Below are 57,671 nucleotides of genomic sequence, written 5' to 3'. Positions count from 1 at the left end.
CTTAGAAATCGATGCTTACTTAGCTCAACCAGCACAAAAGGGAACCTTTGGAGCGGTTATAGTTTTTCCAGAAATTTTTGGAATCAACAGTAATATTCGAGATATAACCGAACTAATTGCTAAACAAGGTTATGTAGCGATCGCTCCGGCGATGTATCAACGTATTGCTCCCGGTTTTGAAGCTGATTTTAGCGCTGAAGATGTTGGGTTTAGTCCAGAAAGCTATAGGCTGGGATTGGAATACTATCAACAAGTGAAGTATCAAGAGATATTCAGCGATATTCAAGCTGCGATCGCTTACCTCAAAACTTTACCCAATGTCAAAGATAATGCGATCGGTGTGATTGGTTTCTGTTTTGGTGGTCATGTTGCTTATATGGCTGCAACTTTACCTGATATCAAAGCCACAGCTTCGTTTTATGGTGGCGGGATTACTACTTCTAGTTATGGTGAAGAGACTCCAACTATTAATCGCACTTTGGAAATTAAAGGTACTATTTATGCATTTTTTGGGACAAGAGATGCATTAATTTCACAGGTAGAAAACGAGCAAATTGAGGCAGAATTAAAAAAACATCAAATCAATCATCGTGTATTTCGATACGATGCCGGACATGGATTCTTTGCCGGATTTTTTAAAGATAAGTACCCATTCTTAGAGCAGCACCCAAGTTACAATCCTGAAGCTGCTCCTGATGCTTGGCAACATGTTCTAGAACTGTTTCAAAATAACTTGTAAAACTAAATAATGTAGATTGTGGTGTCTTTTTATCAAGTGCAATGCACCACAATTTCAGAGGCAATTCGTAAATAAAATCTAAAGATAAACTTTTTACGAATAATTTAGGATTTGTTATACATAGTTTAATTTGTTTACATAAGTCGTAATTTTCATAAATATTATGTAAGCAAAGGAATTTTTGAAATCTTCTAAAAAACAAGAAATTTATAAATGATTGAATCTCTTATTGTATTATTTATATTATGCTTGGCTATTCCCTTTGTTATTGCTCAGATTATGCCTAACAAAAAGTGGCTAATAGCTTATACTATTTTTTTTGGAACCTTAGCTATTGCATTGTATTATAATCACTTAACAACGCCAATAAATGAGCGAGGAAATGGTTTCTCCTACGCATTTGGAATAGCTGCTGCTTGTTTATTTGATACGTCAATAATTGTAGGGATTATTAATAGAGCTATTGTGTTACACTTGAAATCAATAAATTTTACAATTAACATTTGGTTGATAGTTAGCTTAATTTTGCTTGATGCGATACTTATTGTACTTATTTTTCTTGGATTGATGACAGTCTATTGATTGAGTAAATATTACAGCAGTTTTGTATGTATTTGAAGCACATCTGTCGTAAGTAAGGGCACAGCATTGCTCACTGGTGTCAACTTAACGCGAAACCGCACGTCCGCCAGGGATTGTAAATCCCTGTCTCATAGCTAAAGTCCTCTGAAGAGGACTTCATAGCGCAAAAATTTTCAGTCTACTTCAGTAGACTTGAGCAATTAGTCAGGATTTACAATCCCTGGCGGGTGAACAACACCCAATCAGTACGCTATTTTTGGCTTAAGTTGACACCAATGAGCATTGCTGTGCCCCTACCGCGTGGTCTATTTACCTTAAAATAGCTGTAAGTAGAGTGTGTTACGGTTATGCAAGTATTTGAGAAAGTCGAGATTAGCTGTAATACACCAGATATATTGCTGTGTTAAGCATTGCTATAACTATTGCGTAATCATCGCTCAACAAAGTCAATCTTAATTTTGTAGCGATCGCTTTTCTTTCTACTTGACAAAATTTTGAGTAATAACGCACATATTGCGATCGCACTCATTGAACAAGAGTGCGATCTTGTTAACTTTAAGCTTTTGAGTTTTTCACCAATAATTGACAACCACATGAAAACGGGTTTGGACTTTCTGTGCGATCGTCCGTAAGCACTTCAATGGAAAGTTTACTGTTGTAAATCAATTCGTCATAATCCATTAATGCATCCCACATGATCTTGCCAGTGGGGAAGCCTTGGTGTAAAGCTGCATCAGCTATTAACTCTTGCCATTTCTGAATCTCTGGATCTTGCGATTTGCAGTAATCGAGAATGGCAATAAATGCACCAGGCTTAGTTACTCGTAGGATCTCTTGAAAAGCACAGACAGGATGCTCAAGGATACAGAAGGTAAATCCCGACACTGCTGCATCAAAGCTATTATCAGGAAAATCAAGATTGTAGATATCCGATATCTTAAAAGTGACATCTGCGGATACACGCTTTTTACGTGCTTCATCCATCATCTTCTCAGAAAGATCAACACCTACGACACTTACACCTTCAGGATAGGCCGGAAGATTAAGACCTGTTCCTAGCGCAACATCCAGGACGGTTTGTCCCGGCTTCAGCTGCAAAGAAGCAATTAGGGGTTCGCGCTCGATGTGCCAATAACGCCTCACAATTGCCTCATAATCTACTGCCATCTGCTCGTAAGTTTCTATCAAATTATCAATCTTCATAGATTTTTTAACAAATAGGACTACTGATTTAACTATGTGTTCAACTGTGGGGTGTGTTAGCGCCCAAACCTCGTGTATTGTACTACTACTTAAACAACTTGACAATTCTAAACCAGTATCAAATTAAACAACTCCATGAGCTTTTAGCCGCAGAGGAATCTGAATGATAAACTCGGTTCCTTTTCCAGGAGTTGAGAAACACTCTAGTTTGCCACCATGTTTTTCTGTGATGATTTGGTAGCTGATGGACATACCCATTCCGGTTCCTTTGCCAACCGGTTTGGTGGTGAAAAAAGGATCGAATATTCGCTGCTGAAATTCTTGAGAAATACCGACTCCGTTATCCGCGATCGCTACTTCCAACCACGTTAAATTAACCACAGATGTGCGAATCTTGATTCGATTGGGGTTATCCTCGATCTCCTGATAGGTGCGCTTGGCATTATTTTCTTCTAATGCATCAATGGCATTCACTAAAATATTCATAAACACCTGGTTGAGTTTTCCGGCATAACATTCTACTAGGGGTATGATGCCGTAGTCTTTAATCACCTCAATTTCAGGTTGTTCTGGTTTAGCTTTGAGACGGTGTTGCAAAATCATCAAGGTACTGTCGATGCCTTCATGAATATCGACGCTTTTGAACTCTGCTTCGTCGATGCGAGAGAAGTTCCGCAGCGACAGTACAATCTGGCGAATGCGTTCAGTGCCTACTTTCATCGAAGACAACATTTTTGGCAAGTCTTCTTGCAAAAACTCCAGTTCCATGTCTTCAGCAGCGGTTTGAATTTCAGCACTAGGGTTAGGATTATATTGCTGATACAACTGCACAAATGCTAATAAATCTTGGGTATATTCCTGCACATGGACAAGGTTGCCATGAATAAAGTTGACTGGATTATTAATTTCGTGCGCGACTCCAGCAACTAATTGTCCCAGACTAGACATTTTTTCACTTTGAATAACTTGAAATTGAGTGCGTTGCAATTCCCCTAATGCATTTTTGAGTTCCGTGGTGCGTTCTTCTACCCGATATTCTAATTCTTCTTTGCTTTTCTCTAAGGCAGTAAAGGATTCGTGTAGTTGTCTTGCCATCTGGTTGAAAGAGTTTGACAGGGTATTAAGTTCTTGAATACCGCTACTTTCCACTGTCTGAGCTAAATTGCCGGATGCCATTGCTTTACTTGCCCAATTCAGGCGCAAAATCGGGCGTACAATCCAATGGGAGGTAAACACGCCCATCACCGAGGCAAGAACTAATGCCCCAAGACAAAGGGCGATCGTGGTGTTGGTATTGGCATTAATTTGCGCCATGAATGCATTTTCTGGCACACTCACTACCACCAGCCAATCTAAGCCATACTTGTCACGCCAAGGTAAAACATGAACAAAATGCCGTTTTCCTTGGAGTTCAATCTGAAAATCTGTGTCTTGGATGATGGAGGTAAACCCGTTGAAGCTTTGGAGGTGTTTGGCAACGTTCTGGATGATTGCATCAGAACTGTCAATCGCCCGCACTCGCCGAATCTCTTGATTGACGAGGACAAAAGGCTTCTCTGTACCGGAACTGGCGATTAATGTACCATCCCGCTCTAAAAGGAACACCCGCCCAGATTGACTAATATTCAAATTGCGTAAAAAATCGCTGAGTTTCAATAGATGAATATCAGAAGCAATCATTCCTAGTAAGCGATTTTGCGAATCATAGATGGGACGACTAGCAGAGGCGGCAATGTAGGGGCCTATTGGAAAATTTGCAGCATAAATCTTTGTCCAGATCGGTTTACCAGCAGCGATGGGTTGGGTGTACCAAACTTGGTTGAAGTTGTCCCAAGTATAATGATTATTAACTTGAGTCCGATTGCCCTGATTATCTGTGGCGTAGTTGGTAGTGTTATTGGGAAGCTTGGCAGTCCAATCATCAATGGTGATCGTTTTGCCATCATAACGAGCGGCTCCCATTCCCTCACCCGTCGCTAGTCCAATACCAATATAAGTCAAATCATAGACCTGCATCTGATCCCAGAAATACTTGCCAAGGGTTTTGCGATCGCGCACGTCTAATATCCCTCTGCGGATGGTATCTGCATTGATCTGATTAAGGGTTTGTGGAATGGAAAGATAAGACTTCAGATGTTCATTCACTACGTCACTTGTGCGATCTATTAACTGTTCTGCCAGGTCATTAACTGCCCTTTGTCCATTTTTAAAGGACAAATAACCCACTAAACTGACCGCTCCAAAAATTTGGATGAGGAAGGGAAGTACAAGAACAATCTGTAATGGGAACGCTTTACCAATGCTTAGATAGTGAGTCTTCATTGCTGGAAGCTGGAAGTTGTGCTAATTTGATTTGCTTCTATAGTTCCCAAGATGCTCACGTACTTACCTTTGTCTCAATTTTTTGTTAAGTCAAAGGTACAATAAGGTGTCTTGTCACAAAGCGCAACACATCATAAGTAGGTAAACATAATTAATTACACAATGTCATTGCGAATGTAGCGTTCACCGTAGCGTAGCGTCTGTCTTCGACACGCTCCGCGAACGTAGAGAGCGTCTTCATTCTGACTCCTGAATTCAGCTATTCTGAATTTTTCTTTATTTTCATCGTCAGACTGTAAACCCTATAACCCACAGCGTAACCCGATCTAAGCCCAGCGATAGCCGTTTCTATGTCTAAAGATACAAGTTTATTAAATTTTGAGAGATTAGTCAGAGATTAATGAGATATTAAGTTGAAAAACTAATTCAGATAGAAACTTATGGCAACCGAGCAAGAGCTTCAATCTCTTTTTAATACCTTAGATAGCGATCAAGACGGCAAAGTATCCATTAATGATCTTTTTTTAAGTCCTGGCTTAAGTGCAATCATTTCATCAGAAACAAATACCACTAGTCCCCAGGAATTGCTAGTAAATTATGATTCAGACGAAGACGGCAGTATTACCTTTGAAGAGTTAAAGGAAGCAGTTGAGAAAGCAAATAATTTAAACTAGCAACCCAATCCCTAACACCCAATACCCAAAAATCCCTCTCTAGCCCACGCTTTGAGGGATTTGCAAAGTGACAATATTAAGCAATACGCTTGGGTTAGTGTCAAAAACCTTAAGTTGTGTAGGTTGGGTTGAGGAACGAAACCCAATATTTCCAGGGCTTTGTTGGGTTGCGCTTTGCTTCACCAAACCTACAATTTTTCTTAGTTTTCAGAGTCACAAACGCCGACATTTTCTCGTCCCACCGATGCCAGCCTGTTGGATCAACATGAATGCGCTGGCTAACCATTTCTGCATGCTGACAATTTGCGGCAGGCATTGCTGCCAGAAGTTTGAGCAGAGCCGCTTCAAATGCTTGACTCCAGCCTAAATCGGCTAGCAAGTATTGCACTCAACTAAGAAGTGCTAATCAAATATCCTAAACATTAGACATCTTGCAAAAGTAACAAATGCCAAGATGTCGGGGAAAGGTCAAAGGTTAAAGGGTAAGGGGAAATTCCATCCCTTTCCCCTTTACCCCTTCCCCTTTCCCCCACTTCTGCAAGAAGTCTATTAGACAAAAACTGAACATTACCATCGGCAGACTCAATCTGGCATTCCCAGCCGATGACTGGAAACGAGGTAAATATATTAAAAGATATTTGTAAAGTCTAATTTATGATTCGTAGAAATATTTTTTTGGGATTCACCGGATTCGATTGAATTTTTCAGAATAATAGCTCATCTACATCATTTTTGGTCTTCACTGAACTGGATTGAGCTATAAAGGAAATGTTTATGACATCACAATTTTTTCGTGGCATTAATTATACTGAAAAAGTCATTTCAGATAGTGATCAGAAAGTTTTAGGAACTGCCAATCCAGACTGGTTTATTGTAGAAGGTAACAACAATGTCGTGAAGACGGGAAATGGCAACGATGTTGTCTTGCTCGGAAGAGAACTAGACTTAATTTTTAATTTTGATACTAGCATTTTTAGTGGTCAGGTTTTGCAAACTAGTCCAACGCCTTGCAATAATGTACTTGATGCGATCGTTCGTACTGGAGCAGGAGATGATTATGTCAGTTTAGGATCAGGCAATTACACAATTTCTTTGAGCAGTGGAAACAACTTTTTAGACGATTACGGTGGAAACTATCTATTCGATGGTGATGGTAATATTATCGGATTAGAGCCAATTTCAACATTAGTTGCCTCAGCAGGATCAGGCGACGATATTTTCTCTTTAAGTGGATTCGCCAACCGAACTATTAATGCGGGAAATGGTAACAACTTAATTTTGCTGGGAAGCGGCGATGCCAATATCAATACAGGCTCAGGAAATGACATTATCACCAGTGATATTTCAATATTGACTTATGTTGTTGACACAGGATTTTCATCCTACAACCAAACTATAAAAGCTGGAAATGGTGATAATCAAATTGCTGTTGTTCCTTATGGCGAAACCACAATTCAAGCCGGCAGCGGCGATGATTTTATTTTGGCTGCTGGAATCTCTAATTCAAGTTTTGCAAAGATTTTTGCAGGTAATGGTAACAACACAATTATTACAAGTGATACAAACAGCACAATTAGGTCTGGCTCAGGCGATGACTTAATTTTTGCTGGTTCAGGTAATGACACTATCTATGGGGGAAATGGGAATGATGTAATCAATCTGCGAGGAGAAACGGTTTGTCTTCCGAACCCTTTAAGTACCGATACAAACCTGTTTGGTTCATCTATTGAGGTAACAGGCGGGGGAAATGATACAGTCTACTTGGGTCAAGAGAAAGATACAGATACAGTAATTTTAGGAAGCAGTGGCTTTGCTGCCATCTATGGCTTTGGTTGCAACGATCGCTTAAATGTGAGTGGCTTAAATGCCAGCTTCAGCCGGGTGGGAAATGATACGTTAATTAGTTCATGTGGTGGTTCTTTGGGAATTCTCAAAGGATATACAGGTTCAGTAAATTTAGTGTAGGAGTTGGAGTCAGTGCGATCGCCTAACTGTATAGAATATGTTAGGACTTGCGAACTGAAAACCTGAAACCTAGATTCCCCCTAACCCTTTAAAAAGAAGGGGTTGGGGGTTTTGTTGCGTGTAGTTTTATGCAACGCATTATCTTAAACAAACGCAATTGCTTTTGTATTAAGACACAGAGATTTTACTTGCGAGTTAGGTTAAGCAGTTCTTTGGGAGAAGCAAGTAAGTCAATAGCCACGAAGTAAATTTGACCTTGAGGATCGAGTAAAAATCGCCAAGCAATGTTCATCCCAACATTACCTCCAAACCAGGGAGTTTCGACCGTACCAGTAATCTTATGCTGTGTATAACCATCTTCTATGGTTTCCGAAACGCCTTTGGTTGGCTTCATCACTAACCCTTGTCCCTCATCTCTTAGGTAAGCAGTGATCGCTTCTCGGCCAACAATTGGTTTTTGGAAGGGTGGTTGCAGCGCACCGTTGTTAGCAAATAAAGCAACAGCAGCTTCAAAGTTATCTGCATTCATCGCTTCAATGTATTTCAGCACTGTCGGTTCTGTAACTCCCTCAATAGTAAATTGGGGACTTAGGGATGTACGTGGAAACTTAAAGTTTATGACTTCTGCCTGTTTGCTATCAGCCAGAGACGGATCGAACCCCATATTTACTACAGTATTGCGTAGTACAGTAATCTGCTGACTCTGATCGATTCTCTGAACAGCTTCTAGCACTGTTTTAACTTGAGTTGACATTTGATAACCAGCGGGCATAGGAGCGACGATACCCTCTTTCATCCACTCTCCTAACTGCCACCAGAATCCTAATTTAGCGTTGACGCCAAAGTATGCATAAGAACGGCTGATGGGAGTATCAGCATTACTCGCTAAATCTCTCATTAACTGGGTTTGTTCTTCATGAGACATCTGCTTAATGTCGTTGAATATACCTTCCATTAATTGGAGATTTGCTTTTCCGGGAGCAGCTGGAGTAATTGTACGACCTAGTTCCGCGTAGGCATACCAGAGAAATGCCAGTTGATCGTCAATGTTGAGTTTAGCAAACATTGCTGTAGTGGCTGGAACAGCATCTGCTACTTGAGTGCTAGAGAAAATATTGCGTGCGGACTCGATACTATAAGTCATGCTTATTACCTTAAAGATTTACCTATTCAATAGTTGCTTTCGCCTACATTTTGCAGGTTAGAGGATAAATCTAGGGCATTTTTCCTGGATGACACAATTATCCCTAGATATCTAAATTCGAATCATTATGATTCACTACTCTGGCATGATAGCTAGTAAACGTTAACAAAAGACTAAGATTTATAAAATTTATCTGATGAATATCATTGAATGAAATGTATATCTACTATTTATTTTTCAATTTATGGTCTAATAAAAGTAACTTTTTGGAAAATATATCTTCCTTTAGAAAGATATTTAACTATATAACATCTATCTATGTAGATACATACATCTACATTTTGAAATTTTTTGGTGTAAAGATAAAATTTGGTAATTGCTTAAATTTCTTTTTTTAATTAGTCTATATTTCGCGGCAGATTTATCTCTAGCTGTAGGTTGAGTTAAATAAAATCCAGTCAGACATCGCTGATAAATCATAAATCTACCTGGAATATATTAAATAATTGATTATACCTAAGATTATTAAATGAGCCGGGTAAAACACATAGAACCATCTAGTTCGCGAACCTTGTTTACCATTGAATTGAAAAACAATAAGTCCTGCAAAAATTGCCCAAGCTTGAAAGATATTAAGCATAGATAGGATTGCTAAAGTAAAAAAGTGAAATATGCACCAGTATAGCAACCATATTTTGGGCTTCAGTTTGTCTGTAAGAGACATCAATAAAATTACTCCAATCCCATAAGCTCCATAGGAAAAGTCAAAGTTCTCGGCAACTAATGCACACAATCCAATAATGATTGATTGCTGCCATAATTGCGGATAACGCTTTACTAAGCGCAACATCACAAGTCCAAGAACAAGCGTGTAAAGAATATTAAATGATAACCTCTGGAAAATAAAACTATAGATTGGCTGAGATATAATCGCTGTAATCAATAGCCTGCTTCCATAGCGGTACACATTTTTGGTGTGTTTTTCACCTTTCGCCAGAAGCCATGCAAAAAGGGGAAAGCTCAATCGCCCAAAAAAGTGCAAGATTAGAAATTCTGGCATTAGCAAATAGCACACATGATCCATAACCATGAATACTACTGCTAAGATTTTAATGTTAAAAGCTGAAACTTTAATCACAACGTTACAGTTACCTTATTAGATTCTTTAATATAAAATATCTAAAATTTTATTTATTTAATATAAGAGTTATTCAAAATCCTAGCAATTTGATAACATTAACAAAAAGGGCAATGTCTACGAAGGGCTGTTTAGTGACACCCTCTTTAGCAGAGATAACAAAAACACTATGGCAAAGCGTAAGAAAAACAATCTCCAGTGGATTAAAGAAACGCTTGAACTAAAACCTGACCATCGCTGGGAATCTCCATCAGGCTACAAAATATTTGTCGCAGATAGAGGCGCTGTTCGCTTCAATGTTCCCCAGAATTGGGTTTTTGAGCCACAAGAGAAATCCTTCAAGTTCATGGATAAAAAACCACCCAACGATGATTGCTGTCTGGAAGTATCTTTTAATCGCCTGCCACCCAACGACTGGAGCCAGTTTCCGCTAAAATCCACGTTGAAGAAAGTCCTGGAAGACGACAGCCGCAACATCATTGCCAAAGGAGAAATTATTACCGTCAAGCGTCAAACCGCCAGAATTGTCTGGACAGAGATGAAGTTCATTGACACTCAAGAAGAACCACGGGAAGCTTTTTCGCGGACTTGCATTGGTTTGGGGTCGAATGTTCAATGCTTAATCACATTCGATTATTGGGCAGATCAAGCAGAACAATTAATACCCGTTTGGGATGAAGCAATGCGTAGCCTGACGCTAGGGTTGTATATTCGTGACCCAATGACAGGTTTAGCTTTTCCAGACTGACCTACAACAAGGAATTGTGAGCATCTATCAAATTGAGATGTGTAGCTCAAAGTCTACGATGAGCTACTTATTTTTTGCGGAGTTGGGGCAAATTAATAATACTCCTGCTTTCAATATAAGGAATGAGCCTAAATCCACTAACACAGCTAATTTCAGAACGAGGTTTTAACCGATTTCAATCACCATTAAGATCGCGTTTCGCTGCTTATCGGCTAGAATATACACTGACTTACTGTGAACCTACTGATAATTCAGCAATGCGTCTTGACTTTGAGAGTTCATTACATCTCGGTAGAATAACGGTTTGGGAGTCAGGAGCTTGTGAGATGGATATTCTTGAAATATCAACTGGTAACAATGTTTTTTATGAAAGTCACCAGTTAAACAACGAAAAGCAATTTCATCAAACCTATCTAAGACTAGTGATTTTTATGCGCGATATGTTGCGACTTAAGTCAGACAATATTTAAGGCTACACCTACAATTTCCAATATGCTAAATTTGGAGCGGGATAGTAATAAAGTTACAAAGCTATAGTTTAGGTTCTATAAGCCTAACTGGTGCGCCATCCTTTAGTATGAGCGTATACCGCCGAGTACTTTCAACTATATTGCTTGATTAGCTCAGTTGGTAGAGCGATCGACTCATAATCGGTTAGTCACAGGTTCGAGTCCTGTATCAAACCCCAGGAAGTTAGCTCACTGGTAGAGCAATCGACTCATAATCGATGTGTTGTAGGTTCGATTCCTATACTTTCACCCAACCCTGTCCGGGTTAAAAGACAATACCCTTCCAAGGTAGCCAATATGGTACGGATCTTAACAGATTCGAGACCCCTCATTTTCTCAACTCTGTGTGCAAGTGTTTTGCTGTCGGTCATCACTCGTAAGGGTAATGTTCGATAGCCACAGTTAAGGAGTAAGCGCAACTGCATTTCTTCCTAACTTGAGTATGTTCCTTCGTTTTCTACATCTAGTTTTTCTTCGGGATTCTGGATTGGCAAACGAACAGCATATTTGAGCGCGGTTCTTTTTTCTAGATTGCCATAGAGCAGTTTGGGAAAAGTAACAGCAATCTTAATCCAGCTTTGGAGAAGCTTTTGCTCACACCTAAACTGTAAACACTTGCACTTGCAGAGTTTAAAAATATTTTGTAGCATAGAGTAATACAAGCGGCTAAAATTAATCCTTTAGGCTTTTTCCACAAGGTTGTAAACTTCAATAACTCCTGTACTCAAGCTGTAATATGGTATCTGTGAAATTACCGATAATAAGCAGTTTGTAGTGGGGACTTCAGTCCCCAAAGCCAGGACTAAAGTCCTTACTACCAACTAACATTTTTATTCTACTTGATTAACCAGACATGCTATAAGATGGCGAGTTTACTTGCAGGTGGTATTTAAGTTTAAGGAAGGTTATAAATGTCTTGACTAAATATTCTTAGCTAGTTGCGATCGCTACGCCAACCGCAAGCATCGTATAGCTGATCTAAAATATCGCGCAAATTATTTATGCAAATCACTATGTGGGAAACGTTTTATATCAAACCTAACGAAATCGGCATCTTATATCACCGCAGTGACTTTAAGAAAATTTTGCAGCCCGGTACACACACATATTTTGGTCGCCATTGGCAAGTCAAAATTTCTGACCTCAACCAGCCACAAGCTCAGATTGAAAACCTAGAACTGTTGTTGCGAAGTTACGAAGCCGAACTGCAAGAACATTTATTGATTATCAGAACTGCATTCAACCAAGCTGCTTTAGTCCGTTGTGGTCAGAATTGGGTAAGCGTTGCACCAAATCAATTACGAGCTTTTTGGCGTGGTTTTATTGAGGTAGAATCTCATCTGTTCAACTTAGAAGAAAGCTTAGAATTGCCTAGTTCCTTTGTACAGCAATTGCGCTCAGTTACCTTGAATGGACTAAAGAAGTTTCAAATCTCAGAGTATGAGATTGGTTTATTATATCTGCAAAATAATTTTGTGCGACCTCTAGAACCAGGAGAGTATGCTTTTTGGTCGGTAGATAGAGATGTTACAGTCCGAATTCTCAGTCGGATTATCCCTAACCCAGACTTTCCCCTGGAAGATGTACTGATTGAAAAACATCCCGACTTTATTGCTGCCTACTGTGAAACCGTGCAATTACTGGCTTCGCAAGTTGCAATTGTGCGCTATCGAGGGAAAGTAATTTCTATTTTGCCACCTACTAGCCGCAAGTTATTTTGGCAAGGTGTTGCAGTGGAAATTCTCGACATCAGCGCAGATGCTCAGTTACAGCCTAGCTTAGTGGCTGAGTTAGTTGAAGGTTCAACAGAAGTGAAATTGCTCAGTCGCAACTGTTTGCATATTTGCCAAGTGCCAGCACAACACGTTGGACTAGTATACATTAATCAGGAGTTTCAAGGACAGCGATCGCCAGGAGTACATGCTTGGTGGTTATTCGGTCGCTCTTTTCAAACCGAAGCCATCGACCTACGACTCCAAAATATGGAAGTATCCGGTCAAGATATCCTCTCTAAAGATAAAGTACCTCTGCGGTTGAATTTGACCGCAGGTTTCCGTATCCAAGACCCATTGAGGGCAAAAAACGGGTTGTCAGATATTTCTGGTTTCTTGTACAAAGAATTACAGTTTGCTTTGCGCGGTGCAGTTGGCGAACGCAACTTAGATACTTTATTAGAAGATAAAGGTGCAATTGATAGAAGTATCTCTGAATATATTCGCCAAAAAGCCGCAGACTATGGAATTGAAGTTGATTCTGTAGGTGTCAAAGATATTATTTTACCTGGTGAGATTAAGGCTATCTTGAGCAAAGTAGTGGAGGCAGAAAAAACCGCTCAAGCAAACGTAGTCAGACGTAGAGAAGAAACTGCTGCTACCCGCAGTATGTTAAACACTGCCAAAGTAATGGAGGATAACCCCGTTGCATTACGTTTGAAGGAACTGGAAGTATTAGAGAGGATTGCAGAGAAGATCGATCGAATTCAAGTCAACGGTAGCTTGGATAGTATTTTAACAGACTTGATTCGGATGAATCCGTAGCGATCGCGGTAAATACTCACGCAGGAAAAGGCCAGTATAATAAAAATAAGCCTATTTACGAGAAAAGCGAGTATGCGACAGTCAGCTTCAGACTCTCAACAAAACCTTACTCAAAAAATTGAAAAGTGGAAAGCTGGGCTGGCTGACTTAGGACGACGAAATCCTCTCATCAAGTTTCGGCAAGATAGTCCTCGAATATTAGAAATTATCACAGAAGAACCAGATTTTCTCTTCCAAAATCTGACAGAAGATAAGAAATCGCTTTATTTTCAAATACTTGATAGCGAACATCAAAATATTACCCAGTCCAGAAATACCAAGGCATTATCAGCACAAAAAAATCCTCTTGAATTAATTACTCGTCAAAGAGGCAGTGAGCAACTGAAACGACTGAATAAATTGCGTCTTGAATCACGACGCTCATTTGAAGAACGAGGGGTAAACAGCCTATTTCTGGCCCTTGGAACATTGACTTGGTATGACAAGGACAAGGATAAGCCAGAGGATGTTTTGGTATCACCACTAATTTTAGTACCTGTAGAGTTAATTAAAGAACCTAGACGAGATGTTTATAAGATATCTCTATTAGATGAAGATGTTGTATTAAATCCAACCCTGGCACAAAAGTTAAAGCAAACTTTTGGGATTGAGCTTCCAGAGGGAGAAGCTATACAAACACTAACTTATGATGAAATTATTGCTGAAATTGAGGAGCTACTAGCAGAACAGAAGACATGGCAAATTAAAGAGAATGTATTTCTCTCGCTGTTCTCTTATGCTAAAGCTGCAATGGTTCGGGATATTATCGAAAATGAAGCTTTAATTTTTGATCACCCAATTTTGCAAGCTATTAGTGGCGATTTAACTACTTATCAGTCTAACTATAAAGAACCTCTACCTGCATCTGCTCTAGATTCACAAGTTAAACCTGAGCGAATATTTCAAATTCTTGATGCTGACTCCAGCCAGCAAGTTGTGATTGAAGCGGCGAAATCTGGTTCTAGCTTTGTTGTCCAAGGGCCACCAGGAACGGGCAAAAGTCAAACTATTGTAAACATGATTGCAGAACTGGTTGGTGATGGCAAATCAGTTTTATTAGTTGCAGAAAAAGAAACAGCGCTGAGTGTAGTTTATAAGCGTATGGCTGAATGTGGTTTAGACCATATATGTCTTAATCTCCACCACAGTGGTACAACAGATAAGCGGGAGCTTGTAAATAATTTATCGAAAACTATTGAATATCTTAAACAAATTCACGGTGAAGAAAATAATCATCTATTTTTTGAGAGGCTTGTTTCTAGTCGTCAATCGCTAAAATTATATCTGACAAGTTTACACTCTAAAGAAAAACCTCTAGATAAATCACCATTTGAGATATTTGGTGAGCTTTTGAAAAAAGAGCGCGAAGCAATTCCCAATATTAACTTCATATTTTCGAACTTTAGCCAATGGAATCCTAGTAGATTACAAGAAGCAAAAGATTTATTAAATCAATTGGCGCAATTTTTACCTTTATTTAAAGGTGAGAAAAAAACTATTTGGGCAAAAAGCTATAGCGTTTCTTAATCTGGTGAAGTACAGTAACAAGAATGGGTAAACCAGTTATAAATATCATTTAACGAGACTTGATTAAAAGCACTTTCAATCGCTTTTGCTAAGTCTGGATAACTTCTAGCTCCAATAGAACGTAGTAAATTTTTAATTTTTGACCAACAGTTTTCAATTGGTGAAAAATCAGGAGAATATGGTGGCAAATAAATCAATTTAGCTCCAGCAGATTCGATTATTTTCTCAATGTCTCCACCTTTGTGAATTGAACAATTATCCATGATTACATAAGCGCCTTCCCACAGCTTTGGAACTAATTTTTGAGAGATATAAGCCTCAAATGTCAGCCCGTCATATGCTCCTAAAATACTATATTGACTAATCACACCTTTGAGAGCAAGCGCTCCAATTATGGAGACATTTTTACAGCGTTTTTGAGGTCGTGAGCCATTCGCTCTTTTACCTTTTTTAGAACGAGCGGAGTGTCTTATTAAAGATAGATTAGCTCCTGCTTCGTCAAGAAATACAAGGTTTTCCGTCGGTATCCCATGAAGTTGAAGCCAGAACTGTACTCTTAATAATTGAACTCTTTCAGTCTCTTTTTCTGCGGCGTGCAATGTTTTTTTTTAGGCTTATTTCTATCCTCTGTAACATCCTGTCTACCGTAGAGATACCGATTGTTATTCCTGTTTTTTCTTTGAGTTCTGAGCGAATTTCTTTCAAGGTAGCATCATTCTTAGCTTCAACTATTTCTTCAAGAATCTTAATTTGTTCTTCATTGAGCTTCGGAGGAGTTTGTTTTGTCCTAACTTTAGGAGCGATACTTGCTGTTTCTCTATATTGCTTTAGTAATTTCTCAATAAAACCTAAACTGACACAAAATTTGTTTGCTAATTGACGTTGTGATATTCCACCTGACAAGTATGTATCAAATATTTTTTTGCGAAAGTCGAGGGAATATGGTTTCATTTTTACCCTTGAGTAGATACACTGATTTATTTTAATTAGTGTACTTCATTAGACTGGGAAACGCTATATCTAAATTCTTATTCTTATGAAATGGAATTGCAAATTACAGAGGAAATAGAGGAATTTCAGAAAGCAATATTGTCAGTCCAAAAGATTAATCAAGAATTACAGGGGATTCTACAAGTTCAACCTTTGTTGAGTTTAGAGTCACTAGATAAGTGCTATCCAGCCTTACTGCATATACTAAAATCTCCATTAAATTTACCAGAAAATTGGGTAGGAGTAGATATTGCACTTGCTCAAGATGTTTTTAGTAGTCTGAAAAAAGATGTTTTAGAAATTGAAAAAATTAAGCGATTACAAGAAACCCAAAACCTATTAAGCAAGCTTTTAAAATTATTTAACATTTTTCGTAGGAGTAAACCTAATTCTATTGAGTCTTTGCAAAATAAGCTGCGTCAAATTGATTACCCCGCTCGTCAGGTTTTAGGATCTTTATTTAACTCGGAAGTTTCTAGTAAAGCACAGTTAAAGGAAATTGAAAAAGCTTTAAATTGGTTGATTGGCTTACAAAAGTTTTCGCTTTCTGCTGATTCCGTCCAGCGTATTCTAAATACTCCTTCTAAACGGCGCAGAATGGCTGAATTAGTTAAGGAATATGAGTCAGCCCATCAGAGTATTAGGCAAGGATTAGATTTTCTTTTATCGCACTTTAATGAAAGTGACATTACAGATTATTACTTACCTCGTAATCAAATTACTTTTGTCGAGCTAGAAAGCTTCTTAAACTTGGCTCAATCGGAACTGCCTTATTTTCAAGAATGGCTGACTTATGCAGAAACTTATCAAAAACTCGAAAATCTGGGTAATAAGAAGTTTTTAGATGCTTTACGTGAAAATCAAATCAAACCAGAGCAATGGTTCCCCGTTTTAGAAAAGCGAATTTATCAAATATGCCTTGATGCTATTCTTGCCAAAAAACCTGAGTTAAAGAATTTTAACCCAGAAGTACATGAACGACAAATAAAGGAGTTTTCTAAACTAGATTTTAAGCAACTAGATACTGCTAGAGAACGTTTAAAGCAGCTTCATGTACAACGCTGGCAAAACTGGGAAAAGACTTCACTTGCTCTAGGTGAGTTGCAAAACTTGAAAAAAGAAGCGAATAAGAAAAGCCGACATTTACCCATTCGTAAACTCCTCAATGATACACAAAAGGGAATACCAAATATTGCCAAAGCCTTAAAGCCTTGCTGGATGATGAGTCCACTTTCTGTTAGTCAATATATAAATCCAGATGTAATTCATTTTGATGTTCTTATCTTTGATGAAGCATCTCAACTTCGGACTGAGGATGTTGTTCCTTCAATTATCCGTTCTAATCAAGTGATTGTAATTGGGGACAAAAAACAACTTCCTCCCACATCATTCTTTGCAACCGGAGACAGCCAAGAAGATATCGGTGATGAGGATGATGCAAGCTATGAAAGCGTTTTAGATGAATGTTCCAAGTTTATGTTTGGACGCACACTAAAATGGCACTACCGCAGTGAAGATGAGCGTTTGATAGCTTTCTCCAACCATCATTTTTACGACGACAAATTAGTTACATTTCCAAATCCAGTTCAAAATTCAGAGTTGGGAGTATCGTTCCGACACGTTCCTGATGGCGTTTACGATCGCAGTGGACGCAGAGATAATCGACGCGAAGCTCAAGTGATTGCTCAGTTGGCATTGGAGCATTTTCAACGCTTTCCAGAACAATCCCTTGGTATTATTGCCTTTAGCGAAGCCCAAGCTGATGCAATTCGAGAGCAAATTGAGATTTTGGGAAAAGAATATCCTAATCTGGAAACGTTTTGCAGGGATAACTCGCCTCAGTTTTTTCTGAAAGCATTAGAAAACGTTCAGGGTGATGAGCGAGATGCCATTATACTCAGCGTTGGGTATGCTCGTGATTCTCAAGGTAAGCTTTATCTCAACTTTGGCCCCTTGAATCGGCAAGGTGGAGAACGACGACTCAATGTAGCTGTCACACGGGCAAAAAGCAAAATTACACTCGTTTCTTCCATTGTGGCTGGTGACATCGACAAAACACGCGCCGAAAGTAAAGGTGTAAAATTACTGCATGATTACTTAGAATATGCAGCCAGTGGTGGAGAAAGACTGCAAGGCAACTCTTATAGAGATGCACTTAAATTTGACTCGCCATTTGAAGAAGATGTTTACCATACCTTAGTCGAGCAGGGATACACTATCCGCACCCAAGTTGGATGCTCAGGATACCGGATTGACCTTGGTGTAGTCAATAGCGATCGCCCTGGTGAGTTTTTACTGGGTATTGAGTGTGATGGTGCATCTTACCATAGTTCACCTACTGCCAGAGATCGCGATCGCCTCAGACAACAGGTGCTTGAAAGGCTTGGTTGGAAAATTCACCGCATTTGGTCAACAGACTGGTTTCGTAACAAACCTGTTCAAGTTCGTCTGTTGATAGAAAAAATTAAACAACTACAACAAAATAAATAGCTAAAAGGTTCGTCCGCGATCGCTTTTCGATAGGTCTTGCTGTGTTCTGCGATTAAACTAAAAAATAAAAATTTTACATCTTTGGTATTGCCATACTTACAAAGGTGTATATTTACACTCAGTTTGCATTAAAATATATACCTTATAGATAATTATGCCGATTCAATGGCATGGAGTCACTGCAATGTCAATTGATGAAGTTGAAAACCAACAAAATAATGGTCTAGTTCAACCCTCTACAGACTTAATAGAAAAACTAGTAAAGGCAAAAGACAAGAAAAAAGCTAAAAAATCCAAACGGATTTTTGATGGTAGCACAGAAGCTTTTGCCAAGAAAATTCCCAAAAAAACTTTTGAAACTGAACTAGAGCAACTCCAGATTGAGCTAGTCAAAATGCAATACTGGATTAAGCACACTGGCTATCGGGTTGTTGTCATATTTGAAGGGCGCGATGCTGCCGGTAAAGGAGGAGTAATTAAACGCATTGCCGATCCACTCAATCCTCGTGGCTGTCGTGTAGTTGCTCTGGGAACTCCTTCCGATCGCGAGAAAACTCAGTGGTATTTTCAGCGCTACGTGCAACATCTTCCAGCAGCAGGTGAAATTATCCTCTTCGATCGCAGTTGGTACAACCGAGCCGGAGTTGAAAGGGTGATGGGTTTTTGCACTGAAGCAGAATATCAAGAATTCATGCAATCTTGCCCGGAATTTGAACGAATGCTGGTGCGATCGGGCATTGTTTTAATCAAGTACTGGTTCTCCGTCAGTGATGAAGTACAAGAGGAACGGTTTCTCTCTCGCAGTCACGATCCAGCCAGGCGCTGGAAACTCAGCCCAATGGATTTGGAATCACGCGATCGCTGGGTAGAATATTCCAAAGCCAAAGATACCATGTTTGCTTACACAAATATTCCAGAAGCCCCCTGGTTTACCATTGAAGCAGATGATAAAAGACGGGCGCGGCTCAACTGCATTCATCATTTGTTGAGCAAAGTTCCTTACGAAGATATGACACCTCCTCCATTAGACCTTCCGTCTAGACCCGTGGCTGAGGATTATGTTCGCGCCCCTCGTAATGAGCAGTTCTTTGTCCCTCAAGTCTATTAAGTTGATTAAAATATAAGATTAGCGATCGCAGGTGAGTTATATGGATAACAGAGTTATTAAGACATTAGAGTTTTGAGATGCACGTTATTGGCTGAATGAATTTGCTAAACTTCATCCAGATACAAATAACGCCTTGGTTTAGTGGTATGGATTGGTCAAGGGAAATGAGTTTGCCTCATTTGTGGAACTCCGTGAAATGTTTCCATCGGCAGAGCAAGTCGGTAAATTGACAGTGTTTAACATTGGTGGTAACAAAGTTAGACTCATTGCCGCAATTCATTACAACTGCCAAAAAGTCTACATTCGGGCTGTGTTAACGCATTCAGAATATGATGAAGGAAAGTGGAAAGAACAATGCAAAGTTTTAACCTTGATCAAACCATCACCGCTTGGTCATCTATTGCGGAAAACGTCTTTGTTCCTCACACAGAAGAGGAATATGAACGCTTGGTTGAGATCCTTGATTGTCTCATCGATCAAGTTGGTGAAGACGAGACGCATCCACTCGCTTCTCTAATGGAAGTGATTGGTGTTTTAATTGAAAACTACGAAACTGAGTATATTTCTGAGTTAGAGGTGATCGCTTAACTTCACCCAGTATAAATATACAGTGGCGTGTTGTCGAACTGGGGCGATCGCACTATCTCGTAAATTAGTTTAATGCGCAATCATCAGGATTTGGGCAAAGTACCCGGATTGTTAATTGAGGTAGTAACAGTTTAATGCGTAGGCGCAGCCCGTCGTAGACATCGCCTAGTTTATTGCCGAGTCAGGGCGTAGCCCGTCGCAGAAATCACTACAACGGCTTACTTCTTGTGCATTTCATAGACAATCCCTCACAAAGCTTTAGTACAATTCTAAGCAATGCAGACTTGGATTATTCAAAAGCTCCTGAATTACCTCCACCCCAGAACGAAGTAGAGATTCAACTTGTTTTGTTGGTGCATTTCCACAGCGTAGCCATACAACTTTAGGTGGAGAACCGTACAAATGGCTTCTTTCGGCAAAGTCTACATCTTGAGTTACGATGCAAAAATCATTGGTTTTAGCAAATTCCCATATTTCAGTATCAGTCTTTACTTCTAGTCCATGAAACTGAACATGACTGGAATCAGGGAAAACGTCTGCTAATTGAGTACCAGCTTGCGACTCAAATTTTGATCAAAAAGCAGCTTCAAATACCACCTGCCGTCTGCGTAACGTTTGGTAGAGAGGCAACTAAACGATGTTCACGGTCAGCAGCAAACTCTAGACTTGCCCTAATATCTTCTTCTGTTAATTCAGGGAAATCGTCTAATATCTCTCCATGAGACATACCAGCTGCCAACCAGCCTAGAACATCGTACACGGTGATTCGCATCCGTCTAATACAAGGCTTACCATCTCGCTTGTCCGGTTCAATTGTAATAATATCGTGATAGCTCATGGTGATTATAAACTGCATAGCATCTTTCTAAGTCTAGAACAGCTTTACATCGTGCTGCAACGAGGCGATGTCTACGACGGGCTACGCCTACGCAACAACAGTCTACTTCTTTTACTGCCATAGTCTACGACGGGCTATTCGGCGATCGCACTATCTCGTAAAGTACTTTTATTAACACGCAATCATCGGGATTTGGGCAAAGTAACCGGATTGTTAATTGAGGATTGGACGGTTTAATACGATAGATTCACCCATAATAATGATCGCCTATACTTGCTCATAAGAAACTTTGTAACTACAATGTATGTATGAGTGAGATAAAATTTGAGTGGAATCTCTCCAAGGCTAAAAGCAATGAGCGTAAGCATGGCGTATCATTTGAAGAGGCTAAAACTGTCTTTTATGACGAAAATGCGCGTTTAATTTACGATCCAGAGCATTCAGTTGAGGAAGATCGGTTTCTTCTGCTGGGTATGAGTGATGAGTTTCGATTATTAGTGGTCTCTCATCTGTATAAAGATAGCGATCGCCTAATTCGTATTATCTCTGTTCGTACAGCTACAAGACACGAACGTAAGCAATATGAGGAGTTTTTGCCATGAAAGATGAATATGATTTTTCTGAGTCTGTTCGTAATCCCTATGTGAAAAATCTGAAAAAGCAAATTACAATCCGCTTAGAAGAAGATGTGATTGAATACTTTAAGTCTCTTGCAGAAGAAACAGACATTCCCTATCAAACTTTAATTAATCTCTACTTACAGGATTGTGCCAAGTCTAAGCGTAAACCTTCTCTCGACTGGGCATAATGTTTAAATAGTTTAGTAAAGTTGATCAAAAGCATGGATGGGAGTCTTGGCGCAGTCCACCGTAGCCATCGCACTTTCTCGTAAATTAGTTTTATTAACACGCAATCATCGGGATTTCAGCAAAGTATCTGGATTGTTAATTGAGGATTGGACGGTTTAATGCGTAGGCGCAGCCCGTCGTAGACATCGCCTAGTTTATTGCCGAGTGAGTGCGTAGGCGAAGCCCGTCGCAGACATCGCAACAACAGTCTACTTCTTGTGCATCTCACACACAATTCCTAAATATACAGTGACTTTTTGTAAAGTTTGGGCGAATCATATATCTAACCCTAAAATTTAGAACTATACTAACTTGACTAGTTAATTCTCTAGGAAAATTCATCTGTGATCAGCCTAGCAAGTGTTTCCAATACCGTGTCCGAAGTGGAAAGTGATGGTTTAGGTGAAATTGACAATCTTGATAGGCAACTGTATCAGTGCTTCCAGAGTAAATTTTTAGTTCATCCTTCATTGACACGACTTATAGTTAGTTTTCAAGCTAACAAAACTAGACCTATCTATCGGTGGTATAAATATAAAGAAGCTTTCTCTGCATCTCTTATAGAATATCTATTACAACGATATAAAATTACTAAAGGTAAGGTTTTAGATCCATTTGCAGGCAGTGGAACTGCGCTATTTGCTGCTAGTGAAGCTGGAATTGATGCTGACGGTATTGAATTATTGTCCATTGGTCAACAAATAATTAATGCTAAAAAGCTTTTAGATTCTGAATTCACTCCTGAAGATTTTGATAGGATCAAAAATTGGTCAAAGTTACAGGTTTGGAAGCAGTGTGAGCAGAAACAAGACTTACCAGAATTGAGAATCACAAAAGGAGCTTATCCTGAACTAACTATAAATGCAATTGAGCAGTATCTTGCAGCTTGCAAACGAGAAAATCATAGAGTCCAAGCAGTTTTAAACTTTGCCTTACTGTGCATTTTAGAATCCCTAAGTTATACACGTAAAGATGGACAGTATCTGCGTTGGGATTATCGTTCCGGTCGTGGACAGAGCAAGAAACCTTTCAACAAAGGCGAAATTCTAGAGTTTGATAATGCGATCGCCAATAAAATAAGTGAAATTATTGATGATTTACTGCCTTCTACACAACAAATTGAGCTTTTCCCAATTAAAAATTCTCAAGGTCAAATTCATCTTTATGGAGGATCTTGTCTTGAGATTATGCCGCGCCTAGCCAATTCCGTATATGATGCAATTATTACATCCCCACCCTATTGCAATCGATACGACTATACTCGCACTTATGCACTGGAACTAGCTTTACTTGGTATTTCTGAAAAAGAATTAATTAACCTTCGTCAGGAAATGCTAAGTTGTACAGTTGAAAATCGCCCCAAAGATTTATTGACTATCAACTCAGACTGGAAAACAGCCTTAGCTATTGCTGATTCACAGAATTTGTTGCAGGCTATCTTGAAATATTTAGATAACCAAAAAGCAAAGGGTGCATTAAACAACAATGGTATACCAAGAATGGTCAGAGGATATTTTTATGAGATGGCGTGTGTAATACAAGAATGTTTTCGTGTTCTTAAACCAGGGGCACTTTTATTCATGGTTAACGACAATGTTCGTTATGCAGGCGCAAGCATTTCAGTAGATATGATTCTCTCTGATTTCGCCGAACAGCTAGGTTTTGTTATTGAAAATATTCTTGTTTTGCCAAGTGATAAAGGTAATAGTAGCCAGCAAATGGGAAATCATGGACGCGATCCATTGCGGAAGTGCGTTTATGTATGGAAAAAGCCATAAATTTAATTCCTATGTGTTCCTATCAAAATCATCTTCAATCCATTGATGATCTTATAACAACTTATGAAGCAATTCGTGCAGGTTTTGTGGCTCTTGCACTGGAGAAAAATCGACGTGCTACGCCATTCGTCGCAGAAGCAAGGGCACTTAAAGAAGCTGCTAGTCAAGCTGAGAGTCCTATTGAATTACTAAAGATTAAGGGCATTGAGATGGGATTGTTAACTGCGGCAGGCTTATCTGATAAATCTCTAGCGCACCTGATGCCAGAGGATAAGGTAGAGGCTGTAAATGGTCTGATCAAAAATTTTCTTGAACCAGCAGGTGCAAACTTTCCAGAAGAATTGGTTTTTAGATTTTTACTGACTCGTGGTGACACACTTGGTGGTTCAATGCGAAATGTTGGAGGCGTGTTGGCACAAAGAAAGCTGACTCGTGCAATTCTCTCCACTCTCACGATCGCGGGTACAAGATACCACTGGCAACACTCAAAAAGTAAAAAGTGGATAGCCATGACAAATAATGACTCAGAAATTGAGTTATCTTTACGAGGAATAAGCTGGGAAAGCGAGATTGGTAATCGCACACTAATTTATAACCTGACTGTCCCGCTAGTTAGAAGTAATGTGGATCTATGTTTGTTTAACTTAGCCCCAGCAGAGTTAGTCGCCAACAAATCTAGCACCATTGAACCATCTGTAGTTGCGCCATACGTTATCGCCCTTGGTGAACTTAAAGGCGGCATAGATCCCGCAGGCGCAGATGAGCATTGGAAAACTGCACAAGCAGCACTAAATCGTATACGTGAAGCATTTTCTAGAGTAGGGCATTCACCTCTGACTTTCTTCGTAGGATCAGCGATGTCTACGACGGGCTACGCCTACGCTAGAAGGATGGCAGGCGAAATCTGGAATCAATTGGAAAACGGCACTCTCAGTAACGCTGCTAATTTAAATCGAGAGAACCAAGTTGCATCTATTTCTCGTTGGTTGTGCAGTCTATAAAGATGTATCTGCTGGTAGTGATTGTTTTCCCTATCATGCGATCGCTACAATGGTATACTTCTTCTGCATTTCACACACATCTCTGCGATCGCACTATCTCATAAATTAGTTTTATTAACGCACAATCATGGGGATTTCAACAAAGTACCCGGATTGTTAATCGAAGATTGGACAGTTTAGTGCGATCGCAAGCTGGTTGTCGAAGAATGCAATCACACCAACGTTCTACTTCTTATGTATCTCACACACTCTCTCTGAATGTGATCGCACCAACAGTCTAATTTTTATGCATCTCACAGATAATCTTTGTCATGGGATCACTACAACAGTCTACTTCTTGTGAATCTCGCACATAATTTTTAAAGACGATCGCAATATCTCGTCAATTAATTTTATTGACACGCAACTATCAGGATTTTAGTAATATATGCAGCTATTAGGGTGCGTTACGCTTTGCGACAACGCACCACATCTACAATTTTATAGAAATTTTCTGTTCACTTAATGTTTGCATTACGGTCAAATTTGCTATATTTAAAGCCAAATTCTTAATTTTGATGTATTATTTATAACAATTAGTGTAAATAAAAATTATATTGCAGTATGGAATCTCAATTAATTGAAATAAAGCTTAGTAACTTAACTCCTATCTCTGATGATATCGATGTTCTAATCATTCGTGAGTTTTGGGAAGAAGTAAGTAATGTGTTGTTAACATCAAGCTTGACTATAACGCCTTACAAGATGGCTAAACAAAATTACTTGATTGAAATTGATACCTCAGATGTAATTTTGTTTCTAAAAACAGCAGAGATTTGTGAACAAGATCCAGCAGTTCTTTGTCAACGCATGGATGAGCAAATTAAGCTTGGATATCATATGCTTAGTAGCATCCTTAAACTTCGCTTGAAATATGAGCTATGTAATGAAACAGAACAAGATGTACTCCAAGTTGTTGTTGGAAAGTTCTTACAGCAGCTTTTTTTGGCAATGAATCTTTCTCTTCCAGGTAGCATTACACTTTACTCATCAGAATATGTAAAAGCTAATGAGCTTGTACCAAAGTTTTTTTCTTTATATAGGATACCCAGGGCTATTTCATTCTAAAAAATTGCTTAAGTGTGTCTAACCCAAATGAACATAATCGTTGAGCTTGTGCCATATTTTCAAACATTTGACTTCGATATAAATTCAGAGTGAAATTACGAGCGATAGCAAAAATCTGGGGTAAAGGTTTAGTACGAATTCTAGAAGCGTCTTCTCCTTGAGTTACATCTCGAACATAATGAACTTTATTTTCAACACCCCAATATCCCCGGATGCGCTCGCTAAACTCTTGGGCTGTCGTACTTAAGGAAGATATGTAATAACGTGTTTCATTTTGGACTTCAATATGATTGTGTCTGATAGTCTGACGTTCTGATTGGACTCGGATGATAGTTTTCAGACCAGGCCAGAATCTGATATCATTTGGCGACTGACAAATACTAACTCTACGTTTTTCGATTCGACCATGACCTTTATTAATTAGTGAAACAGTAGAGTCTGGTATAAAATTTGTTTTAACATCTTTAAACAGACCTGGTTGGTTGCCTTTAAGGGCAGCAATGTAATCATTGCCAGTTTCGATTATCAATTCACAAGTTTTTTTTGGGTATTAATCGCATCAAAAGCGAAAACTACCCCTTGAAGAGCTAATTTTTGAATCAAAATTGGTAGAGCTTTAATTTCATTGGTTTTAGCATCTACTTCCCACGGCTCTAAAATCAAACCACGCTCGACAATATAGGTGCTAACTAACATTATTGCCGGATGAGAATCGGAATTTGGATTATCTTCTTCGATTTGATACGAACCTTTGATGACTTTGCCATCTAACCCTATGGTTTCTCCGCAGACTGGTTGTATATTAAAGAACTTAGCAAGACACGCTCCATATTCCTCGTAATTAACCTGTAACAAGGCACGACGTAAGGTGCTATATGAGGGTAATCTATTTTTCGCAGGTTTTAATAGTTCTATCAATTCTTCGTGGTAGCTTGCAATCCAATCTCCGATTGCTAAAAATCCTTTATTCCCCGCTGCGATCGCAAGGGTAAATAATGCTAGACACAATGGCAACGTATGACGTTGCCCAGCCCGGCGGCGGGGGTCTTGAAGCTCAAGAAAAGCTTCAATTATTGCTGGTTGGCTCACGGTACTAGATGTATTTCATTTTTAGTGCTACATTTTACCATACAGCCTTTATGTTTAGAATGAAATAGCCCTGATAGGATACCAGGTGTAAAGCCTGATGTTCCAAAACCTCCCGATCTGAGTGCATATATCCTAGAATCTGCCTTTATTCATGCTTTACGTAGAGGCTGGCCAAAACTAACACAACTTCCTTTTCAAACTGTATGGAGTTGGGTAACAGAAGAATTGCCATATTCTTTAGACTTGGCAGAAAAACCACACCATAAAGCTCTATTTACACTTCTTAGAATTACCAGCACTCAAACTAATCAGACAGACACTATTCTGCTAATTGCACAAGCCCTTGAAGCACTTTTTGTTGATGGTAAAGAAGGAATTGGTAATACTTTAAAGCAACGTCTAGAGCTAGTCCTTGGAACACCTCAAACTCATAAAAACTGGTTTAGTAAGTTTTATAATCGTAGGAGCCAAATTGCTCATGGTAGTATGCCTATCTTGCGCCCTGGTGATTTATATGATATGGATGACCCATCTATTGAGAACTATATTGAAGAATTCTATGGATCAATAGATGAAGCAGTTGCAGTTATCCTAGCAGTTTTACAAGATTTGATATGCAACAATGCTAGAGAATACTGTTTTCTTCAAAATGTTGTTAGACCCAATCGACACAATCAGTAGGTAAAAAATAAAAATTTACTAAATAATTAGTAAAATAATTACACTTATAATAGAGTTATGTAGAGTTGTTTAACTATATATAATTAAAGCAGATATGGGAGGTGTGAGTAATTCAGTAGGGTGCGTTGTCGCAAAGTGCAACGCACCCTATTATAATTTGCATAACGTAATCGCCTACCTTGTTGTCAAATAAAGGCGATCGCACCATTTAATCTAAAAAATCGTCATTAAAAATAGTCTTTCATTTTACAGTTTTCCTTTGAGCAAAATGCTTTTAAAATCTAAAAACCAGACTCCATAAGAGTTATACTATCTAAAGCATCAAAACAGATTGTTCTTAGATAACCCTGCAACCTGCATTTAGGCTAGAAATAGACTCTTTTTTCTACCCCCGCGAAAAAACCTTACATTATATGATGTTGAGGAGCGATCGCTAGGTTCGGAGTAATCCCAAGAGTGCATTTGACGGAAAGGAAGACCCATCTTTTGGAAGACATACTTCTCTTTCACACCAGAAGCTACTAGGTCAGGCTTCAGCGCTTTGATAAATTCCTCGAATTCGTAAGCGGTAACGTCGTCATAAACGATGGTGCCGTTTTCGATGTAGTGAGTGGTACGTTTGTAATCGTCATTATGAGCGAACTCATAACCTGTACCAATCATCTTCATGCCCAAGTCTAGGAAAGCTGGGACAACGTGGCGAGGACGTAGACCACCAACCATGATGGCAACAGTCTTACCATCCAAACGGGGGCGGTACTTAGCAATTACCGCATCCATTGTGGGCTGATATTTGGCGATAACTTTCTCAGCGTTTGCTTGGATTGTTTCGTCAAACTTGGAAGCGATTTCCCGTAAAGATTCAGCAATCTTGGTGGGGCCGAAGAAGTTGTATTCCAACCAGGGTATACCATAAGCTTCTTCCATGTGACGGCTGATGTAGTTCATCGACCGGTAACAGTGGATGAGGTTCATCTTCACATTGGGGGTCATCAACATTTCGTTGATGGTGCCATCACCTGACCACTGAGCGACTACGCGCAAGCCGATTTCTTCTAACAGGATGCGGCTAGCCCAAGCATCTCCACCGATGTTGTAGTCACCAATGATGGCTACATCATAAGGAGTACCTTCAAACTGAAGTGTACCGTCTTTTTTCGCTTGGTCTGCTCTGGTGAAAACCCAGTCACGAACCATGTCGTTAGCAATGTGGTGTCCCAAAGATTGGGAAACACCTCGGAAACCTTCGCAACGCACAGGTACAACTGGCTTGCCGATTTCTTTCGATGTCTTCCGAGCAACTGCTTCGATGTCATCCCCAATTAGACCGATGGGGCATTCTGATTGAATGGAAACACCACGGTTGAGGGGGAAAAGTACATCTAGTTCTTGGATTAGCTTGACAAGTTTCTTGTCACCACCAAACACGATATCTCTTTCTTGGAAGTCAGAGGTGAAGTGCATAGTACCAAAGGTATCAATACCTGTGGTGCCGATGTAGTAGTTACGACGACCAGACCAAGACCAGTAACCGCAACCTACAGGCCCGTGGCTGATGTGGATCATGTCCTTAATAGGGCCCCAAACCACACCTTTAGAACCGGCGTAAGCACAACCACGAGCGGTCATTACCCCAGGAAGGGATTTGATGTTAGATTTAACGCCGCAATCGGACTTACCTTCTTCGTATACACTTAAGTGCTTTTCGCGCTTTTTAGCAGCTTTGTCTGGGTAAGCACTGAGAACTTCTTTAATTAGTTCTTTTCTTTCTTCGATGATGTTTTGATTTTCTGGAGGTGTCATATTTAGCCTCTGTGACTCGTAAGGATCGGGGCATAGGGGGACTAGGAGTCCCCTCTAAGATTAGGGGAGAGATGCAAGAGAGAGAGGAAAAGGTAAGATATGGAACTCTTCCTTTTTCCTTGTGCTAAATCGTTATTTTTTAGCGGCTACTTAGACTAAGCTTGAGTCTGACCAACCAATTTGGCAGCATTTTCTTCGCTTTCGAGAATACCAAATTCAATCAACAATTCTTCTAGTTCTTCCATTTCGATGGGTGTAGGAATAGACAGGTTTGTGTTGTTGATGATCTTGGTAGCCAATGTCCGATATTCGTTAGCTTGGTTGCTTTCTGGTGCGTACTCGTTAACAGTCATGCGGCGCAATTCTGCGTGTTGAACAATGTTGTCACGGGGTACGTAGTGAATCATTTGGGTGTTCAACCGTTTTGCCAAGGTTTCGATCAATTCGATTTCTCGGTCTGTGTTACGGCTGTTACAAATCAAACCACCCAAACGCACGCCACCGGTGTGAGCATACTTAAGAACACCACGAGCGATGTTGTTAGCAGCGTACATCGCCATCATTTCACCAGATGTAACGATGTAGATTTCTTGTGCCTTACCTTCGCGGATAGGCATTGCGAAACCACCACATACAACGTCACCTAATACGTCGTAAGATACGAAGTCTAGGTCTTGATAAGCACCATTTTCTTCTAAGAAGTTGATGGCGGTGATAATACCACGACCGGCGCAACCTACACCGGGTTCTGGCCCACCAGATTCTACGCAACGAACGTTACGGAAACCGGTTAACATTACTTCTTCGATTTCGATATCTTCTACTGCACCACGTTCTGCGGCGAGGTGAAGAACGGTTGTTTGAGCTTTGCTGTGCAGCATCAAACGGGTGGAGTCAGCTTTAGGGTCGCAACCGACGATGAGGATGCGTTGACCCATTTCTGCCATAGCTGCCAAGGTATTTTGAGAGGTGGTAGATTTACCGATACCGCCCTTACCGTAGAAAGCTATCTGTCTAATCTTTTCTTCTGTCATTGTTCGTGTTTCCCTGCAATTGGTTGGTTGGTGGGTCTGTGCGTTTGTCAGTTGCGTTCACGCCAGTTGAGCGACAGTAGTGAGCGCGTGTAGAGCATCGTTAGTAGCGTTGGCATAAATGCCTGCTGGGGGCGATCGCTCCACAGCCCAAGTTATTGACAGTAAGTACATCGATCTTCCTCGTTAAAAATTTTTTTTCTTTTGGTTATTTGTCCTTTGTCCTTTGTCATTTGTTTTGACAAAGAACAAAGAAAATTACGCAATTTACAAATACGTCATAATGTGTTTCAGCTTGCAAGATTCGATAGGACTTGATGTTGTTATTTGTCAACAATCAATGCATAAGTCCTATTACTTGTTCAAAATAGCGCCCTTCATGTTTGTGACGCGATCTAGTGCAGCTTTGGTATTTTCTGCTGACACTCCACGCACAGCCATTGCTTCACCGAGATGCTTGGCGATCGCATCGAAGTGTGGTTGCTGTAAATTCAATCCTGCGTGGGTTTTGTCCATTGGACGACCGCCGTATTGCTTTGGCCCTTCAAATATTTGAGCTAAGAAAGCAACTAGATGATTGCGTTGCTTTACCATGTCTGTACCAGCAAAAACGGGGCCGAGGAGGCTGTCTGTAGCAATGCGTTTGTGGAGTTCATCTACTACTTGTTCAATAGCCGGTTGTCCACCAATGTTGTCGTACAATGTGCTCATACTTGTCTCCTTTGAAGCGAGTTGGATGATGAAATTTGCAAGTAGGCGCTTAATCTCTTTGCCTATATGCTGTTAGCCGTCATAGCTAATTTAGCTATCGGTTGTCGGTAGGATTGAAGCATTGATGAGAAGACAATTATATGGTTCAAATCCTACTTTCTATTCCTGGCTGAATGCATATTAGGGCGTATTTGTAGAGTACGATAAGTCCTACAGCAATTCCTAAACTGCTTCGACTACAAGGCTCTTGCTGACACGATCTTGTAATCTGGCTTCGATCGCAATTTTGAGAGTTGCTGTACTACTAGAACAGGAACCACAAGCACCTTGCAGCACAACTTTAACGCGATCGCCTTCTACATCATAGAGTTCTACATCTCCCCCGTCTGCAATCAGTACGGGTCTGACTTCTTCATCAAGAACCTTTTGAATTAGAGCAATCTTTTGCACGTTTGTTAGCGCTCGTTGCTTAGATGTAACAATTTCTGTGGCAACTTGTACGCCGTAATTGTTGAGAGCAGGTGAGGCGTATTCCTGTTGAACTGATCTAATAATATCATCGATATTAGCCAGACAGGAACCGCATCCGCCACCAGCTTTTACATAATTTGTTACTTGCTCGGCATCCGTGAGATGATTTTCTAGAATGACGCGACGAATTTTAGATTCGCTGATGCCAAAGCAACTGCAAATTAACGCGCCTTCATCATCATCATCGTGGGTAGCTAGAGGTATGCCACGATAATTGTAGATAGCGGCTTCTAGCGCTTCTTGTCCCATGACAGAGCAGTGCATCTTTGCTTCTGGCAAACCACCCAGGTAATCTGCAATGTCTTTGTTGGATACTTTCAAGGCTTCATCTAAGGTTAAACCTTTAACCATTTCGGTTAATGCACTAGAAGATGCGATCGCACTAGTACAACCAAAGGTTTGAAAACGAGCATCTAGAATCTTATCAGATTCTACTTCCACTTTCAGGTGCAATCTCAGAGCATCACCGCAAGCAATGCTGCCGATTTCACCCGTTGCAACCTTAACTCCAGCTTCGCCCGTTTCTTCAATTTCTCCCTGATTTTTGGGATCGTAAAACAGTTCTAATACTTTATCGGTGTAGTCCCACATATTATTAAGTGCTGAGTGCTGAGTGCTGAGTTCTGAGTGGGGGAGTGGGGAGTGGGGAGTGGGGAGTAGTAAATTCTTTATTCCCTATTCCCTATTCCCTATTCCCTATTCCCTAATTAACGATGCGCTAGTGCTTGTTCTTGTCCTTGCAACCAACCTGCATCATCATTTTTGAAGGGTGAGAGGGCGCGTAGACGTTCTACAATGCTGGGCATTACTTCTATTACTTGATCGATTTCGGCTTCTGTGGTGTAGCGACAAAGACTGAAGCGAATTGAACCGTGCAAAGTTGTATAGGGTAAGCCCATTGCCCGTAGGACATGGGAGGGTTCTAGAGAACCGGAGGTACAAGCAGAACCGGATGATGCACAGATACCGTATTTGTTCAATAACAGTAGAATTGCTTCACCTTCGATGTACTTGAAGCCGATATTGGTTGTGTTTGGCAATCTCTGCGTAACGTCACCGTTAACGACACAATCGGGAATTTTAGCGAGTAAAGTTTGTTCGAGGCGATCGCGCAGCTTTCTTTCTCTTGCCGTCGCTTCTTCTAAGTGTAACAGTTCGAGTTCCGCAGCTTTGCCCAAGGCGATAATTGCTGGAACATTCTCTGTACCCGCCCTACGTCCACGTTCTTGGTGTCCCCCAATCATGAAGGGACGGAACCGAACCCCGCGCCGGATATATAAAGCACCAATTCCTTTCGGCCCGTGTAGCTTATGACCAGACAGAGTTAACATATCGACGGTGCTAGTCTTCATATTCAAGGGGATTTTTCCCACTGCTTGCACCGCATCTACATGGAAGATAGCGCCAGATTCTTTGACGCGCAACCCAATTTGCTCAATTGGGAAAACCGTTCCGGTTTCGTTATTCGCATACATAATTGTCACCAAGGCGGTGTTACCCGTCAAGGAAGCTTCTAGTTCATCTAGATCCAGCTGCCCTTGATTATTTACTGATAGATAGGTAACAGTGTAACCTTGGGTTTCTAATTGTTTGCAGACATTGAGTACTGCTGGATGTTCAACTTGGGTGGTGACGATGTGGCGCTTTTCTGGTTGCGCTAACAGTGCGGCTCGAATCGCGGCGTTATCTCCCTCAGTTCCACAACTTGTGTAGACAATTTCAGACTCATCGGCTCCCAGGATGGCTGCAAGTTGTTCTCTTGCTGTTCTCACTGCTTTACCGACTTGCCCACCAAAAGTATGCATACTGGAGGGATTGCCGTAATAATCCGTCAGGTAAGGTAGCATTACCTCTATAACTTCTGGGTCTACCTTAGTGGTGGCATTATTATCGAGATAGATGCAGTTATTTTGCATTGTTGTCTTCAATTACGAATTAGGAATTATTTAAGCTTCTGCTGCCATTTTTTGGGGTTGGCGCTTTTGCAACTGTTCCGAGTATTTCTGGGAATAGCAGTTAAACCAACGTTCCCAGTAATCTTGTTTATTTGTTAATTTAGCAACTACGCGGTTGTAATTGGCAAACCAGCCTTCCCAATAATCGCTAGGCTGCTTAATGCAACCGTCGCAGGTGGGACAACCAGCTTTACACTGAGGCACGGTATGAATGCTACCAATACAGTTTGTACAAAGTTCAGGGTCAATCCAGTGCTGTCCATCAACCACTTTAACTGCATTTGTGGGACATACCGTTAGACAGAGATTGCAGGAAATACACTGGCTAGTAAGAATTTTGTAAGCCATGATTTATTCTCCTTTTGGGGAATGGGCATTGGACATTGGGCATTGGGCATTGAGGATTGGGTTTAGGGGAGGGCGTTGAGGATAATTCTTATCCCATGCCCCATGCCCTATGCCCCATGCCCTATTCGTTATTCCCTAATTCCTTAACGTATTGCTCGTAAAACTCTAAAGCAACCTTTTCAATTACGTCGTAAGCTTCAATTGTCTTGATTCCAGCTTCTTGCAATTTTTCTTGAGGACAGTTACCAATCTTGGAGACTAAAACTGCTTTGCAATCTGCGATCGCTTTCATAATATGCTCAAAAGAAGCTTCTTCGCCGTATCCACCTTGGCAGTATTGGTCAATTTTGCGATGGCTAACAAAGCGAACTTCATCCCCACCCACTTCGTAAATTTGGAATTCTTTCGCATGACCGAAGTGTTGGTTTACCAATCCACCGCCTTTGGTTGCTACTGCAACGAGGATTTTCGGACTGTTAGCAAATTTCTTGCCGGCTAGCGCTTTATCTTTGGCTACTTTAAGTTCTTCTTTAAACTTCTCAATCCCTTCGTGAACGGTAGCGCGTTGCTCCATGTCGTATTCTGGAGTCATTTCCAAGAATTTCTCTTTGGAAAACTCCTGGCTGCGGTCTTCTCCCAATAATCCGACTGCATCGGCACGGCACTGGCGACAGTGACGCATCATTTTCATGTTACCAGAGCAGTTGTCTTGAACTTCTTTGAGTTCTTTGGGTGTGGGGCCGCGTTGACCGGTTAAACCGAAGTGTGTGCCATGTTCTGGTGCAGAAATCAATGGCATGATGTTGTGCAAGAATGCACCTTTCTCACGGATGACTCGATTCACTTCGACTAAGTGATGGTCATTAATTCCGGGAATCATCACGGAGTTGACTTTGCATAAGATGTCAGCGTCTTTCAGGGCTTGCAATCCTTCCATCTGTCTTTCGTGGAGGATTCTTGCGCCTTCAATGCCTCTATAACGCTTGCGTCTGTAGTGAACCCAAGGATAAATCTTAGCACCGATCTCTGGATCTACCATGTTAATGGTGATCGTTACGTGATCTATATTTAATTGTTTAATGCGATCGATGTAGTCTGGCAGCATTAAACCATTGGTTGATAAGCACAGCTTGATGTCTGGTGCTTGCTCTGCAATCAACTCAAATGTGCGGAAAGTCTTTTCTGGGTTCGCCAGAGGGTCGCCAGGGCCAGCAATTCCCACAACTGTCATTTGGGGAATCTTGCCACCAATGACCAAAGCTTTGTGTGCTGCTTGTTCTGGTGTTAGCAATTCGCTAACTACTCCAGGACGGCTTTCGTTAGCGCAATCATATTTGCGGTTGCAATAGTTGCATTGAATGTTGCAAGCTGGTGCAACTGCAACGTGCATCCGGGCGTAGTGGTGATGAGCGTCTTCGCTGTAGCAGGGATGTTTAGCAATGCGTTCTTGGAGCTTTTCGTCCCTTTCCACGGTGGTGCTGGTGGTGCTGTCACAGCCGCAACCACCTGATTTTGCTTGGGTTGGCGATTCCGTAGCGTTGGAGTTGAGGAGTCGTGTAGACGGTGATGTCATTGAGTTTCGCAAAAGGTCGGTGGACTTGGCTGCCACTGTGGGAGATGCTGTTGCTACTCTTTCATGCCCAGAATTGAAGTCGCGTCTTCCACACTGCCTGCAAACCCTTGGGTGAGGGCGACTTGTTTTCAAGTCAGGCAGGCGATAGATATCTGATGTTCGGCTGGTGTGTGTCAACGTTCGGTTCTTGGGTAGAATTTGTGCTTACAGCCGCGACTTCTCTTCACTTCAGGCATGGTGCTATGTCATCCCTCCACTCACCCTTCGCTTTGTTTTGTTTCAGAGCGTTAGGTGATTGGCGATATAAGATTTATAGCAGCCGTCTCCCAGCCAGATGTTGCGTCTCTCTAGGATAGAATTTATTGGATTTATTACTTTTGTACTCAAATACTAAAAACCCTAATTCTTCAAGCATTACAAGAATTAAAAAAGTTTTTTTCAGGTAGGGGTTCTAGTCTTTTTTGGTTGGGGTTCTAGTGTTTATAGATAGGGGTTCAGGATTTCTTTGTACTCAGCCAAAACCCAATCCTAGCAATAACTTTAACTAAATTGAAACTAGGTTTGGGTTATTTAAATGTGTACTCAGATTGCCCTCAAGTTCCGTCAAAAGCAAGAAATGACAAGGGTTTGAGGGTGAAAAACTGGAGTAGTCTACATCGTTCTACTCCAGAAACGTGCGAAATTCAATTCTGTATCTAACATATCATTTTTTTCAGGGTAAAAATGCAATTCATATTTATTTAATTTTTGCTTTGACAATGATGTTCAATTGTGGTTCTAAGTCTTGTCTGATAAGCGATATGAGGTAATGAAAATAGGTGTGTTCCTGCACATAATTTTCAAAAAACTTAACTTTTAACTCCTTTTTTTCATTCCCACAATGAGGAGATGGGTAAGAAACTGTCGGATTTTGTGTTTAAGAGAAACAACAAACTATAATCTAACATGATTGAGCGATCGCAATGAATTTTCTGAATTGCTCACTACAAACCTTAGCAAAAAACCCCATTCCCAACACGGGAAGGGGCAAAAATTAAAATATTTCTTCTTATATAGGAATCATATTTGATTTCTGAAAAAAACTACGAGATAATACGGACAGAATATTTGTCTAATAGCTAACAATGATAAACCAGCATCTACAAGCCGCGATCGCAGAACTACAAGAATTTATAGATGATCGCCCAGATGCGCGTGAGGTGAGGAAAGCGTTGGCAGTCAAATTGGTTTATCAAGGCTACAAGTATGAGGAAATTCAAACAATTTTAGATGTGTCACTGGGTTCGATAACAAGCTGGAAGCAAGCTTATGAGGAAGATGGAATTTCGGGACTGCGCCTGAACCACAAGGGAAAAAAAAGTTACTTAACTGCTCAACAACGAGAAGAAGTTTTAAGTTGGTTGCAAACAAAAGAATGTTGGGAACTTGGTGAACTCGAATATAAATTGGCTTTTGAATATGATGTAACTTATGAGTCAAAGCGGAGCTATTATGACTTATTTGATGCGGCAGGAATTAGTTGGAAGAAAACTACTTCTTTAAATCCAAAAGCTGACGAGGACGCTGTTGCTGCAAAAAAAAAAGAGATTGAAACACTATTGGCAAGGCATCGGCAGGAAATTGAAGAAGGAAAGTTGAGAGTATTGCTGCTTGATGAGTGTCATTTAATGTGGGGAGATTTAAGTGGGTATGTCTGGGGAAAAACTGACCAAGAAATAGCAGTGAGAGTTGTTAATATACGAGACAAACAGACATACTACGGGGCAGTTGACTATCTGGAGGGAAGCTTACTACTAAAAGCGTATAACGCAGGTAACTCAGAAAATACAATTGATTATCTACGTTATTTATTAGATCAGTCCCCCAATCAAAGATTACTTCTTTTTTGGGATGGTGCTTCTTACCATCGTTCACATCTGGTTCAAAACTTTTTAGGCGAGGTAAACCAAGATTTGTCTCAAGAGGAGTGGAAAATTCACTGCGTCCGCTTTGCTCCTAATTGCCCGTCACAAAATCCAATTGAGGATATTTGGTTACAAGCTAAAACCTGGGTGCGGCGTTTCTGTGCCTTGATTCCTTCGTTCTCACATCTCAAATGGATGTTTGAGTGGTTTATCCGGCACACTACCTTTGATTTTGCGACTCTTCAAATGTACGGAGCTTTTTCAGAAATCAAATATTAGTCCTATAGGAGAGAGGTTTTCCAGATACCGCTCTTTGTTGCTGATAAGCTGTTACGCAGCTAGATTGTATAATATTAGATTAAGTAATTAATTTAGTATCAGCCATCTATGCCAGCAAAAAATCATCTTTCCCAAGAGCAGAAGGAAAGGCTACTAAAAACGCTAAAAGAGCATGAAAATCCCTACGTAAGAGAAAAGATTCTGATTTTATTATTAATGAATGATGGAAAAACTTATCAAGAGATTAGTAAGTTTTTAGATATTGCATATCCAACAGTAGCATATTGGGCAGTTCACGGCGATCCAGATAACCTAGAAAGTTTTTTTAGATGGAAGAAGAGAAGGGAACTTCCGCAAAGTTACCAAAGAATATGAGGATTTATTATTAGAAATAATTGAAAAAGAGCCACTAGAGTATGGGTATGAATTTGGTCGTTGGACAGCAGCAAGACTAGCTACATACCTCGAAAAGATAACAGGAATTAAGTTAAGTGGTTCACAAGTTGGGAGAATATTAGAGCGAAAAAAAGTACGTTTACCTTTGGGCAAAATACAGCCTAGAGGACAAACAGAATCCTGAAATGCGTAAGGCATTTAAAGAAAAAATTGTCAGAATACTTAAGAATAACAAAGGAAGCCCCAGAGCGTTTACAGGTATGGTTTTGGGATGAGAGTGGATTTAGTTTAAGAGTGATAAGAAGAAAAAACTGGGGTAAGAAAGGTACAAGGAAACAAATCACAGGTCAAAGAAGAAGAGGAAGAGTAAATATTATGGGAGGGTTACGTTATCACGACAAGAAGAGAATGAATTTTGTGATTAAAAAAGGAAATGCCGATGTATTTTATGAGCAGCTTCAATCTTTGAATAATTTTCTATTGCAAGAATGGATAGAGCAAGGAAATAGAATTGAGACTTTCAATAAATGTTCTGCGAAAATAGTGATTATCTTAGATAATGCCAGCTTCCATAAAAGAAAAGATATTTTAGTTCGTATCAAGGCAGAAATGCCAAATATTATCCTGGAATTTCTACCACCTTATAGTCCAGATTATAATTTGATTGAATTGGTTTGGCATTCAGCAAAAGAATATATAGCTCATAGATTGTTCGAGTCAGTATCACAGCTAGAAGAGTTGTTAAATAAATTGTTAAATGAAGGAAGTCTTATTATTAAATGGGAACGCAAAATTAAAAATAAAGGTAATGCTGTTTATTAAATTTAGCTGCGTAACAGCTTACTATTTGGCTACAATCAAACCAAACGTGAAAAAATCTTAAGTTATGATAGCCATTTCCCAACAGCCGCCAAAAATGACCGTTGAGGAATATCTCGAATGGGAACCTCAGCAAGACCTTCGTTACGAATATGCAAATGGCGAAGTGTTTGCTATGACAGGTAGTACAATTCCCCATAACGACATTGCACTTAACTTGTACACTGCTTTACATCCTCATCTGCGTTTCAGGGGTTGTCGAGCGAATGTGTCAGGGGTGAAAGTGCAACTCACTGCCCAGAACCGCTACTATTATCCTGATGTGATTGTCAGTTGCAACCCTGAAGACCTGAATGCCCGCAACTTTATTCAACATCCGAAGTTGATTGCCGAAGTTCTTTCGCCAGGTACAAGCGCGAAGGATCGAGGTGAAAAATTCACTTATTATTTGACAATCCCCAGTTTGCAAGAATATATCTTGATTGACTCGGAACAAATCTCCGTTGAGCGTTACTGTCGCGGTGAGGGTAGGATGTGGTTTTACTATCCCTACACGGCTGGAGATATCGTCACCTTATCGAGTATTGAATTTGAGTGTCCGATTGAATTGCTGTATGAAGGTGTTGTATTTACTACTGAAGAATAAAGAGAATGTTCCGTGTTAACTTTTAAGCAACTGCATAGCCAGTGTAGGGTCTTAACTCCGGTGGACGAAAGCCAAGGACGATATGTTCTTTAGGAATTCCAGCCTGTTCTAAATCGGCGGCAATGCCTTCTTCTGTGCCATCCCGTTGAATCCAGATTTTGCCATCAATTAGGTCAATATGAACCAGACAGCCATGAATACGGCGATCGCCATCCCAACCTAGATCCATCCATAAATAGCGATCGCGGCTTTGATCGAACACCACTTCCGATTGAATCTTGGCATAAGAATAGGGTATTGAAGCATATTCACTGAGGATAGTTTCAATTACCTGGCGATAGTCGTCTAACTTGGTATAATCCATTGTTTAATGACCTCCTGTTTTGGATCAAAAGTAATCAGCTTTAAACGATGATTTCTCAGTAACAGTTTGCCGATGGGTTCTTCAAATAAATCATCAAAAACACTGTTAGGTACTGCAAGATATAGTACTCGCTCTGGCTCCAATTCAATTAAGATATCCTGATATAAAATATACTGACCCAATGCTTTTTCTAAATCATCAACATCCGATCTCCCGGTAAAACTTTTAATCTCAACTGCAATTTTGGATTCTGCTTTTTCCGCCGCCAACAACTGTCTAGCACCTAAATCAACATACAAATCTTTTTTACCAAACTTCAGAGTCAGTGGGTCATGAGTAATTATCCATTTGTCTTTAATCAAAGCATTTTTGACATTAGACATTATTGTGATAGATGTCTCTAGCTGGCATACAGGTGTAGTCTTAGACTGATATTGATATTTTAGGAAATTTCTGGCTGCACCTAGCATCTTCGTTAAATGCCAATCGTAGACATCGCTACACTGTATTCATAAGCTGTCTAAGTTCATTCATGAAAACAGGGTAGCAGGAGGAATGCAATGAAAGCAGTGGTTATCCGTCGGTATGGCGCGGCTGAAGTGTTGCACTACGAAGATGTGGAGCAGCCGAAAATTGAGCCAACGCAGTTACTTGTGAAAGTTCGTGCTAGTAGTGTTAATCCCATTGATTGGAAAATCCGTAAAGGGATGTTGAGTTTGATTGCCGGCAGCAATTTTCCAAAGATTCTGGGGTTTGATGTGGCGGGAGATGTGGTAGCCGTTGGCTCTGGTGTCACCCGCTTTAAACCAGGAGATGCTATTTATGGCAGTACTAGCTTTCCTGGAGGAGGTTATGCCGAATTTGCAGCTGTTCCAGAAAATGTCGTGGCTCTCAAACCAACGAACTTATCTTATGAAGAAGCTGCGGCTGTACCTTTAGCAGCGCTTACGGCTCTGCAAGCGCTGCGAGATCAGGGAAATATTCAAACAGGACAAAGTGTCTTGATTAATGGTGCTGCTGGTGGTGTGGGGATTTTTGCAGTGCAAATTGCCAAGGCTTTAGGGGCAATGGTGACGGGAGTTAGCAGTACCAAAAACTTGGATTTGGTGAAATCTTTGGGAGCAGACCGCGTGATTGATTATACGCAGCAAGATTTTGCCGAAGATACAGCGCAGTATGACATTATCTTTGATGCAGTGGGTAAGCGATCGCTCTCTCAAACCAAAAAAGTCCTCAAACCCAACGGAATTTATATCACCACGCTACCCAGCCCTGAAGTCTTCTTAGAGAGCGTCTTAACAGCATTCCTTCCTGGTCAAAAAGCAAAATTTCTCTTTGAGAAGCCTAACGCTAAGGACTTGCTTTTTCTCAAAGAATTGATTGAAGCGGATAAAATTCGTGTGGTGATTGATCGCACATATCCCTTGCAAGAACTTGCGGCAGCTCACAGTTATAGCGAAACTGGGCGTGCAGTGGGTAAAATTGCGATCGCCATTTAGGGCAACTGAGATTTTTCACCCTCTAAGGCTTAATATTATTTGTGTCACAATTGAGGAAAATAATATATATCCTACGACCCGGCAAGCCCTTATGTGTGTGATTGTTTGCCAGTACTTGTCTAATTTCTACCGGGAAATTCAGCTATTCCGTTTTAGTGACACAACTGGCAATGTGTTTATTTTGGCAGGTGATGAACTGCAAATCCTTATATTTCGTGATGGAACTTGGAGATTTGTCAATGAAACCTAATTTTGCCCAAATGTCCACAAAAGAGTTGAGGGCGTATGTGCTTGCTAATCGGGAAGATATAGAAGCGCTGGAAATCTTATTTAGTCGCCGCACTCCTGACTCAGAAGCAATTATATATCCATCGATGTTTACTGAAGATGGTAAACCTATAGAAGAGAATAATCGGATAATTGCAGAAGCGATCGCTCAGAGAGTTCAGCAAGAGAATAATAATCAGGATTAGCTGTGTGGTTAGTACATTTTACTGAAAATCTTGGCGATCGCAGTTTCCAATTAATCTAAAAAACCAACGCAAAACCTAACCCCCTAACCCCTTACCGACGCGGGAAAGGGGAAAATTCAAAGTCTCTCTCCTAAAAGGAGAGAGATTTAGAGAGAGGTTCTTAGATACCTCTGATATTTCTGCAATAACCCTGAAATCTGGAAACATTACTCCAGCTAGTGGATATACTCGTAATCAAAATCTCAACAGAAGCGAGTATTATGCTGGACTGGTTAGCTATTTGGGGTGTAACTCAGGCCGCCGGGTTGATTTTTAAACCCATTCTGGAAGACTTAGCCAAGGATGCTGCTAAAGATTGGGCTAAAGATTTATTAAAAGGCATCCCTGGCAAGGTTTTCCAGAAGCTTAAGAAGGAAGACATAGAAGTTGCTGCGGGGAAAGCGTTAAAGGAGTTTTTGCAACTCATGCAGCAGCAGTTAAAAGTTCGTTGCAAACTTGCTGAAACTGAGATTAAAGAGTACACCACAGACATCCAGAAATTTATCAGCGATAAGTCGGTTACAGAAATTCTTGGTAAGGCTTTTGATATTAATTGCGAATCTCTAGACGCTCAAACCCTAGAAGATAGTTGGAACAGGCTGCAATTAAAACCTCTGTCATCTAAGTTTAATTGGCAATCAATTACAGAACAGTATTTTACACAAGTCCAAGAACTTCTTTTAGATTCAAAAGAGTTACACCATATCCTGGAATTACAAAAGTTATCTGATATTGAATTAAATACAAAAGAAATTGCTGGGGTTATTGTAGATTTTAATTTAGTTAAATATCAAGAAGGAATCCGCGAACGCTATGGCAATCTCAAGTTAGATAGCTTAGATACTAGCGGCTATGCCTATAACGAACTTAAATTATGGCGGATTTTTACTGCTCAAAATGTCCGGGAAACTCATCAAGTTTTAGCACAAGTTCACGAACTGCCTAAAGAACATCTTAGACGGCTGCGAGAAAGTGACCAAGTAGAAGCAGAACTTGAATTAGAAGAATTAGAACGCCACAAACGGGTTTATTTTGAACAGCCGATCCGTTCAGTTTTAGATGTTGTCAATAAAAAGCAAGATTATAAATATATTGTGATTTTGGGCGATCCTGGTTCCGGGAAGTCTACATTGTTGCAATTTCTGGCTTTGAATTGGGCAGAGTCTCCACTGGATAATGTTACAGCACTTGCGTCTGTTATGAGGTACAATAAATTAAAATATAAATACCTCTAAATGAAGTCATACTCTGTCGATCTTCGAGAAAAAATAGTTGCAGCACATCTTCAAAAAAATATCTCAATCAGAAAAGTAGCTAACATATTTTCCGTCTCAAAAAGTTTAGTTCAAAAGCTTGTAAAACAACAAAAACTTGAAGGAAATTTACAATCCAAGCCGCGAGGAAAGCCACAATTTAGTCATCTAACAAATGCTGACATAGAGTTGAGAGAATTAGTTGAATCATATCCAGATGCAACATTGATAGAGTTGTGTGAATTATTTGCAGACAAGACTGGTAATTGGGTAGGTCAAAGTGCAATGTGTCGGGCGTTACAGAAATTAGGATTAAATCGTAAAAAAAAACGAAGCGGAGTACCCAAGCTCTTACTGAGAGAGTCCTGCATTTAAGATTAGATTATTGGGAAAAGGTCAAAAATATAGAGCCAGAAAATTTAGTATTTTTGGATGAAACTGGTGTCCTACTTGGGTTAGCGAGGACTCATGCCCGTTCACAAATGGGAACAAGAGCTTACTCTCTTAACCCCTTCTATAGAGGCTCAAAAGTTACAGTAATTGGAGCAATTAGTCTTAAAAAGTAGTTGCATTAATGACAATGAATGGTTCAATGGATGGCATTGCATTTGAATTATTTATTGAGAAGTTTTTAGTACCACATTTATGGTCAGGAGCAGTAGTGGTGATGGATAATTTATCCGCACATAAACTAGATTCAATTGTGCCAATGATTGAAGCTGTAGGTGCGAAAGTTATTTGTTTATCCTCATACTCCCCCGATTTTAATCCAATTGAATTATGGTGGTCACAACTTAAATCTTTTTTACGCAATTTTGCTCCAACTACAACAGAAATGGTTGATAAACTAATCTCAGTTGCACTCGACTTAATAAATCCTCAACATTTAAGAAACTGGTTTGCTAGTTGCTGCTACTGTACCTCATAACAGCCGTAGGTGCTGTATCCCTCTTCTGTCACTCTCCGAAAACATTTGCCTTTTCTAAAATCTAGAGCTTTTGTATAACAAGCGATTGCGCGATTATTTTCTAATAACAAATACAAGTCCTATTTTTTTCTAATAGTATAGCTTGTATTGATTGCCTCATGAGGCTTCTAGCGATCACTTTCCCGGAAAGTGACAGAAGAGGGGTATATCTTTACCAATTCCGTTGCTAATTGAATTACGCACTTATATGCGGCGACGGGAAGATAAAGAGTGCAATAACTTTCTAGAATTCTTTCATCAATGTAGTGGTGCTGTTCATCATCTCAATCAGCTAGAACTAGATAAACAATTAAAAGCTGGTAATGCCTTAGTAATGTTTGATGGTTTAGATGAGGTATTTGACCCTGGTAAGCGAGAGGATGTAATTACTGATATTCATCGCTTTACTAATGAGTATCCTGATGTGCAGGTAATTGTCACTTCTCGGATTATTGGCTATAAACCGCAACGATTGCGTGATGCTGAGTTTCGCCACTTTATCTTACAAGATTTAGACTCAGAACAAATTCAGGATTTTATCTACCGTTGGCATGAGTTAACTTTTACCGATGCAGTAGATAAGGTGAGAAAACGGGAACGGCTACAAAGAGGAATTGCAGCTTCCAAATCTATTACAGAATTGGCGGGAAATCCTCTGCTGTTGACGATGATGGCAATTCTTAATATCAAAGCAAAGTTGCCCCTAGATAGAAGTAAACTCTATAAAGAGGTTTCCAAATTACTGCTGCATGATTGGGATAATAAACGCCATTTAAAGCCAGATGAGCGGCTAGAAATTATTTCGCTAAAACATAAACAAGCAATGTTGCGTAAGCTTGCTTATAAAATGCAAACCAGGGAAAAAAGTTTCGCTGGCAACATTATAAATAAGGATGATTTAGAAGAAATATTCAGTACTTACATGCAAAGCATAGACATACCATTGTATAAAGCCATAGATAAAGCCTCCAAGTTGAAAGAGCAACTACATACTCGCAACTTTATGTTACGTTCACTTGGTGATGATTATTATGCTTTTGTGCAGAAATGTTGAATGCTGATACAAAACTTTACATAGATAGTTACACTAACTCTAAAAAGGCTAAATTAGTCAACATAACATCATCTCCTCAAACCAATGAACATAGCTGATTTTCTGACACATACAAGATTGCAAATAGCGGAATTTATCTAATAGTGTATGTCCCCATTGTGCGGGAATAGATAAAAGCTGTAAAATCAGATAAGCTATTAAACTAACGTAAATTTGTATGGTGATACCGTTGACGTTTTTGGTAATTAATTTGTCAAGTTTTAAGTGCATCTTTAAAAACTTCCACAAGAGTTCAACTCCCCAACGTAATCGATAAATATCCCTAATTTCATCATCATTAACAGCTGCATCTCCCGACTTTGGTAAATTAGTCACTAAGCGGAACTCAGTTTTCGTTTCTAAATCACAAAAATTAATGACTCTATAGGCAATAGCCTCATCAGATGCACCTACTTTGACTAATCCAGTTGCATCCTCAAATTCTAGTAACGAAATTGTTTTTAATCCGCAAAACAAAATATTTGTTTTCTTGTACCAATTCTTGAATGAATTTTAATCCCGCAAAGCCTCTATCCATTACCCCTACAGCATTAGTTGGGAGACTAGACATCATCTTGGAACCAAATTTATAATCATGATCATGTCCAAAATTGATCAAGTTATCTTCTGGGCTACCTGTAGCTAAATTCAAAGAACTAAAAAGTTTGACTTGATGATGACCCAAAACCCATAACAATTTACTTGTCAGGGTAATAATTGTTGAATCAATAGGACAAATAGCATATTTATCGTGTAATTTTTTGTGAATTTTCTTCTGTACTAATTCATTTAATTTTTGGTAAATTCCTTGAAATTGTTTTTGGCTTCGATGTAAATTTGCTTTAGAAAAAGTAGAAATATCTACCTCAAATCCTGTATTGTTTAATCTCTTAAATAAATCTCGCATACTTGTTAAGCTATTATCCAGAGCATAGGATAGCCAGCACTCAAAGAATAGACGACTATTCAATACTGGATAATCATTTTTTGGCAGGCTTTTCAAGATATCTTTGACAATTTTGGGAAATGAATTTATAATCACAATCAAACTAATATAGTTTAAGCCTTCGCCCAAAAATACCATATTTTGGGCTATTTTTATCGGATTTTTCTTACCGTTCAACACTTCTGGCTTTTGTGCATCGGACATTTTTAGAATATTTCTGTGCTTGGGAGTTTGTCTGGCAGTTTAAGGAAACGCAAACGCTGACTATTGAGGAACTTAAGAATGAAGTTTTTGGCAAGCACTGGCAAGATGAAAGTTGGTATGAAGTTTTACGTTTGATTGCAGGAAGTCTTGAATCAAAATTCGCAGGAGAGATTATTGAACATTTAATTGAAATATTTGAGGACGGACTAAATGAAGGTGCTTATGAAGAAAAACTTACTGATATCCTTTTTCTTGCATCTGATTGTATTTTAGATGTAAAAAACCGCTCTACAATAACAGTGACTGACAATAAATTGCTTAACTATCTAAAAAAAGTAGCGGAGTATTATGTTCCTTACAGTTCAGAAGATTTTCTCTGTACAGACACAGACCTACTTAACTTAATCGATAAAATTAATACTAAGGTAGTTTCAGTCATTACAACTACATGGAGTAAGCACGTAGAGACATTACCTTGGTTAAAAACTTTAGCTATGTATGGTTTGAATGGAAAGGATGGAGGTATACCAGCTATGGCAGTGCGAGAATTAGCACAAGGTTGGAAAGATGACCCCGATACTTTACCAATACTCAAATCTCTTGCTCAACTTATTCATGATACAGATAACACATCTGCCTATGCAGCAGTGCAAGAATTAGCACGAGGTTGGAAAGATGACCCAGATACTTTGCCAATGCTCAAATCCCTTGCTCAGTCTAGTGAGGATAGAAACATACAAACTATGGCAGTGCGAGAGTTAGCGCGAGGTTGGAAAGATGACCCAGATATTTTGCCGATGCTCAAATCTCTTGTTCAGTCTAGTAATGATTGGGTAGTACAAAATACAGTAGTGGAAGAATTAGTACAGGGATGGAAAAATGAACTTAATATTTTATCTTTCGTCTTATCTTTCCTCAAAGAATCTGCTCAACTTGATAATTTCGGCTATCTAAAACACAATGTGATGGAAGAACTGATTAAGAGTTGGCAGACTAGTCCTGAAATTTATGATTTTCTTTATGAGTGTGCTGTTGATGATTTTTTTAATCCGATATTTTGGGATTTCTCAACTGATAGCACCTCTAATAGGAATCAGGTTCCTTCCCGGCAAATAGCACTTAAGGCAATCATTGAGCAATTTCCTCAGCATCCCCAGACTTTACCACTGTTGCGCGATCGCGCAGAGAATGACCCAGATGAGCAAGTGCGGGAATTTGCTCAGAAGAAGTTGGCACAATTAGAGAAGTAAAAGAGTTGCAAAAATATGAATAACATAGAAGTTCGTCAGCAAATCAACCAATATTTAGATGTATTATCTTCAGAACGCTTACAACTGGTTGCTGATTTTTTAGCATATCTAGCAGATAAAGAGAGTGAAGATGCTACCCAAGAGTTACTTGATATCCCTGGATTTATTGAATCCTTTGAAAGAGGTAAAAAAGATATTGCTGAAGGTCGGGTAAAAAGCTGGAGAACAATTCGTAATTCGTAATTCGTAATTATGTTTCAGAAGAATGAAATATACAATTGTGATTCAAAGGTCAGAAGAAGACCAATGTTATATGGTTTTGCTACCTGAGTTTACGGATATAATGCAGCCTTGCACTCACGGAGAGACTTACGAAGACGCTCTTAAAAATGCTCAGGAAGTTTTAGAGATGCTGATTGAATCATCTTTGGCTGACAGTGAAACTCTACCAGAGCCTAAAACGCTAGGAAAATCCTTGGAAGTTGTATAGATAAGCAAAGAGAGTAGTGGTAAATCAAGGGAGTGAAAATGTAAACAAAGGCTATGCCCAAGAAAATCAGAGAACTCAAAACCTTATTGCTGCAAGCAGGGTTTAGTTACCGTCCTGGAAAAGGTAGCCATACTAATTGGTATCATCCCCTCCTACCTGGGAGAGTTACTATATCAGGTAAAGACGGAAATGATGCTAAAGCTTACCAAGAGAAGGATGTTAATAACGCACTTCAAAGATTAGAAGAAATTAAAAATGCTCAAGAGGAAGAAAAAGAATGAATTCTCACTACACAATTATTATTCAGTGGTCTGATGAAGATGAGTGTTTTGTTGTCAGTCTTCCTGAATGGGGAGAATTTTGTCACACTCACGGAGAGACTTATGAAGAAGCTCTTAAAAATGCTCAAGAAGTTTTAGAAATGCTGATTGAATCATCTTTGGCTGATGGTGAACCTTTACCAGAGCCTAAGAAGCTAGGAAAGTCTTTGGAAGTTGCATAAAATTTATGAATTAAAAAGGTAGCTTATGAACACATCTATAAATACAATCAAAGTCTACGATGAAATTATAGAGTTTATTGCTGCTGGCACTACTCCCCAAAGTGTTATCGATTTTAAACTCTCGGATGCAGCCAAAGACCGTTTAGAGGATCTCGTTTACCGCGCAAAAACTGAAGGTCTTACAGGAAGTGACCAGCGAGAGTTAGATCATTTCCTCACGCTAGAGCATATTATGCTACTAGCAAAAGCAAGAGCTCATCAGTACATCAGCGCAGAGTAAGTATTCAAAGTGTCTCGTCCATATATTAATGCAGAATTGCGGCGTTTAGTTAGCGATCGCGCCGCCCATATATACGAGTATTGTTTATATGCAGTAAATAAATAAGTTATGATGTGCGATCGCACCCACCAATGGGAATTCTATACTTAGCAACTATTGCTACTTCATCATTAGAACTCCCAAGGTAAATATATAATGGCCTATCAAAATATTGCAGCCACCCTTTCGCCACAAGATATCCAAGAAATTAAAGCCGCGCTACAAACAGTTCAAAAAAAGCTGCCCTTTCTGATTACTCTCAGCACTGAAGAACGGCGGAAGCTGGTAAAAATGGGCGATAAAAGCCTAGCCTTTGTAAACAATAGCGTCACTGCTGCTCAGTCTAACCGCGAAATTCTTCCAGCCACTTTTGATGTTGAAGAACTTGTCCGGGATTATCAATTAGCCACTGCGCTTACTGAACTTTTAATCTCAGTGCAGCAACTCGCCGAACAGGTAGATGATACTCTAATGGCAGTCGGTAGTGAAGCTATGACTAGTAGCTTGACAGTTTATGACTACGTAAAGACAGCATCGAAAAAGACTCCAGGCTTAAAAACCGTCGCTGAACAGTTAGGCGAACGTTTTAAAGCTATCAAAGGTAGACCGACTAAAGCTGTGTCTGGTTCTTGAGTCTTTGATACTCATTAATGAGGCTTTGAACTCCATTAATGAAGCTTTGAACTCCATTAATGAGGCTTTGATACTCATTAATGAGTCTTTGAACTCCATTAATGAGGCTTTGATACTCATTAATGAGGCTTTGATACTCATTAATGAGTCTTTGAACTCCATTAATGAGTCTTTGAACTCCATTAATGAGTCTTTGATACTCATTAATGAGTCTTTGAACTCCATTAATTGGCTCATAAGCAATTATGAAGCTTCTTTATTAAGTACAATACAGACCTAACCCCCAACCCCTTCCCTACAAGGGAAGGGGAGTATAATTCAAAGCCTCTCTCCTTTTAGGAGAGAGGTTTGGAGAGAGGTCAAAGTGTATTGCATCAAAATCAGAACCGCTATATTTGGTTTTGTTGATTTCTAGCCAGTTGCAGAGCGGGAAATGAACTCTGTTAAGCGCTGTATCAATGATGTAGAGCTATTCTACAGCACTCATTTGACAACTGGCATAGCTGGGACTCTAGAAGCGGAAAGTTTTACCTTATCCCTCGTACAACTTCTTTACTGTCCCTTTGTGTTGATATCTCCATTAAAACTGCAACTCGAAGTCATGATATGCCAAATTGCCAAAATTGCTGAGGGCGGTATTTCATCCCCATATTCTTTTCCTGGAACAGCAAATCTTTGCCCAAGATTTGCCACTACACACGTTAACTAAGCTGTGATACCTGAAGTTACGGAGAAGTTACGGAGATGTCACAGAAGGCTCTTGCACCCTATCGTTAACAGTTTTTGGTTCTACAAAAGCTTCTCTACCTGTAATCAATCTAGAGCGACGATTACGAGTGATATAATTCCACGCCCACTGAAATACTACTAGTAATTTAGTGTCAAACTCGATTAAGAAGTAGATGTGAACTAGTAGCCAAAATGCCCAAGCAATGAAACCTGTGAGTTTGATTAAGCTTAAATCTACAACAGCTAAATTTTGCCCAATCATCGCCAAACTACCCACATCGTTGTAATGGAATTGTGGCAAAGTCTTACCTTGAAGCCGTCGTCGAATTAGTTTACCTACATACTCTCCTTGTTGTTTAGCTACAGGTGCGACACCAGGTAAAGGTTTAGCATCTTGATGGGAGAAGTTGGCTAAATCTCCAATTACGAAAATGTTGTCATAACCCTCGATAGACAAGTCAGGTTCTACAATTACACGCCCAGAGTAATCGCGCTCTACACCTGTAGTTTCTGCTAAGACTTTCCCCATTGGGGAACCTTGGACACCTGCTGCCCACAAGATAGTTTTTGAGGCAATTTCTGTAAATTCATTGTCTTGCTTGAAAGTAACAATATCACCTTCAATATTTGTCACCCTGGTGTGAGTGTGGAGTTCTACACCCAACGTTTGCAAAGATTCTGCTGCTGATGCCGATAACTCTGGAACCATGTGTGGGAGGATGCGAGGGCCACCTTGTAATAGTAAAATTCTCGTTTCTGAGGTGTCGATGCTGCGGAAATCTTCTTTGAGAGTTTTGTATGCCAATTCTGCGATCGCACCCGCTAATTCTACACCAGTCGGGCCACCCCCCACAATCACAAAACTCAACCAAGCACGGCGTTTTTCAGGATCAGTTTCTTTCTCTGCTGCTTCAAATGCGCCAAATATCCGGCGACGCATTTCTATCGCATCTTCCACAGTTTTCAAGCCAGGAGCAACTTCTTCCCAATGATCCTTACCAAAATAGGAATGGTTCGCACCTGTGGCAACAATTAAAGTATCATAAGGTACTATTTCATCACCCAAAATAACTTGTTGTGCTTTTGGATCAATCTCACTTACTTCTCCCAACAACACCTTTGTATTCTTGCTTTTGCTGAATACAGATCGCAATGGTGCAGAGATATCAGAAGGTGATAATGTACCTGTGGCAACTTGATATAAAAGCGGCTGAAATAGGTGAAAGTTGCGTTTATCAATGAGAGTAACATTTACATTCGCTGCATTCAGACCCTTTGCTGCATACAGTCCACCAAAACCGCCACCAATGATTACAACTTGATGTGGTGCATTCTTATTAATTCCAACTGCCATAAGAAATATGCCCTTGTGTTAAGAAGCTGTAACTATTCTTAACAAAGATGTAACAGCATTATGATGTGGGTTGCTGTTTATTTAGAACAATTGAAAAAATCATAAAAGTAGCCAAAGTTAGTTCTTATCCCTGTTTTGTCACTCTAGGCAGAGGAAAAGTAGAAATCAGGGTGAGACAGGAAAATAAATATTGAACTGGTGAGGTTATAAATAATAGATTGAAGTTTCGAAAAACCCAAAGACAATTGGGGAATAGGAAAAACTGTCAACCAGGGATATATTAGGTTAAATAAAGTAAAAGGTTGAATTATTAAACGGAGATTGTTAAGAATGTTCTTCCAACCCTTCCCATCATCCCACCAAGGATGAGCAGCCAATTTTGATGGAGACTTTGGTGGAGAAGACTGCATTTGTTCAGAGTGTAGACTCACCATTAAGTAGCTACTACAAACAATCTCCCACCAGCGTTCAATATCCGCATAATGAGTCAGCCGATAATCTGCCCAACCTAATTCATTCTTACTTTGCTTCAAGCCATATTCAACCCAAGTTCTTAACCCATAAAAGTTACCAACATCTCTTGGTGTAAGGTCTGCGTATTTACTCATCACATACCAAGTAGTGTTACCGGGTAATTTCTCAATGTCAGTAGTAATCTGCCAATACCTTTTTTTCTTGTCGTTTACCATGAATTATTTCCCTAATAAACCGATTCTCACTACTCAAGTTAGAGAATACTCTTTTAAACTTATGCCACTTTAAATATTGAGTATGTTGTCTAGGAAGTAGCTCTACAGAATGGTTTGAGCGAATCGCCACTAGATAATTTAACCCCAGATCGTCTAATATAGATATGAAATTAGCACTACTCTCACCATATAAGCTATCTGCTAGTACTAGGTTGAATTTAAAACCCATCAACTCTAGCTTTTTTCATCATTATTGCTGCTATTTGAGGCTTCGTAAGATATTTATCCCCTGGCTTTAATCTTTCGCGTGGCTTGTATACTTCAAACAGTAATGGAAAAGTCATCCCACAGAATACACCATACGCCGTGACTGCTACAATTCCATTTTCTACTTTACCCAAATTACCTATGTACTGTCGTTTCACATAATCTGTCTTATTCCCTTTCTTTTTTATCTCCTGTCTCATCAATAATTAGAATGATTGGTCTACCTTTTAGAACTTGTAAAATTAGCTCTAATCGCAAGGCTCTTAACTTCTCTATATCCCAAGGTGATGTAGTTAAAAAATGGTGCAAACCCTGCTGATTGTCCAATCCTACAATTTTTGCTATTTCTGGTAGGGTTTTCCGTTTTAGTTCAGAAATACACCCTACATGAAGGTATTTAAAAGCCTCGAAGCTCCTAACATCTGGAAACAGGCTTTTATACCATTGGCAATATTCGTCCACGAATTTTACTGTTGGTGCGGCTGGACGAGGCTGTACCATACTCTGTGTCTTGGTTCTAGCGTTTGTACCTTATTATACTACTGCCAGAGTGACAAAACAGGGTTATAGCGGTTCTCGATAAGCGTGAAGTACAATTTTGACCTCACTTCCATTCCTCTCTCCTTTTAGGAGCTACGGTGTACACACAAGTATTGAGAATTGCCCCACAGCCTTTTGATCCCCTCAACCTCCCTTAAAAAGCGTGTATACACAAGTTGAATTACCCCCCTTAATCCCCCCTTGTAAAGGAGGGAAACCGGAAAATCTTGTTCCCTCCCCTTTGCAAGGGGAGGGTTAGGGTGGGGTAAAACTGACGCATAAACCAGGTGAGTAAACTACTTCAGACTTGTGTGTACACCGTAGCCTTAAAAAGGAGGGGCAAAAAATTCTCAAAGTCCCCCTTAAAAAGGGGGATTTAGGGGGATCTTACTATGTTTTGCATTGTGTATAAAGATATGTGTAAACGGTAGCTAGAAAATCAAATCGGATTCCTATATTTACAAAAGTACAATGCTTTCCTTCAACACATCTATATAATAAGATATTCACTATGAGCTATAGCTATATTTGGAAACGTATATAGGAATCATATTTGATTTCTGAAAAAAACTACGAGATAATACGGACAGAATATTTGTCTAATAGCTAACAATGATAAACCAGCATCTACAAGCCGCGATCGCAGAACTACAAGAATTTATAGATGATCGCCCAGATGCGCGTGAGGTGAGGAAAGCGTTGGCAGTCAAATTGGTTTATCAAGGCTACAAGTATGAGGAAATTCAAACAATTTTAGATGTGTCACTGGGTTCGATAACAAGCTGGAAGCAAGCTTATGAGGAAGATGGAATTTCGGGACTGCGCCTGAACCACAAGGGAAAAAAAAGTTACTTAACTGCTCAACAACGAGAAGAAGTTTTAAGTTGGTTGCAAACAAAAGAATGTTGGGAACTTGGTGAACTCGAATATAAATTGGCTTTTGAATATGATGTAACTTATGAGTCAAAGCGGAGCTATTATGACTTATTTGATGCGGCAGGAATTAGTTGGAAGAAAACTACTTCTTTAAATCCAAAAGCTGACGAGGACGCTGTTGCTGCAAAAAAAAAAGAGATTGAAACACTATTGGCAAGGCATCGGCAGGAAATTGAAGAAGGAAAGTTGAGAGTATTGCTGCTTGATGAGTGTCATTTAATGTGGGGAGATTTAAGTGGGTATGTCTGGGGAAAAACTGACCAAGAAATAGCAGTGAGAGTTGTTAATATACGAGACAAACAGACATACTACGGGGCAGTTGACTATCTGGAGGGAAGCTTACTACTAAAAGCGTATAACGCAGGTAACTCAGAAAATACAATTGATTATCTACGTTATTTATTAGATCAGTCCCCCAATCAAAGATTACTTCTTTTTTGGGATGGTGCTTCTTACCATCGTTCACATCTGGTTCAAAACTTTTTAGGCGAGGTAAACCAAGATTTGTCTCAAGAGGAGTGGAAAATTCACTGCGTCCGCTTTGCTCCTAATTGCCCGTCACAAAATCCAATTGAGGATATTTGGTTACAAGCTAAAACCTGGGTGCGGCGTTTCTGTGCCTTGATTCCTTCGTTCTCACATCTCAAATGGATGTTTGAGTGGTTTATCCGGCACACTACCTTTGATTTTGCGACTCTTCAAATGTACGGAGCTTTTTCAGAAATCAAATATTAGTCCTATACATACATACAGACAGCAAATCCTAAAAGAAAATAAAGAAACCTCTCTTTCGCCTATCCAAATAATAAGATACTAATAGTAATAGGAGATACAGAATATTGATTTGTAGTCTCATCTAACTCTTATTTGAGTGCATCTGAGTACAGCTTAATATATTGCAAAATATCTTGATAAAATCTTAGCAAATGCTTACGGGTAAAGTTTCTTGTAGCGTGAACAGAAATTCTTAACCCCTGCCCCAAAAATACTAGTACCCCCATCATTAAATACTAGCACCCCTACCCCAAGATAAATTTTAAGTTTATCTGGAGTCGGGGTTTCGGCGTTTGAGTACAACCTTAATCAATCCAATAAATCCAATCAGCATTGGGTTTTGTATCGAGTTGGATGTCACCTGATATAAGCATAAAAATAGCAGATGACTCTTTTACCAGATAGACATTACCGATGCAACAGTCTTTAGACAGTATTAGCAATCCCCCAAGTACCAAAACGCAGGATTCTGCCCATACATCCATGCTGAAAAATCTCCTCTCTGGCGTTTTTTTTGAGCCATTATTGAGTGATTTTCGCATTATTTTTGAGCGCGATCCAGCCGCCCGGAATTGGCTAGAAGTGGTGTTTTGCTACCCTGGATTGCACGCGCTATGTTTGCATCGTCTTGCTCACTGGTTACATGGTCGAGGAGTCGGTTTTATCCCCCGTTTAATTTCTCATTTGGGGCGATTTTTGACCGGTATTGAAATTCACCCAGGTGCAGAGATTGGACAAGGCGTGTTTATCGACCACGGAATGGGAGTAGTTATTGGCGAAACTGCGATCGTCGGCGACTACACACTGATTTACCAGGGCGTTACCCTTGGCGGAACTGGTAAAGAAACTGGTAAGCGTCATCCCACAGTCGGCAAAAATGCAGTGATTGGAGCGGGTGCAAAAGTTTTGGGTAATCTGCAAATTGGCGATCGCGTCCGTATTGGTGCAGGTTCCATTGTCTTACAAAATGTCCCCAGCGACTCCACAGTTGTGGGAATTCCCGGCCGAATCATTTCTCGCAACGAAAGCGGCGTCAGCCTTTCTCCCTTAGAACATGGAAAGCTACCCGATGTGGAAGCAACCGTGATTCGTTCTTTGCTCTCGCGCATCGAGCAACTCGAAAAACAACTGCAAACTTTAAAAGTCAAGAGTCATTAGTCATTGGTCATTTGCAAATGACAAAGGACAACTGACAAATGACAACTGACAAAGGACAAAGGACAAATGACAAATCACATTTTGCAGATTCCTTTGAGCGATCGCTGGCGAATCTATCACCGATTGCAAGAGTTAAAAATTAATTGCTCTTGTCCCCCTGATGGTTCTTTACGGGTGCAAGTGAACAATTTGCTAGAAGTAATTCTAATTCGTAGTACAGTTATGCAACTTCTTGCTTGTCGTCACGAATTATTAGAGTGGCTAGAGCGTTGCTGGCATTACAGTGATGAGTCATGATTATTTCAAAAAGACCTAATTCAGAGACGATTAATCTTGAATTCATGACGCAAGTACTGGACTTTATCCTTTTTGTTCATAGATGCACAAAGCTCGAATAGGTTTAGAAGTTGAAGCTACTGTCCGCTAGCAGAATTTGTTGCAGACTGAGATGGATTAGATGGGGTTTAGATTTTGTATAGTCTACTAAATCTGAAATTTCCCTGACATATAGCAACAATTAAAAATACGAAATTCTCAAACAAAGATTGGAGTTTCTTATTTTTAACCTTTTCCCAAATTAAGAAATTGAAAGTTCGATTATGGCGACTCGTAATAGAGATATAAAACTCCTCAATTTTTTGCACAATGAACTTGAACTTTCAAATGCTGATATTGCTGTAGCTCTGCGACACCGTGAATTAGAAAATGGCCCACTACCGATGCTCCTCTGGCAGTATGGTTTTGTTGACTTGGAGCAGCTAGGAAAAATTTTTGATTGGCTAGCAGACCAGAGTTAGCTAATTTGTACCCTTCAGCTTTGAGTCCCATTACCTGCCTAAATTACACACCAATGCTCTAGAAAAAATGAGGTTACGAAGATGATTACATCCTTAATTGCTGGATTTTGTGTATTACTTTGTTCAGGATTTGCTAATAGTTATATTAGCTCATTGCTACTCGAAGACATTTCAACTGACATCGGTAAAAACGATTAGTAAATTATACATTGATTTAGTTCCCTGTCATACAGATGTGATGCTACTAATGGGGCAATAATTAAGGATCATGTATCCTACATTATGAATTGTGATATTTTTAGCATTTACCATCACTAGGGATTGTAGAGAGAAAGGATATTAAGAATACTTCCAAGAGAGGGATATTTGCAATGAATCAAATCATAATTAATGACACTACACTACGTGATGGTGAACAAGCAGCAGGTGTTGCTTTTACCCTAGAAGAAAAAGTTGCGATCGCTAAATTTCTCGATGCCATTGGTATCCCGGAATTAGAAGTGGGTATACCGGCAATGGGCGACGAAGAAACCCGTGCGATCGCCGCAATTTCTAACTTAGGTTTACAAGCAAAACTCTTGGGCTGGAACCGCGCTGTCATCTCAGATATCAAGGCTTCCATCGCCTGTGGTTTGAATCGGGTGCATATTGCCATTCCCGTCTCTGGTATCCAAATTGCCACTAAATTTCATGGTCAGTGGCGAGTAAGTTTGCAAAAACTCAAAGACTCAATCCACTTCGCCCTCGATCAAGG

Annotated in this window: 52 protein-coding genes, 2 tRNA genes and 10 pseudogenes (2 of these 64 only partly in view); 43 read left to right on the top strand and 21 right to left on the bottom strand. The window is 39.8% G+C overall.

The genetic code is table 11. The annotated features are described in order from the left end of the window. Both HUN01_RS23090 and HUN01_RS23085 read left to right on the top strand, forming a co-directional pair. Nucleotides 1-739, top strand: partial view of a dienelactone hydrolase family protein gene (locus HUN01_RS23090; RefSeq protein WP_181928148.1) — the 3' portion only. Its footprint begins 59 nt before the window's first position; the window shows 739 of its 798 coding nt (coding positions 60-798); the start codon falls outside the window, past its left edge; the stop codon is at nt 737-739. A 213-nt stretch (nt 740-952) separates the two neighbouring features. Beyond that, the gene (locus tag HUN01_RS23085; RefSeq protein WP_181928147.1) at nt 953-1,321 is read left to right on the top strand and encodes a hypothetical protein; all 369 of its coding nucleotides are present in this window, start codon (nt 953-955) and stop codon (nt 1,319-1,321) included. A 555-nt stretch (nt 1,322-1,876) separates the two neighbouring features. Here the strand turns inward: HUN01_RS23085 and HUN01_RS23080 are convergent. Both HUN01_RS23080 and HUN01_RS23075 read right to left on the bottom strand, forming a co-directional pair. Further along, complete coding sequence (locus HUN01_RS23080; RefSeq protein ID WP_181928146.1) at nt 1,877-2,524, bottom strand: class I SAM-dependent methyltransferase; 648 nt, start codon at nt 2,522-2,524, stop codon at nt 1,877-1,879. 123 nt (nt 2,525-2,647) lie between these two features. Beyond that, nucleotides 2,648-4,846, bottom strand: coding sequence for an ATP-binding protein (locus tag HUN01_RS23075; protein WP_181928145.1), 2,199 nt, complete (start codon nt 4,844-4,846; stop codon nt 2,648-2,650). Between the two features lie 440 nt (nt 4,847-5,286). On the opposite strand from HUN01_RS23075, the gene HUN01_RS23070 reads away from it, so the two are divergent. Continuing rightward, the gene (locus tag HUN01_RS23070; protein ID WP_181928144.1) at nt 5,287-5,520 is read left to right on the top strand and encodes an EF-hand domain-containing protein; all 234 of its coding nucleotides are present in this window, start codon (nt 5,287-5,289) and stop codon (nt 5,518-5,520) included. 109 nt (nt 5,521-5,629) lie between these two features. Here HUN01_RS23070 and HUN01_RS35600 read toward each other — a convergent pair whose 3' ends face one another. Next, nucleotides 5,630-5,908: a hypothetical protein gene (locus HUN01_RS35600; protein WP_238845552.1), complete on the bottom strand. Its 279-nt coding sequence runs from the start codon at nt 5,906-5,908 to the stop codon at nt 5,630-5,632. A 386-nt stretch (nt 5,909-6,294) separates the two neighbouring features. On the opposite strand from HUN01_RS35600, the gene HUN01_RS23060 reads away from it, so the two are divergent. After that, nucleotides 6,295-7,485, top strand: a complete 1,191-nt coding sequence (locus tag HUN01_RS23060) for a calcium-binding protein (RefSeq protein ID WP_181928143.1) — start codon at nt 6,295-6,297, stop codon at nt 7,483-7,485. A gap of 184 nt (nt 7,486-7,669) precedes the next feature. Here HUN01_RS23060 and HUN01_RS23055 read toward each other — a convergent pair whose 3' ends face one another. Then, entirely contained in the window at nt 7,670-8,629 is a 960-nt protein-coding gene (locus tag HUN01_RS23055; protein WP_181928142.1) for an orange carotenoid protein N-terminal domain-containing protein, read from the bottom strand. Between the two features lie 484 nt (nt 8,630-9,113). Continuing rightward, entirely contained in the window at nt 9,114-9,767 is a 654-nt protein-coding gene (locus tag HUN01_RS23050; RefSeq protein WP_181928141.1) for a TraX family protein, read from the bottom strand. 169 nt (nt 9,768-9,936) lie between these two features. Between HUN01_RS23050 and HUN01_RS23045 the strand changes: the two genes are divergently transcribed. The 6 genes from HUN01_RS23045 to HUN01_RS23020 all read left to right on the top strand — a co-directional run bounded on the left by HUN01_RS23045 (nt 9,937) and on the right by HUN01_RS23020 (nt 15,127). Continuing rightward, entirely contained in the window at nt 9,937-10,515 is a 579-nt protein-coding gene (locus HUN01_RS23045; RefSeq protein ID WP_181928140.1) for a hypothetical protein, read from the top strand. A gap of 122 nt (nt 10,516-10,637) precedes the next feature. Continuing rightward, nucleotides 10,638-10,985, top strand: coding sequence for an immunity protein TriTu family protein (locus tag HUN01_RS23040; RefSeq protein ID WP_181928139.1), 348 nt, complete (start codon nt 10,638-10,640; stop codon nt 10,983-10,985). 142 nt (nt 10,986-11,127) lie between these two features. After that, a tRNA-Met gene (locus HUN01_RS23035) sits at nt 11,128-11,203 on the top strand. Then, nucleotides 11,203-11,277: transfer RNA gene (locus tag HUN01_RS23030), tRNA-Met, on the top strand. Before HUN01_RS23035 ends, HUN01_RS23030 begins: the two co-directional genes overlap by 1 nt. A gap of 760 nt (nt 11,278-12,037) precedes the next feature. Next, nucleotides 12,038-13,561, top strand: a complete 1,524-nt coding sequence (locus tag HUN01_RS23025; RefSeq protein WP_181932789.1) for a slipin family protein — start codon at nt 12,038-12,040, stop codon at nt 13,559-13,561. Between the two features lie 72 nt (nt 13,562-13,633). After that, nucleotides 13,634-15,127 (top strand): DUF4011 domain-containing protein, encoded by a 1,494-nt coding sequence (locus tag HUN01_RS23020; RefSeq protein ID WP_181928138.1) that lies wholly within the window; start codon nt 13,634-13,636, stop codon nt 15,125-15,127. On the opposite strand, the gene HUN01_RS23015 is transcribed toward HUN01_RS23020, so the two are convergent. Next, nucleotides 15,124-16,078 (bottom strand): IS630 family transposase gene (locus HUN01_RS23015; protein WP_203219497.1). Its coding sequence is split into 2 segments (ribosomal slippage): nt 15,124-15,736 and nt 15,735-16,078, totalling 957 coding nucleotides; the frame shifts between segments, so codons are not numbered across the junction. The genes HUN01_RS23020 and HUN01_RS23015 overlap by 4 nt on opposite strands. Before the next feature lie 90 nt (nt 16,079-16,168). On the opposite strand from HUN01_RS23015, the gene HUN01_RS23010 reads away from it, so the two are divergent. From HUN01_RS23010 to HUN01_RS22995, 4 genes and pseudogenes are all read left to right on the top strand, one after another. Further along, a complete protein-coding gene (locus HUN01_RS23010; RefSeq protein WP_181928137.1) occupies nt 16,169-18,607 on the top strand; it encodes an AAA domain-containing protein in 2,439 nt (812 codons plus the stop codon). 184 nt (nt 18,608-18,791) lie between these two features. Then, nucleotides 18,792-19,715 (top strand): polyphosphate kinase 2, encoded by a 924-nt coding sequence (gene ppk2, locus HUN01_RS23005; protein WP_181928136.1) that lies wholly within the window; start codon nt 18,792-18,794, stop codon nt 19,713-19,715. Between the two features lie 196 nt (nt 19,716-19,911). After that, nucleotides 19,912-19,992 (top strand): annotated as a pseudogene (locus HUN01_RS35595) (type II toxin-antitoxin system HigB family toxin); the annotation flags it as partial. Nucleotides 19,993-20,069: 77 nt separating this feature from the next. Next, nucleotides 20,070-20,303 carry a hypothetical protein gene (locus HUN01_RS22995; protein ID WP_181928135.1) on the top strand — a complete coding sequence of 78 codons (234 nt, stop codon included), beginning with the start codon at nt 20,070-20,072 and terminating at the stop codon, nt 20,301-20,303. Between the two features lie 258 nt (nt 20,304-20,561). On the opposite strand, the pseudogene HUN01_RS22990 reads toward HUN01_RS22995, so the two are convergent. Together HUN01_RS22990 and HUN01_RS22985 are read right to left on the bottom strand one after the other, a co-directional pair. Then, nucleotides 20,562-20,807, bottom strand: a pseudogene (locus tag HUN01_RS22990) (DUF5615 family PIN-like protein); the annotation flags it as partial. Between the two features lie 82 nt (nt 20,808-20,889). Next, nucleotides 20,890-21,141 carry a DUF433 domain-containing protein gene (locus HUN01_RS22985; protein WP_181932788.1) on the bottom strand — a complete coding sequence of 84 codons (252 nt, stop codon included), beginning with the start codon at nt 21,139-21,141 and terminating at the stop codon, nt 20,890-20,892. Between the two features lie 308 nt (nt 21,142-21,449). Here HUN01_RS22985 and HUN01_RS22980 point away from each other — a divergent pair, with 308 nt between their 5' ends. From HUN01_RS22980 to HUN01_RS22960, 5 genes are all read left to right on the top strand, one after another. Further along, nucleotides 21,450-21,743: a BrnT family toxin gene (locus HUN01_RS22980; protein ID WP_181928134.1), complete on the top strand. Its 294-nt coding sequence runs from the start codon at nt 21,450-21,452 to the stop codon at nt 21,741-21,743. Then, on the top strand, nt 21,740-21,949 hold the full coding sequence (locus HUN01_RS22975; protein ID WP_181928133.1) for a BrnA antitoxin family protein: 210 nt from the start codon (nt 21,740-21,742) through the stop codon (nt 21,947-21,949). Before HUN01_RS22980 ends, HUN01_RS22975 begins: the two co-directional genes overlap by 4 nt. 384 nt (nt 21,950-22,333) lie before the next feature. Continuing rightward, on the top strand, nt 22,334-23,767 hold the full coding sequence (locus HUN01_RS22970; RefSeq protein WP_181928132.1) for a DNA methyltransferase: 1,434 nt from the start codon (nt 22,334-22,336) through the stop codon (nt 23,765-23,767). Nucleotides 23,768-23,778: 11 nt separating this feature from the next. Continuing rightward, the gene (locus HUN01_RS22965) at nt 23,779-24,768 is read left to right on the top strand and encodes a type II restriction endonuclease (RefSeq protein ID WP_181928131.1); all 990 of its coding nucleotides are present in this window, start codon (nt 23,779-23,781) and stop codon (nt 24,766-24,768) included. Nucleotides 24,769-25,371: 603 nt separating this feature from the next. After that, nucleotides 25,372-25,875: a hypothetical protein gene (locus HUN01_RS22960; RefSeq protein WP_181928130.1), complete on the top strand. Its 504-nt coding sequence runs from the start codon at nt 25,372-25,374 to the stop codon at nt 25,873-25,875. Here the strand turns inward: HUN01_RS22960 and HUN01_RS35585 are convergent. Then, nucleotides 25,862-26,964: pseudogene (locus HUN01_RS35585) on the bottom strand (ISAs1 family transposase). The gene HUN01_RS22960 and the pseudogene HUN01_RS35585 overlap by 14 nt on opposite strands. 225 nt (nt 26,965-27,189) lie before the next feature. Here HUN01_RS35585 and HUN01_RS22945 point away from each other — a divergent pair. Continuing rightward, nucleotides 27,190-27,645: a HEPN domain-containing protein gene (locus HUN01_RS22945; RefSeq protein WP_181928127.1), complete on the top strand. Its 456-nt coding sequence runs from the start codon at nt 27,190-27,192 to the stop codon at nt 27,643-27,645. Nucleotides 27,646-28,005: 360 nt separating this feature from the next. Here HUN01_RS22945 and nifD read toward each other — a convergent pair whose 3' ends face one another. From nifD to nifB, 7 genes are all read right to left on the bottom strand, one after another. Next, a complete protein-coding gene (nifD, locus tag HUN01_RS22940; protein ID WP_181928126.1) occupies nt 28,006-29,448 on the bottom strand; it encodes a nitrogenase molybdenum-iron protein alpha chain in 1,443 nt (480 codons plus the stop codon). 155 nt (nt 29,449-29,603) lie between these two features. Then, on the bottom strand, nt 29,604-30,482 hold the full coding sequence (gene nifH, locus HUN01_RS22935; RefSeq protein ID WP_181928125.1) for a nitrogenase iron protein: 879 nt from the start codon (nt 30,480-30,482) through the stop codon (nt 29,604-29,606). Nucleotides 30,483-30,833: 351 nt separating this feature from the next. After that, the gene (locus tag HUN01_RS22930; RefSeq protein ID WP_181928124.1) at nt 30,834-31,190 is read right to left on the bottom strand and encodes a globin domain-containing protein; all 357 of its coding nucleotides are present in this window, start codon (nt 31,188-31,190) and stop codon (nt 30,834-30,836) included. Nucleotides 31,191-31,412: 222 nt separating this feature from the next. Next, nucleotides 31,413-32,312: a Fe-S cluster assembly protein NifU gene (gene nifU, locus HUN01_RS22925; RefSeq protein WP_181928123.1), complete on the bottom strand. Its 900-nt coding sequence runs from the start codon at nt 32,310-32,312 to the stop codon at nt 31,413-31,415. 116 nt (nt 32,313-32,428) lie between these two features. Further along, entirely contained in the window at nt 32,429-33,637 is a 1,209-nt protein-coding gene (gene nifS / locus HUN01_RS22920; protein ID WP_181928122.1) for a cysteine desulfurase NifS, read from the bottom strand. 30 nt (nt 33,638-33,667) lie between these two features. Further along, a complete protein-coding gene (locus tag HUN01_RS22915) occupies nt 33,668-34,024 on the bottom strand; it encodes a 4Fe-4S binding protein (RefSeq protein WP_181928121.1) in 357 nt (118 codons plus the stop codon). Nucleotides 34,025-34,145: 121 nt separating this feature from the next. Then, nucleotides 34,146-35,597 carry a nitrogenase cofactor biosynthesis protein NifB gene (gene nifB, locus HUN01_RS22910; protein WP_181932787.1) on the bottom strand — a complete coding sequence of 484 codons (1,452 nt, stop codon included), beginning with the start codon at nt 35,595-35,597 and terminating at the stop codon, nt 34,146-34,148. Nucleotides 35,598-36,745: 1,148 nt separating this feature from the next. On the opposite strand from nifB, the pseudogene HUN01_RS22905 reads away from it, so the two are divergent. From HUN01_RS22905 to HUN01_RS22895, 3 genes and pseudogenes are all read left to right on the top strand, one after another. Beyond that, nucleotides 36,746-37,780: pseudogene (locus HUN01_RS22905) on the top strand (IS630 family transposase); the annotation flags it as partial. 108 nt (nt 37,781-37,888) lie between these two features. Continuing rightward, nucleotides 37,889-38,998, top strand: a pseudogene (locus tag HUN01_RS22900) (IS630 family transposase). Nucleotides 38,999-39,062: 64 nt separating this feature from the next. Further along, a complete protein-coding gene (locus HUN01_RS22895) occupies nt 39,063-39,641 on the top strand; it encodes a Uma2 family endonuclease (protein WP_181928120.1) in 579 nt (192 codons plus the stop codon). 22 nt (nt 39,642-39,663) lie between these two features. Here the strand turns inward: HUN01_RS22895 and HUN01_RS22890 are convergent, their stop codons facing one another. Both HUN01_RS22890 and HUN01_RS22885 read right to left on the bottom strand, forming a co-directional pair. Then, nucleotides 39,664-40,005: a XisI protein gene (locus tag HUN01_RS22890; protein WP_181928119.1), complete on the bottom strand. Its 342-nt coding sequence runs from the start codon at nt 40,003-40,005 to the stop codon at nt 39,664-39,666. Then, nucleotides 39,987-40,388: an element excision factor XisH family protein gene (locus HUN01_RS22885; protein WP_420832739.1), complete on the bottom strand. Its 402-nt coding sequence runs from the start codon at nt 40,386-40,388 to the stop codon at nt 39,987-39,989. Before HUN01_RS22885 ends, HUN01_RS22890 begins: the two co-directional genes overlap by 19 nt. Before the next feature lie 177 nt (nt 40,389-40,565). On the opposite strand from HUN01_RS22885, the gene HUN01_RS22880 reads away from it, so the two are divergent. The 7 genes and pseudogenes from HUN01_RS22880 to HUN01_RS22850 all read left to right on the top strand — a co-directional run. Then, nucleotides 40,566-41,504: an NAD(P)-dependent alcohol dehydrogenase gene (locus HUN01_RS22880; protein ID WP_181928118.1), complete on the top strand. Its 939-nt coding sequence runs from the start codon at nt 40,566-40,568 to the stop codon at nt 41,502-41,504. A gap of 91 nt (nt 41,505-41,595) precedes the next feature. Further along, the gene (locus tag HUN01_RS22875) at nt 41,596-41,754 is read left to right on the top strand and encodes a DUF6888 family protein (protein WP_181928117.1); all 159 of its coding nucleotides are present in this window, start codon (nt 41,596-41,598) and stop codon (nt 41,752-41,754) included. After that, nucleotides 41,744-41,977 carry a DUF6887 family protein gene (locus HUN01_RS22870; protein WP_181928116.1) on the top strand — a complete coding sequence of 78 codons (234 nt, stop codon included), beginning with the start codon at nt 41,744-41,746 and terminating at the stop codon, nt 41,975-41,977. Before HUN01_RS22875 ends, HUN01_RS22870 begins: the two co-directional genes overlap by 11 nt. Nucleotides 41,978-42,237: 260 nt before the next feature. Continuing rightward, nucleotides 42,238-43,197, top strand: a pseudogene (locus HUN01_RS22865) (NTPase); the annotation flags it as partial. A gap of 54 nt (nt 43,198-43,251) precedes the next feature. After that, nucleotides 43,252-43,644: a helix-turn-helix domain-containing protein gene (locus HUN01_RS22860; RefSeq protein ID WP_181927396.1), complete on the top strand. Its 393-nt coding sequence runs from the start codon at nt 43,252-43,254 to the stop codon at nt 43,642-43,644. Between the two features lie 199 nt (nt 43,645-43,843). Next, complete coding sequence (locus HUN01_RS22855; protein ID WP_181928115.1) at nt 43,844-44,197, top strand: transposase; 354 nt, start codon at nt 43,844-43,846, stop codon at nt 44,195-44,197. A gap of 205 nt (nt 44,198-44,402) precedes the next feature. Beyond that, nucleotides 44,403-45,150 (top strand): annotated as a pseudogene (locus HUN01_RS22850) (NACHT domain-containing protein); the annotation flags it as partial. Nucleotides 45,151-45,347: 197 nt separating this feature from the next. On the opposite strand, the pseudogene HUN01_RS22845 reads toward HUN01_RS22850, so the two are convergent. Then, nucleotides 45,348-46,371 (bottom strand): annotated as a pseudogene (locus tag HUN01_RS22845) (IS4 family transposase). 95 nt (nt 46,372-46,466) lie between these two features. Between HUN01_RS22845 and HUN01_RS22840 the strand changes: the two are divergent. From HUN01_RS22840 to HUN01_RS22805, 8 genes are all read left to right on the top strand, one after another. Then, complete coding sequence (locus HUN01_RS22840; protein ID WP_181928114.1) at nt 46,467-47,729, top strand: HEAT repeat domain-containing protein; 1,263 nt, start codon at nt 46,467-46,469, stop codon at nt 47,727-47,729. 15 nt (nt 47,730-47,744) lie between these two features. After that, entirely contained in the window at nt 47,745-47,972 is a 228-nt protein-coding gene (locus tag HUN01_RS22835) for a hypothetical protein (protein WP_181928113.1), read from the top strand. Nucleotides 47,973-47,994: 22 nt separating this feature from the next. Beyond that, nucleotides 47,995-48,219 carry a type II toxin-antitoxin system HicB family antitoxin gene (locus HUN01_RS22830; protein ID WP_181928112.1) on the top strand — a complete coding sequence of 75 codons (225 nt, stop codon included), beginning with the start codon at nt 47,995-47,997 and terminating at the stop codon, nt 48,217-48,219. Between the two features lie 53 nt (nt 48,220-48,272). Next, entirely contained in the window at nt 48,273-48,500 is a 228-nt protein-coding gene (locus tag HUN01_RS22825) for a type II toxin-antitoxin system HicA family toxin (protein WP_181928111.1), read from the top strand. Beyond that, nucleotides 48,497-48,721: a type II toxin-antitoxin system HicB family antitoxin gene (locus HUN01_RS22820; RefSeq protein WP_181928110.1), complete on the top strand. Its 225-nt coding sequence runs from the start codon at nt 48,497-48,499 to the stop codon at nt 48,719-48,721. Before HUN01_RS22825 ends, HUN01_RS22820 begins: the two co-directional genes overlap by 4 nt. A gap of 25 nt (nt 48,722-48,746) precedes the next feature. Beyond that, nucleotides 48,747-49,001: a hypothetical protein gene (locus HUN01_RS22815; protein ID WP_181928109.1), complete on the top strand. Its 255-nt coding sequence runs from the start codon at nt 48,747-48,749 to the stop codon at nt 48,999-49,001. A 195-nt stretch (nt 49,002-49,196) separates the two neighbouring features. Then, nucleotides 49,197-49,673 carry a hypothetical protein gene (locus tag HUN01_RS22810; RefSeq protein WP_181928108.1) on the top strand — a complete coding sequence of 159 codons (477 nt, stop codon included), beginning with the start codon at nt 49,197-49,199 and terminating at the stop codon, nt 49,671-49,673. Between the two features lie 433 nt (nt 49,674-50,106). Then, nucleotides 50,107-50,382, top strand: a complete 276-nt coding sequence (locus HUN01_RS22805) for a hypothetical protein (protein ID WP_181928107.1) — start codon at nt 50,107-50,109, stop codon at nt 50,380-50,382. A gap of 27 nt (nt 50,383-50,409) precedes the next feature. On the opposite strand, the gene HUN01_RS22800 is transcribed toward HUN01_RS22805, so the two are convergent. Together HUN01_RS22800 and HUN01_RS22795 are read right to left on the bottom strand one after the other, a co-directional pair. Further along, a complete protein-coding gene (locus HUN01_RS22800) occupies nt 50,410-51,756 on the bottom strand; it encodes an NAD(P)/FAD-dependent oxidoreductase (protein ID WP_181928106.1) in 1,347 nt (448 codons plus the stop codon). 143 nt (nt 51,757-51,899) lie between these two features. Continuing rightward, nucleotides 51,900-53,213 (bottom strand): annotated as a pseudogene (locus HUN01_RS22795) (IS701 family transposase). 675 nt (nt 53,214-53,888) lie between these two features. On the opposite strand from HUN01_RS22795, the pseudogene HUN01_RS22790 reads away from it, so the two are divergent. The 5 genes and pseudogenes from HUN01_RS22790 to nifV form a co-directional block, all read left to right on the top strand. Then, nucleotides 53,889-54,923 (top strand): annotated as a pseudogene (locus HUN01_RS22790) (IS630 family transposase); the annotation flags it as partial. Nucleotides 54,924-55,376: 453 nt separating this feature from the next. Continuing rightward, nucleotides 55,377-56,120 (top strand): serine O-acetyltransferase, encoded by a 744-nt coding sequence (gene cysE, locus HUN01_RS22785; RefSeq protein WP_181928105.1) that lies wholly within the window; start codon nt 55,377-55,379, stop codon nt 56,118-56,120. A gap of 66 nt (nt 56,121-56,186) precedes the next feature. After that, nucleotides 56,187-56,417 carry an Asr1405/Asl0597 family protein gene (locus tag HUN01_RS22780; protein WP_181928104.1) on the top strand — a complete coding sequence of 77 codons (231 nt, stop codon included), beginning with the start codon at nt 56,187-56,189 and terminating at the stop codon, nt 56,415-56,417. A 302-nt stretch (nt 56,418-56,719) separates the two neighbouring features. After that, on the top strand, nt 56,720-56,917 hold the full coding sequence (locus tag HUN01_RS22775) for a DUF2949 domain-containing protein (RefSeq protein WP_094349915.1): 198 nt from the start codon (nt 56,720-56,722) through the stop codon (nt 56,915-56,917). A gap of 371 nt (nt 56,918-57,288) precedes the next feature. Beyond that, nucleotides 57,289-57,671: the 5' portion of a homocitrate synthase gene (nifV, locus tag HUN01_RS22770; protein ID WP_181928103.1), read on the top strand. The gene runs 751 nt beyond the window's last position; only the first 383 of its 1,134 coding nucleotides appear in the window; it begins with the start codon at nt 57,289-57,291; its stop codon lies off the right edge, out of view.

The organism is Nostoc edaphicum CCNP1411 (genome assembly GCF_014023275.1).
Taxonomy (GTDB): Bacteria; Cyanobacteriota; Cyanobacteriia; order Cyanobacteriales; family Nostocaceae; genus Nostoc; species Nostoc edaphicum_A.
The sequence above is the reverse complement of the archived record's forward strand: the minus strand, read 5'-3'. Positions and strand labels throughout refer to the sequence as shown.

Excerpts from the sequence above, each read along its gene's own strand:
- HUN01_RS23055 (WP_181928142.1), bottom strand. The coding sequence starts at position 8,629 with ATGACTTATAGTATCGAGTCCGCACGCAATATTTTCTCTAGCACTCAA.
- nifD (WP_181928126.1), bottom strand. The coding sequence starts at position 29,448 with ATGACACCTCCAGAAAATCAAAACATCATCGAAGAAAGAAAAGAACTA.
- HUN01_RS22875 (WP_181928117.1), top strand. The coding sequence starts at position 41,596 with ATGTGTGTGATTGTTTGCCAGTACTTGTCTAATTTCTACCGGGAAATT.
- HUN01_RS22820 (WP_181928110.1), top strand. The coding sequence starts at position 48,497 with ATGAATTCTCACTACACAATTATTATTCAGTGGTCTGATGAAGATGAG.
- HUN01_RS22800 (WP_181928106.1), bottom strand. The coding sequence starts at position 51,756 with ATGGCAGTTGGAATTAATAAGAATGCACCACATCAAGTTGTAATCATT.
- HUN01_RS23080 (WP_181928146.1), bottom strand. The coding sequence starts at position 2,524 with ATGAAGATTGATAATTTGATAGAAACTTACGAGCAGATGGCAGTAGAT.
- HUN01_RS22930 (WP_181928124.1), bottom strand. The coding sequence starts at position 31,190 with ATGAGCACATTGTACGACAACATTGGTGGACAACCGGCTATTGAACAA.
- HUN01_RS22815 (WP_181928109.1), top strand. The coding sequence starts at position 48,747 with ATGAACACATCTATAAATACAATCAAAGTCTACGATGAAATTATAGAG.
- HUN01_RS22895 (WP_181928120.1), top strand. The coding sequence starts at position 39,063 with ATGATAGCCATTTCCCAACAGCCGCCAAAAATGACCGTTGAGGAATAT.
- HUN01_RS22775 (WP_094349915.1), top strand. The coding sequence starts at position 56,720 with ATGGCGACTCGTAATAGAGATATAAAACTCCTCAATTTTTTGCACAAT.
- HUN01_RS23085 (WP_181928147.1), top strand. The coding sequence starts at position 953 with ATGATTGAATCTCTTATTGTATTATTTATATTATGCTTGGCTATTCCC.
- HUN01_RS22805 (WP_181928107.1), top strand. The coding sequence starts at position 50,107 with ATGAACTCTGTTAAGCGCTGTATCAATGATGTAGAGCTATTCTACAGC.
- nifB (WP_181932787.1), bottom strand. The coding sequence starts at position 35,597 with ATGACATCACCGTCTACACGACTCCTCAACTCCAACGCTACGGAATCG.
- HUN01_RS23060 (WP_181928143.1), top strand. The coding sequence starts at position 6,295 with ATGACATCACAATTTTTTCGTGGCATTAATTATACTGAAAAAGTCATT.
- HUN01_RS22890 (WP_181928119.1), bottom strand. The coding sequence starts at position 40,005 with ATGGATTATACCAAGTTAGACGACTATCGCCAGGTAATTGAAACTATC.
- HUN01_RS22830 (WP_181928112.1), top strand. The coding sequence starts at position 47,995 with ATGAAATATACAATTGTGATTCAAAGGTCAGAAGAAGACCAATGTTAT.
- HUN01_RS22985 (WP_181932788.1), bottom strand. The coding sequence starts at position 21,141 with ATGAGCTATCACGATATTATTACAATTGAACCGGACAAGCGAGATGGT.
- HUN01_RS22835 (WP_181928113.1), top strand. The coding sequence starts at position 47,745 with ATGAATAACATAGAAGTTCGTCAGCAAATCAACCAATATTTAGATGTA.
- HUN01_RS22975 (WP_181928133.1), top strand. The coding sequence starts at position 21,740 with ATGAAAGATGAATATGATTTTTCTGAGTCTGTTCGTAATCCCTATGTG.
- HUN01_RS22885 (WP_420832739.1), bottom strand. The coding sequence starts at position 40,388 with ATGTCTAATGTCAAAAATGCTTTGATTAAAGACAAATGGATAATTACT.
- HUN01_RS22915 (WP_181928121.1), bottom strand. The coding sequence starts at position 34,024 with ATGGCTTACAAAATTCTTACTAGCCAGTGTATTTCCTGCAATCTCTGT.
- HUN01_RS22860 (WP_181927396.1), top strand. The coding sequence starts at position 43,252 with ATGAAGTCATACTCTGTCGATCTTCGAGAAAAAATAGTTGCAGCACAT.
- HUN01_RS22780 (WP_181928104.1), top strand. The coding sequence starts at position 56,187 with ATGACAAATCACATTTTGCAGATTCCTTTGAGCGATCGCTGGCGAATC.
- nifU (WP_181928123.1), bottom strand. The coding sequence starts at position 32,312 with ATGTGGGACTACACCGATAAAGTATTAGAACTGTTTTACGATCCCAAA.
- HUN01_RS23075 (WP_181928145.1), bottom strand. The coding sequence starts at position 4,846 with ATGAAGACTCACTATCTAAGCATTGGTAAAGCGTTCCCATTACAGATT.
- nifH (WP_181928125.1), bottom strand. The coding sequence starts at position 30,482 with ATGACAGAAGAAAAGATTAGACAGATAGCTTTCTACGGTAAGGGCGGT.
- HUN01_RS22980 (WP_181928134.1), top strand. The coding sequence starts at position 21,450 with ATGAGTGAGATAAAATTTGAGTGGAATCTCTCCAAGGCTAAAAGCAAT.
- HUN01_RS23025 (WP_181932789.1), top strand. The coding sequence starts at position 12,038 with ATGTGGGAAACGTTTTATATCAAACCTAACGAAATCGGCATCTTATAT.
- HUN01_RS23020 (WP_181928138.1), top strand. The coding sequence starts at position 13,634 with ATGCGACAGTCAGCTTCAGACTCTCAACAAAACCTTACTCAAAAAATT.
- cysE (WP_181928105.1), top strand. The coding sequence starts at position 55,377 with ATGCAACAGTCTTTAGACAGTATTAGCAATCCCCCAAGTACCAAAACG.
- HUN01_RS22995 (WP_181928135.1), top strand. The coding sequence starts at position 20,070 with ATGCAAAGTTTTAACCTTGATCAAACCATCACCGCTTGGTCATCTATT.
- HUN01_RS22855 (WP_181928115.1), top strand. The coding sequence starts at position 43,844 with ATGACAATGAATGGTTCAATGGATGGCATTGCATTTGAATTATTTATT.
- HUN01_RS22825 (WP_181928111.1), top strand. The coding sequence starts at position 48,273 with ATGCCCAAGAAAATCAGAGAACTCAAAACCTTATTGCTGCAAGCAGGG.
- HUN01_RS23070 (WP_181928144.1), top strand. The coding sequence starts at position 5,287 with ATGGCAACCGAGCAAGAGCTTCAATCTCTTTTTAATACCTTAGATAGC.
- ppk2 (WP_181928136.1), top strand. The coding sequence starts at position 18,792 with ATGTCAATTGATGAAGTTGAAAACCAACAAAATAATGGTCTAGTTCAA.
- nifS (WP_181928122.1), bottom strand. The coding sequence starts at position 33,637 with ATGCAAAATAACTGCATCTATCTCGATAATAATGCCACCACTAAGGTA.
- HUN01_RS22880 (WP_181928118.1), top strand. The coding sequence starts at position 40,566 with ATGAAAGCAGTGGTTATCCGTCGGTATGGCGCGGCTGAAGTGTTGCAC.
- HUN01_RS22870 (WP_181928116.1), top strand. The coding sequence starts at position 41,744 with ATGAAACCTAATTTTGCCCAAATGTCCACAAAAGAGTTGAGGGCGTAT.
- HUN01_RS23010 (WP_181928137.1), top strand. The coding sequence starts at position 16,169 with ATGGAATTGCAAATTACAGAGGAAATAGAGGAATTTCAGAAAGCAATA.
- HUN01_RS22960 (WP_181928130.1), top strand. The coding sequence starts at position 25,372 with ATGGAATCTCAATTAATTGAAATAAAGCTTAGTAACTTAACTCCTATC.
- HUN01_RS22965 (WP_181928131.1), top strand. The coding sequence starts at position 23,779 with ATGTGTTCCTATCAAAATCATCTTCAATCCATTGATGATCTTATAACA.
- HUN01_RS23045 (WP_181928140.1), top strand. The coding sequence starts at position 9,937 with ATGGCAAAGCGTAAGAAAAACAATCTCCAGTGGATTAAAGAAACGCTT.
- HUN01_RS22810 (WP_181928108.1), top strand. The coding sequence starts at position 49,197 with ATGGCCTATCAAAATATTGCAGCCACCCTTTCGCCACAAGATATCCAA.
- HUN01_RS23040 (WP_181928139.1), top strand. The coding sequence starts at position 10,638 with ATGAGCCTAAATCCACTAACACAGCTAATTTCAGAACGAGGTTTTAAC.